The sequence below is a fragment of the Amycolatopsis sp. NPDC114505 genome (assembly GCF_055633615.1).
In genome coordinates this window covers 951208-1007670 of the sequence record NZ_JBVKDV010000002.1, presented here as the reverse complement: position 1 = coordinate 1007670, position 56463 = coordinate 951208, and the positions used below count along the sequence as shown (strand labels likewise).

49 protein-coding genes and 3 pseudogenes (2 of these 52 cut by a window edge) are annotated in these 56463 nt (G+C 72.7%); 26 read left to right on the top strand and 26 right to left on the bottom strand.

Annotation, left to right across the window (positions count from 1 at the left end; translation table 11 throughout):
• A protein-coding gene (locus ACZ7OU_RS22785) for a hypothetical protein (protein ID WP_470256574.1) crosses the window boundary here: on the bottom strand, window positions 1–203 show its start. The gene continues 244 nt to the left of window position 1, outside the view; the window shows 203 of its 447 coding nt (coding positions 1–203); its start codon is at window positions 201–203; its stop codon lies beyond the left edge, outside the window.
• A gap of 85 nt (window positions 204–288) precedes the next feature.
• Window positions 289–960: a TetR/AcrR family transcriptional regulator gene (locus tag ACZ7OU_RS22780; protein WP_470256573.1), complete on the bottom strand. Its 672-nt coding sequence runs from the start codon at window positions 958–960 to the stop codon at window positions 289–291.
• Window positions 961–1051: 91 nt separating this feature from the next.
• On the opposite strand from ACZ7OU_RS22780, the pseudogene ACZ7OU_RS22775 reads away from it, so the two are divergent.
• From ACZ7OU_RS22775 to ACZ7OU_RS22765, 3 genes and pseudogenes are all read left to right on the top strand, one after another.
• Window positions 1052–2499 (top strand): annotated as a pseudogene (locus ACZ7OU_RS22775) (MFS transporter).
• Window positions 2500–2511: 12 nt separating this feature from the next.
• Window positions 2512–3426, top strand: coding sequence for an NADP-dependent oxidoreductase (locus ACZ7OU_RS22770; protein WP_470256572.1), 915 nt, complete (start codon window positions 2512–2514; stop codon window positions 3424–3426).
• Between the two features lie 70 nt (window positions 3427–3496).
• Entirely contained in the window at window positions 3497–4609 is a 1113-nt protein-coding gene (locus ACZ7OU_RS22765; protein WP_470256571.1) for an iron-containing redox enzyme family protein, read from the top strand.
• On the opposite strand, the pseudogene ACZ7OU_RS22760 reads toward ACZ7OU_RS22765, so the two are convergent.
• Window positions 4571–4690: pseudogene (locus tag ACZ7OU_RS22760) on the bottom strand (hypothetical protein); the annotation flags it as partial. The gene ACZ7OU_RS22765 and the pseudogene ACZ7OU_RS22760 overlap by 39 nt on opposite strands.
• 48 nt (window positions 4691–4738) lie before the next feature.
• Between ACZ7OU_RS22760 and ACZ7OU_RS22755 the strand changes: the two are divergent.
• From ACZ7OU_RS22755 to ACZ7OU_RS22730, 6 genes are all read left to right on the top strand, one after another.
• Window positions 4739–5857: a carboxylate-amine ligase gene (locus ACZ7OU_RS22755; protein WP_470256570.1), complete on the top strand. Its 1119-nt coding sequence runs from the start codon at window positions 4739–4741 to the stop codon at window positions 5855–5857.
• 7 nt (window positions 5858–5864) lie between these two features.
• Window positions 5865–6338: an SRPBCC family protein gene (locus tag ACZ7OU_RS22750; RefSeq protein ID WP_470256569.1), complete on the top strand. Its 474-nt coding sequence runs from the start codon at window positions 5865–5867 to the stop codon at window positions 6336–6338.
• Between the two features lie 35 nt (window positions 6339–6373).
• The gene (locus ACZ7OU_RS22745) at window positions 6374–6811 is read left to right on the top strand and encodes an SRPBCC family protein (RefSeq protein WP_470256568.1); all 438 of its coding nucleotides are present in this window, start codon (window positions 6374–6376) and stop codon (window positions 6809–6811) included.
• A 475-nt stretch (window positions 6812–7286) separates the two neighbouring features.
• On the top strand, window positions 7287–7745 hold the full coding sequence (locus ACZ7OU_RS22740) for a MarR family winged helix-turn-helix transcriptional regulator (protein ID WP_470256567.1): 459 nt from the start codon (window positions 7287–7289) through the stop codon (window positions 7743–7745).
• Window positions 7742–9130, top strand: a complete 1389-nt coding sequence (locus ACZ7OU_RS22735) for an MFS transporter (RefSeq protein WP_470256566.1) — start codon at window positions 7742–7744, stop codon at window positions 9128–9130. Before ACZ7OU_RS22740 ends, ACZ7OU_RS22735 begins: the two co-directional genes overlap by 4 nt.
• Before the next feature lie 24 nt (window positions 9131–9154).
• Window positions 9155–9448 carry a DUF1330 domain-containing protein gene (locus ACZ7OU_RS22730; RefSeq protein WP_470256565.1) on the top strand — a complete coding sequence of 98 codons (294 nt, stop codon included), beginning with the start codon at window positions 9155–9157 and terminating at the stop codon, window positions 9446–9448.
• A gap of 112 nt (window positions 9449–9560) precedes the next feature.
• Here the strand turns inward: ACZ7OU_RS22730 and ACZ7OU_RS22725 are convergent, their stop codons facing one another.
• The 9 genes from ACZ7OU_RS22725 to ACZ7OU_RS22685 all read right to left on the bottom strand — a co-directional run bounded on the left by ACZ7OU_RS22725 (window position 9561) and on the right by ACZ7OU_RS22685 (window position 19587).
• Window positions 9561–10832, bottom strand: a complete 1272-nt coding sequence (locus ACZ7OU_RS22725) for an FAD-dependent oxidoreductase (protein WP_470256564.1) — start codon at window positions 10830–10832, stop codon at window positions 9561–9563.
• 186 nt (window positions 10833–11018) lie between these two features.
• Window positions 11019–12383 carry a DUF6351 family protein gene (locus tag ACZ7OU_RS22720; RefSeq protein WP_470256563.1) on the bottom strand — a complete coding sequence of 455 codons (1365 nt, stop codon included), beginning with the start codon at window positions 12381–12383 and terminating at the stop codon, window positions 11019–11021.
• Between the two features lie 28 nt (window positions 12384–12411).
• Window positions 12412–13635: a 2-hydroxyacyl-CoA dehydratase gene (locus ACZ7OU_RS22715; RefSeq protein ID WP_470256562.1), complete on the bottom strand. Its 1224-nt coding sequence runs from the start codon at window positions 13633–13635 to the stop codon at window positions 12412–12414.
• Window positions 13632–14648 carry a 2-hydroxyacyl-CoA dehydratase gene (locus ACZ7OU_RS22710; RefSeq protein ID WP_470256561.1) on the bottom strand — a complete coding sequence of 339 codons (1017 nt, stop codon included), beginning with the start codon at window positions 14646–14648 and terminating at the stop codon, window positions 13632–13634. The genes ACZ7OU_RS22715 and ACZ7OU_RS22710 overlap by 4 nt, the downstream gene beginning before the upstream one ends.
• On the bottom strand, window positions 14645–15883 hold the full coding sequence (locus tag ACZ7OU_RS22705; protein WP_470256560.1) for a CaiB/BaiF CoA transferase family protein: 1239 nt from the start codon (window positions 15881–15883) through the stop codon (window positions 14645–14647). The genes ACZ7OU_RS22710 and ACZ7OU_RS22705 overlap by 4 nt, the downstream gene beginning before the upstream one ends.
• Window positions 15880–17019, bottom strand: coding sequence for a CapA family protein (locus tag ACZ7OU_RS22700; RefSeq protein ID WP_470256559.1), 1140 nt, complete (start codon window positions 17017–17019; stop codon window positions 15880–15882). The genes ACZ7OU_RS22705 and ACZ7OU_RS22700 overlap by 4 nt, the downstream gene beginning before the upstream one ends.
• A complete protein-coding gene (locus ACZ7OU_RS22695) occupies window positions 17016–17801 on the bottom strand; it encodes an amino acid ABC transporter ATP-binding protein (RefSeq protein ID WP_470256558.1) in 786 nt (261 codons plus the stop codon). Before ACZ7OU_RS22695 ends, ACZ7OU_RS22700 begins: the two co-directional genes overlap by 4 nt.
• Window positions 17798–18673 carry an amino acid ABC transporter permease gene (locus ACZ7OU_RS22690; RefSeq protein WP_470256557.1) on the bottom strand — a complete coding sequence of 292 codons (876 nt, stop codon included), beginning with the start codon at window positions 18671–18673 and terminating at the stop codon, window positions 17798–17800. Before ACZ7OU_RS22690 ends, ACZ7OU_RS22695 begins: the two co-directional genes overlap by 4 nt.
• On the bottom strand, window positions 18670–19587 hold the full coding sequence (locus ACZ7OU_RS22685) for a transporter substrate-binding domain-containing protein (RefSeq protein WP_470256556.1): 918 nt from the start codon (window positions 19585–19587) through the stop codon (window positions 18670–18672). The genes ACZ7OU_RS22690 and ACZ7OU_RS22685 overlap by 4 nt, the downstream gene beginning before the upstream one ends.
• Before the next feature lie 119 nt (window positions 19588–19706).
• Between ACZ7OU_RS22685 and ACZ7OU_RS22680 the strand changes: the two genes are divergently transcribed.
• Together ACZ7OU_RS22680 and ACZ7OU_RS22675 are read left to right on the top strand one after the other, a co-directional pair.
• Window positions 19707–20723, top strand: coding sequence for a PaaX family transcriptional regulator (locus ACZ7OU_RS22680; protein WP_470256555.1), 1017 nt, complete (start codon window positions 19707–19709; stop codon window positions 20721–20723).
• 138 nt (window positions 20724–20861) lie between these two features.
• The gene (locus ACZ7OU_RS22675) at window positions 20862–22241 is read left to right on the top strand and encodes a glycoside hydrolase family 10 protein (RefSeq protein WP_470256554.1); all 1380 of its coding nucleotides are present in this window, start codon (window positions 20862–20864) and stop codon (window positions 22239–22241) included.
• A gap of 118 nt (window positions 22242–22359) precedes the next feature.
• On the opposite strand, the gene ACZ7OU_RS22670 is transcribed toward ACZ7OU_RS22675, so the two are convergent.
• Window positions 22360–23175 carry a MerR family transcriptional regulator gene (locus ACZ7OU_RS22670; RefSeq protein WP_470256553.1) on the bottom strand — a complete coding sequence of 272 codons (816 nt, stop codon included), beginning with the start codon at window positions 23173–23175 and terminating at the stop codon, window positions 22360–22362.
• Between the two features lie 62 nt (window positions 23176–23237).
• Between ACZ7OU_RS22670 and ACZ7OU_RS22665 the strand changes: the two genes are divergently transcribed.
• Window positions 23238–23579 (top strand): nuclear transport factor 2 family protein, encoded by a 342-nt coding sequence (locus ACZ7OU_RS22665; protein WP_470238125.1) that lies wholly within the window; start codon window positions 23238–23240, stop codon window positions 23577–23579.
• 102 nt (window positions 23580–23681) lie between these two features.
• Complete coding sequence (locus ACZ7OU_RS22660; RefSeq protein WP_470256552.1) at window positions 23682–27143, top strand: ricin-type beta-trefoil lectin domain protein; 3462 nt, start codon at window positions 23682–23684, stop codon at window positions 27141–27143.
• Here ACZ7OU_RS22660 and ACZ7OU_RS22655 read toward each other — a convergent pair.
• Complete coding sequence (locus ACZ7OU_RS22655) at window positions 27127–28179, bottom strand: NAD(P)-dependent alcohol dehydrogenase (RefSeq protein ID WP_470256551.1); 1053 nt, start codon at window positions 28177–28179, stop codon at window positions 27127–27129. The two genes, ACZ7OU_RS22660 and ACZ7OU_RS22655, sit on opposite strands and share 17 nt — an antisense overlap.
• 96 nt (window positions 28180–28275) lie before the next feature.
• Between ACZ7OU_RS22655 and ACZ7OU_RS22650 the strand changes: the two genes are divergently transcribed.
• Both ACZ7OU_RS22650 and ACZ7OU_RS22645 read left to right on the top strand, forming a co-directional pair.
• Window positions 28276–28863, top strand: a complete 588-nt coding sequence (locus ACZ7OU_RS22650) for a TetR/AcrR family transcriptional regulator (RefSeq protein WP_470256550.1) — start codon at window positions 28276–28278, stop codon at window positions 28861–28863.
• The gene (locus tag ACZ7OU_RS22645) at window positions 28863–29183 is read left to right on the top strand and encodes an alpha/beta fold hydrolase (protein WP_470256549.1); all 321 of its coding nucleotides are present in this window, start codon (window positions 28863–28865) and stop codon (window positions 29181–29183) included. The genes ACZ7OU_RS22650 and ACZ7OU_RS22645 overlap by 1 nt, the downstream gene beginning before the upstream one ends.
• Before the next feature lie 245 nt (window positions 29184–29428).
• Here ACZ7OU_RS22645 and ACZ7OU_RS22640 read toward each other — a convergent pair whose 3' ends face one another.
• Together ACZ7OU_RS22640 and ACZ7OU_RS22635 are read right to left on the bottom strand one after the other, a co-directional pair.
• On the bottom strand, window positions 29429–30127 hold the full coding sequence (locus ACZ7OU_RS22640) for an alpha/beta fold hydrolase (RefSeq protein WP_470256548.1): 699 nt from the start codon (window positions 30125–30127) through the stop codon (window positions 29429–29431).
• A 74-nt stretch (window positions 30128–30201) separates the two neighbouring features.
• The gene (locus ACZ7OU_RS22635) at window positions 30202–31152 is read right to left on the bottom strand and encodes a GlxA family transcriptional regulator (protein ID WP_470256547.1); all 951 of its coding nucleotides are present in this window, start codon (window positions 31150–31152) and stop codon (window positions 30202–30204) included.
• A 148-nt stretch (window positions 31153–31300) separates the two neighbouring features.
• Between ACZ7OU_RS22635 and ACZ7OU_RS22630 the strand changes: the two genes are divergently transcribed.
• Entirely contained in the window at window positions 31301–32887 is a 1587-nt protein-coding gene (locus ACZ7OU_RS22630) for a beta-1,3-glucanase family protein (RefSeq protein WP_470256546.1), read from the top strand.
• Window positions 32888–32934: 47 nt separating this feature from the next.
• On the opposite strand, the gene ACZ7OU_RS22625 is transcribed toward ACZ7OU_RS22630, so the two are convergent.
• Window positions 32935–33372 carry a nitroreductase/quinone reductase family protein gene (locus tag ACZ7OU_RS22625; RefSeq protein ID WP_470256545.1) on the bottom strand — a complete coding sequence of 146 codons (438 nt, stop codon included), beginning with the start codon at window positions 33370–33372 and terminating at the stop codon, window positions 32935–32937.
• A complete protein-coding gene (locus ACZ7OU_RS22620; protein WP_470256544.1) occupies window positions 33372–34499 on the bottom strand; it encodes a glycosyltransferase in 1128 nt (375 codons plus the stop codon). Before ACZ7OU_RS22620 ends, ACZ7OU_RS22625 begins: the two co-directional genes overlap by 1 nt.
• A 50-nt stretch (window positions 34500–34549) precedes the next feature.
• On the opposite strand from ACZ7OU_RS22620, the gene ACZ7OU_RS22615 reads away from it, so the two are divergent.
• Window positions 34550–35194, top strand: coding sequence for a TetR/AcrR family transcriptional regulator (locus tag ACZ7OU_RS22615; RefSeq protein ID WP_470256543.1), 645 nt, complete (start codon window positions 34550–34552; stop codon window positions 35192–35194).
• A gap of 260 nt (window positions 35195–35454) precedes the next feature.
• Here the strand turns inward: ACZ7OU_RS22615 and ACZ7OU_RS22610 are convergent, their stop codons facing one another.
• Window positions 35455–35673 (bottom strand): hypothetical protein, encoded by a 219-nt coding sequence (locus ACZ7OU_RS22610; protein ID WP_470256542.1) that lies wholly within the window; start codon window positions 35671–35673, stop codon window positions 35455–35457.
• A 132-nt stretch (window positions 35674–35805) separates the two neighbouring features.
• Here ACZ7OU_RS22610 and ACZ7OU_RS22605 point away from each other — a divergent pair, with 132 nt between their 5' ends.
• Genes ACZ7OU_RS22605 through ACZ7OU_RS22585 form a run of 5 tightly spaced genes read left to right on the top strand, consistent with a single transcriptional unit; the run spans window position 35806 to window position 45431 of the window.
• On the top strand, window positions 35806–39129 hold the full coding sequence (locus tag ACZ7OU_RS22605) for a DUF4132 domain-containing protein (RefSeq protein ID WP_470256541.1): 3324 nt from the start codon (window positions 35806–35808) through the stop codon (window positions 39127–39129).
• Window positions 39126–40196, top strand: a complete 1071-nt coding sequence (locus tag ACZ7OU_RS22600) for an ATP-binding protein (RefSeq protein WP_470256540.1) — start codon at window positions 39126–39128, stop codon at window positions 40194–40196. The genes ACZ7OU_RS22605 and ACZ7OU_RS22600 overlap by 4 nt, the downstream gene beginning before the upstream one ends.
• Before the next feature lie 14 nt (window positions 40197–40210).
• The gene (locus tag ACZ7OU_RS22595) at window positions 40211–42460 is read left to right on the top strand and encodes a DUF5682 family protein (protein WP_470256539.1); all 2250 of its coding nucleotides are present in this window, start codon (window positions 40211–40213) and stop codon (window positions 42458–42460) included.
• A complete protein-coding gene (locus ACZ7OU_RS22590; protein WP_470256538.1) occupies window positions 42457–43557 on the top strand; it encodes a VWA domain-containing protein in 1101 nt (366 codons plus the stop codon). The genes ACZ7OU_RS22595 and ACZ7OU_RS22590 overlap by 4 nt, the downstream gene beginning before the upstream one ends.
• Window positions 43557–45431: an SWIM zinc finger family protein gene (locus ACZ7OU_RS22585; protein WP_470256537.1), complete on the top strand. Its 1875-nt coding sequence runs from the start codon at window positions 43557–43559 to the stop codon at window positions 45429–45431. The genes ACZ7OU_RS22590 and ACZ7OU_RS22585 overlap by 1 nt, the downstream gene beginning before the upstream one ends.
• A 177-nt stretch (window positions 45432–45608) precedes the next feature.
• On the opposite strand, the gene ACZ7OU_RS22580 is transcribed toward ACZ7OU_RS22585, so the two are convergent.
• The 6 genes from ACZ7OU_RS22580 to ACZ7OU_RS22555 form a co-directional block, all read right to left on the bottom strand.
• A complete protein-coding gene (locus ACZ7OU_RS22580) occupies window positions 45609–45839 on the bottom strand; it encodes an anti-sigma factor family protein (RefSeq protein ID WP_470238140.1) in 231 nt (76 codons plus the stop codon).
• On the bottom strand, window positions 45836–46471 hold the full coding sequence (locus ACZ7OU_RS22575; RefSeq protein WP_470256536.1) for an RNA polymerase sigma factor: 636 nt from the start codon (window positions 46469–46471) through the stop codon (window positions 45836–45838). The genes ACZ7OU_RS22580 and ACZ7OU_RS22575 overlap by 4 nt, the downstream gene beginning before the upstream one ends.
• Window positions 46472–46513: 42 nt before the next feature.
• Complete coding sequence (locus ACZ7OU_RS22570) at window positions 46514–47704, bottom strand: cation:proton antiporter (RefSeq protein WP_470256535.1); 1191 nt, start codon at window positions 47702–47704, stop codon at window positions 46514–46516.
• A gap of 7 nt (window positions 47705–47711) precedes the next feature.
• Window positions 47712–48416, bottom strand: coding sequence for a flavodoxin family protein (locus ACZ7OU_RS22565; RefSeq protein WP_470238143.1), 705 nt, complete (start codon window positions 48414–48416; stop codon window positions 47712–47714).
• Window positions 48417–48430: 14 nt separating this feature from the next.
• Window positions 48431–50362 (bottom strand): thiamine pyrophosphate-binding protein, encoded by a 1932-nt coding sequence (locus tag ACZ7OU_RS22560; RefSeq protein ID WP_470256534.1) that lies wholly within the window; start codon window positions 50360–50362, stop codon window positions 48431–48433.
• A 267-nt stretch (window positions 50363–50629) separates the two neighbouring features.
• Entirely contained in the window at window positions 50630–52186 is a 1557-nt protein-coding gene (locus ACZ7OU_RS22555) for a Na+/H+ antiporter (RefSeq protein ID WP_470256533.1), read from the bottom strand.
• Between the two features lie 218 nt (window positions 52187–52404).
• On the opposite strand from ACZ7OU_RS22555, the gene ACZ7OU_RS22550 reads away from it, so the two are divergent.
• Both ACZ7OU_RS22550 and ACZ7OU_RS22545 read left to right on the top strand, forming a co-directional pair.
• Window positions 52405–53310, top strand: coding sequence for an ABC transporter ATP-binding protein (locus ACZ7OU_RS22550; protein WP_470256532.1), 906 nt, complete (start codon window positions 52405–52407; stop codon window positions 53308–53310).
• On the top strand, window positions 53307–54077 hold the full coding sequence (locus tag ACZ7OU_RS22545) for an ABC transporter permease (protein ID WP_470256531.1): 771 nt from the start codon (window positions 53307–53309) through the stop codon (window positions 54075–54077). Before ACZ7OU_RS22550 ends, ACZ7OU_RS22545 begins: the two co-directional genes overlap by 4 nt.
• Before the next feature lie 45 nt (window positions 54078–54122).
• Here ACZ7OU_RS22545 and ACZ7OU_RS22540 read toward each other — a convergent pair whose 3' ends face one another.
• Window positions 54123–55031, bottom strand: a complete 909-nt coding sequence (locus ACZ7OU_RS22540; protein WP_470256530.1) for a LysR family transcriptional regulator — start codon at window positions 55029–55031, stop codon at window positions 54123–54125.
• A gap of 101 nt (window positions 55032–55132) precedes the next feature.
• Here ACZ7OU_RS22540 and ACZ7OU_RS22535 point away from each other — a divergent pair, with 101 nt between their 5' ends.
• Window positions 55133–56233 carry an FAD-dependent oxidoreductase gene (locus ACZ7OU_RS22535; protein WP_470256529.1) on the top strand — a complete coding sequence of 367 codons (1101 nt, stop codon included), beginning with the start codon at window positions 55133–55135 and terminating at the stop codon, window positions 56231–56233.
• Window positions 56230–56463: pseudogene (locus ACZ7OU_RS22530) on the top strand (CocE/NonD family hydrolase); it runs 1521 nt beyond the window's last position. Before ACZ7OU_RS22535 ends, ACZ7OU_RS22530 begins: the two are co-directional and overlap by 4 nt.

Sequence of the window (56463 nt, the reverse complement as noted above, 5' to 3'; positions counted from 1 at the left end):
ATGACCTGTCCGAGCAAGGTGAGCCGGTCGAGCTGGTCCGGCGCCAGCGCCGGGTTCGCGCGGCGCAGGGCCGCCTCGATTTCGTCGCGTGAGCTCAAGATGAGCAGGCCGCCGGCGATCGCGGAGACCGTGGACACCAGGAAGCCGAAGAAGGCGGCGATGATCGTGCTGGGCGGGTTCTCCCGCACCGTTTCGGTAGTCATACCGGGAAATTAGGACTCCGGACGCCCCGGCACCCGCTGAGTCGCGCCCGTCTCGTACTTTCGGCCGAGGCGCCCTTGGCTCCGGTCAGCTCCCGGCGAGAAGCTGATCGAGAACCCGGTCGAGGCCGAACCCGAACAGCTCGTCGTCCGACCACCCGGCATCGACGAACCCGGACGAGCTGAGTGTCGGGTAACGCTGCGCGGAGTCGAGGATGTGCGCGCGGACCTTGGCGATCGCGGCCGGGTCGTCCAGGCGCCGCCAGGTGGCGTCCGCCATCGACGCGCCGAGGACGAACCCGGCGAGCGTCCGCGTGGCGGCGGCGAGCTCCAGCCCCGTCAGCCCGGACCGCACGAGCGCGGCCTGGATGAACTCGGTGCGCGCCAGCACGTTGGGGCCCAGCAGCGGGCGGCCGAGCAGAGCGGGCGACCACGGGTGCGCGAGCATCGCGGCGCGCCAGCCGACGAGCAGCGTCCGCAGCCCCGCCCGGGGTTCCACGCCGGACGGGGGCACCGGCACCTCCCCGACGACGTGGTCGAGCGCGAGGTCGAGCAGGTCCTCCTTGGTCGCGACGTGCCAGTACAGCGCGGTCGAGGTCACCTCGAGCCGTTCGGCGAGCCGGCGCATCGTCAGCCGTTCCGCGCCCGCCGCGTCGAGCTCGGCGATCGCCGCCGCGATGATCCGCTCCAGGGTGAGCGGTGTGTTCCGCCTCGGCGGTCGCGGTGCCGCGTCGCGAAGCCACAGGACGTCGTCGGTCATGGTCAGTCACCTTACCCGTCGACACTTGACTTACCGGTGATAAGTTAATATAACGTCGGTAAGTCAAGCTTCCGAGCGAGCGAAGGTCCTCATGAAATCCGAAGCCGTCCCGAACCGGTGGCTCGCGCTGGTCGTCCTCAGCCTGGCCCAGCTGACGGTCATCCTGGATTCGACGATCGTCACCATCGCCCTGCCGACCGCCCAGCACGACCTGGCCTTTTCCGACGACAACCGCCAATGGGTGGTGACCGGCTACGCCCTCGCGTTCGGCAGTCTCCTGCTGCTCGGCGGCCGGCTCTGCGACCTCTACGGCCGGAAGCGGCTGTTCGTCATCGGCATGATCGGGTTCGCCGCCGCCTCGGCCCTCGGCGGCGCCGCGAGCGGGTTCGGTCTCCTGCTGGCCGCCCGGATCGCCCAGGGCGCGTTCGCCGCCGTCCTCGCCCCCGCGGCGCTGTCGATGGTGTCGGTGATCTTCGCCGACGACGCGGACGAGCGCGGCCGCGCGTTCGGCGTCTTCGGGGCGATCTCCGGCGCCGGCGGCGCGCTGGGACTGCTGCTGGGCGGCGTGCTCACCCAGAACTTCTCGTGGCGGTGGTGCCTGTACGTCAACGTCGTCATCGCGGTGGTCGCGATCGCGGGCGCGCTGGCGTTCCTCGTCGACCGCGCCCGGCCGCAGCGGACCCGGCTGGATCTCGCGGGCACCGTCCTCGCCCTGCTCGGCCTGTTCGGTGTCGTCTACGGCCTCGGCAACGCCGCTTCCCGCGGCTGGACCGACCGGTGGACGCTCGGCCCGGCCGCGCTCGGCGTGCTCCTCGTCGTCGCGTTCGTCCTGGTCGAACGGCGGGTCCGGGATCCGCTGCTGCCGCTGCGCGTGGTGCTGGACCGCGACCGGGGCGCGTCCTACCTGACGATCGGGATCTCCGGCACCGGCGGCTTCGCGGTGTTCCTCTTCGTCGCCTACTACCTCGCCGAAACCCTGAAGTTCACGCCGGTGCGGAGCGGACTGGCGTTCCTGCCCATGGTCGTCCTGGTCATGGTCGGCGCGGTGCTGCTCCCCCGCGTCGGACCCGCCCGATCGTCCCGCTCGGCAGCCTCCTCGCCGCGGTGGGCATGGTCCTGCTCACCGGTATCGACGCCGACTCGACCTACGCCGGCGGCGTGCTGCCTGCCCTGCTCGTCATCGGCCTGGGCCTCGGGATGGTCTTCGGACCGGGACAGAACGCGGCCACCAGCGGAGTCCGGCCCGGCGAAACCGGCGTCGCGTCCGCGATGGCGAACATCACCCAGCAGGTCGGCGGTTCGATCGGCCTCGCCGTGTTCAGCTCACTCGGCGCGACCGCGACGGCGAGCTACCTCACCGCCCACACCGCGACGGCGGCCGATCCCGCCACGATCGCGCAGGCGACCTTCGCCGGCTACCACTTCGTGTTCTGGATCGCCGCCGCGCTCTTCCTCACCGGCGCCGTGCTGTCCGCCGGGCTCTTCCGCCGCGGCCCCTTGGCCGTCGCCCCCGACACCGAACCCGCCATCACCCACTAGGAGACGATCACCGTGAAAGCAGTGCAGTTCAAGCAGTACGGCGGCCCCGAGGTCCTCGAGATCGTGGACCTGCCCGATCCGCACCCGGGTCCCGGCCAGGTCCGGATCAGGGTCCGGGCGGCCGGGATCAGCGCCAGCGACACGAAGATCCGCCGCGGCGAGCTCAGTTTCGGCGCCACCCTGCCGCAAACCACCGGCGCCGACGTCTCCGGCATCGTCGACGAGATCGGCGCCGACGTCTCCGACGTCTCGGTCGGCGACCGGGTCTTCGGCATCTCCGACGACCAGGCCGCGGCCGCCGAGTACGCGTTGCTCACCTTCCGGGCGCCCATCCCCCCGTCACTCGGGTTCGTCGACGCGGCCGGCCTCCCGGTCGCGCTCGAGACGGCCACCCGCGGCCTCGCCCAGCTCCACGTCACCGCCGGGACCACGCTGTTCGTCAACGGCGCTTCCGGCGGGATCGGCACCGCGGTCGTCCAGCTGGCCATCGCCCGCGGGGCACGAGTGATCGGCGCCGCCGGCGCCCGCAACAGTGGCTTCCTGACCCTGCTGGGCGCGGAACCGGTGACCTACGGGGACGGCATGGCCGACCGGGTCCGCGCCTTGGCCCCCGACGGTGTCGACGTCGCGCTCGACGTGGCCGGCAACGGCGTGCTCCCCGAGCTGATCGCCCTCGCCGGCGGCGATGCGAAGAAGGTGATCACCTTGGCCGACTTCGCGGGCGCCGAAGAGCACGGGGTGCACTTCAGCAACGGTTTCGCCGACGGCAACGCTTTCCACGCGCTGGCCGGGGTCGGCGAGCTGGTCGAAGCGGGGAAGTTCTGGCTGCCGGTCGAGCGAACCTTTCCCTGGGCCGACATCGCCGAAGCGCACCGCACCAGCGAAACCGGCCACGTGCGCGGGCGGCTGGTCCTGATTGTCCGGTGACCAGGTCGGGGTGGCACGAGTGAAGGGCGCTCGAGCGGGTATACGGAGCGTCCAGTTCCCAGGAGGTTCCATGCGCTTGCCCCACCCCCGCGGCCCGCTGAGCGCGGCGCTCGCCGACCGGCTTCTCGGCGGGACGCCGGACGACACCGCGGACGGCACCCTGCCGGACTTCGCCGAGCTGCCGGTGCTGCACGACGACGATCTGCAGCTCACCCTGTGGATCTGCTACGAACTCGGCTATCGCGGCTTCGACGACGTCGAGGCGGAGTGGGAGCACACCCCGTTCGTCGCCGGCGTGAGAAGACGAGCGGAACGGCGATGGCTGACGGGACTGCGCGACCTCGTCCCCGCGGTCGACGTGCGACCCGAGGACGTGCCGAAGGCGCTCGCCGAGCTGGTCCGGAACGACGACGGACCGTCGCTGGCGAAGTTCCTGCAGCGACGCGCGTCCGCCGCGCAGTTCCGCGAGTTCGTCGTGCACCGCTCGATCTACCACCTCAAGGAAGCGGATCCCCACAGCTGGGCCATTCCCCGCCTCACCGGTGCCGCCAAGGTGGCGCTCCTGGAGATCCAGGCCGACGAATACGGGGACGGCCGGCTGGACCGCATGCACTCCGAGCTGTTCCGCGCCACCATGCGCGGGCTCGCCCTCGACGACAGCTACGGGCACTACGTCGACGACGTCCCGGCCGTGACGCTCGCGGTGAGCAACCTGATGTCGTTCTTCGGCTTCCACCGGCGCTGGCTCGGCGCCACGCTCGGGCACCTGGCCGCGTTCGAGATGACCTCGTCGCTGCCGAACCGCCGCTACGGCAACGGATTGCGCCGGCTCGGCGGCGACGCCGACGCGACCCGGTTCTACGACGTCCACGTCGAAGCCGACGCCGTCCACGAACAGATCGCCGCCCACGACCTCTGCGGCACGTTCGCCCGGGAGAACCCCGCCGCCGCGGCCGACGTCCTCTTCGGCGCGGCGTGCGGGCTCGCCGTGGAAGCCGAGTTCGGCCGGACACTGCTGACGCACTGGGAAAGCGACCGGTCCGCGCTGCGCTCAGCGGCCACCGGCGGCGCGGAACCCGCGGACCTTGTGCGTGCCGTCACAGAACGGTTTGACGGCCGAGAGCCCGCACCGGCACAACGCGACGGTGCTCCGGCCGGGATCGATGACCTCGCCCTCCGGTGAGCGGATCTCGAAGTCGCCGCGCAGCAGCAACGGCCCGTCTTCGTACGGGGTGACGGTCGTGCGGTTCGTGTCGTCGTTCACCGGCCCCGGGTACCCCGCTCCGGGCCCGGCCAAGCCAGGAGGCCGAGGATGAAAGCCGGCACCACGATGGGCGTCGAAGAGGAGTTCCTCATCGTCGACGCCCGCACGCGAAGACCGGCGTCCCGGGCGACGGCGATCCTCGCCCGGCTCCCCGGCGACGGCACCTTCGTACCCGAGCTGTACCAATCGCAGGTCGAAGCGATCACCGGAGTGCACACCGAGCTGAGCGACGTCGGCCGCGCGCTGCACGACCAGCGTGCGGCGCTGGCCGGGGCCGCCCGCGAGGAAGGCGCGCTCGTCGTGGCGCTCGGCACGCCGCCGCTGGCCGGGGACCCACCCCGGCTGACCGACAGCCCGCGCCACCGCGCCATCGGTGACCTCTACCGAGGGGTCCTCGCCGGCTACGAGACCTGCGGCTGCCACGTCCACGTCGGCGTCCCCGACCGGGAGCACGCGGTCGCCGTGGTCGATCACCTGCGGCCCTGGCTGCCGACTTTGCTCGCGCTGTCCGGGAACTCCGCCGTCCACCACGGACGGCACACCGGCCACCAGAGCTGGCGCGTGATCCAGCAGGCCCCGCTTCCCGGTGGCGGCATCCCGCCGCGCTTCGGCGACCTCGCCACCTACGAACGCTGCCTCGGGCGCCTGGTGGACAGCGGCGTGCTCGTCGACGACCGGATGACGTTCTGGGCCGCCCGGCCGTCGGCGGTGCACCCGACCGTGGAGGTCCGGATCGCCGACGTCGCCCGGACCGTCGACGACGCAGTCCTGCAGGTCGCGCTCACCCGCGCCCTGGTCCGCACCGCGCTCGACGACCTCGGCCGCGGCGTCGAAGCGCCCGATGTGGACGGTCAGCTCGCCGCCGCGGCGCTGTGGACCGCCGCCCGCCACGGCATCCACGGACCGGGCGTCGATCCCCTGTCCGGGCGACGTGTCCCGGCCCGGGCGCTGCTCGACAAGCTGGTGGCCCACGTCCGGCCGGCGCTGGCCGGCGACGAAGCGATCACCACGGCGCTTCTCCGGCGAGCCCTCACCGGTGAAAGGGCCGAGTTCGCGCGCGACGGCCTCGACGCGATCGTCGACGCCGCCGCGCTCCCGTGTTTGTCGACTGCCACAAGGGGTAGCCGGGCAGCAGACACCCTTTCCCCCGCACCCTTGAGGAGCTGATCCCGGTATGAGCACGATCACCAAGTCCGTCGACGTCGAGGCCGACGTGACCACGGTCTACAACCAGTGGACCCAGTTCGCCGACTTCCCCCGCTTCATGGAAGGCGTCGACCACATCGAGCAGCGTGACGCCACGCACACCCACTGGACGGTCAGCGTCGCCGGCGTCACCCGCGAGTTCGACGCGACGGTCACCGAGCAGAACCCCGACGAGCGCGTCGCCTGGAAGTCCGACTCCGGCCCCGACCACGCCGGCGTCGTCACCGTGCACCGCCTCGACGACACCAGCACCCGGGTGACCGTCCAGATGGACGTCGACCCGGAGGGTTTCGTCGAGAACGTCGCCGACAAGCTCGGCATCCTCGACCGCCGCGTCCAGGGCGACCTCGACCGGTTCAAGAAGTTCATCGAAACCCGCGACGGTCACGAGACCGGCGCGTGGCGCGGCGACGTCGACCGCCCCGGTCAGCGCACCGACTGACCGAGCCGGAACCACCCACCACGCGAGGAGCCACCATGGTCGATGTGACCCGTACCTTCGACGTCGCCGCACCGCCGGAGCGAGTGCTGGACTACCTGAAGAACTTCGCCAACGCCGAAGAATGGGACCCCGGAACGGTTTCCTGCGAACCCCTCACCGCGGGCCCGGCCGACGTCGGCTCCCGATGGCGCAACGTCTCCAAGATCGCCGGCATCGAGACGGAGCTGACCTACGAGCTGACCCGGCTCGAGCCGGGCCGCGTGGTTTTCGTGGGCCACAACGACACCGCGACCTCCACCGACGACATCGGCCTCACCGCGGCCGACGGATCGGCGACGACGATCACCTACCACGCGACGATCGAGTTCCAGGGAGCGGCGAAGCTGGCGGCGCCGCTCACGAAGCTCGTGTTCGAGAAAGTCGGTGCCGACACGGAGAAGAGCCTCGTCCGGGTGTTCGGCGCCGCCGCCTGATCCCGTCGCCCCTCAGCTGAGCACGAACGAGCTGGCCCGGTCCGACCAGTTCGTCGCGAGGCAGCTGGTCAGATCGGTGCACCGGTCGATGAACGCCGACGAGGCACCGCTGATGTCGTCCACCTCGTAGTCCCGGTCGTTGTAGGACGCGGTGCACGCGTGCTCGCCGGACCAGATGTCGTACCCGCCGCTCTGGTTGCCTGGTGTGCTTGCTCAGGCTGGTGTTGCAGAAGTTCCCGGTGGCCGTGGCGGCGTTCGCCGAGACCGGTGCGGCAACGATCGTCAGGGCCATCATCACCGTGGCAGCGAAAACAAGCGTTTCATGATCGCTTCCTCCCTCAGGGCGCGGCATCGGAGCGACACCGGGAACACCAGCGGTCCACGCGCAGCTCCTCGACGCGGTTTAGCCGTCGGGCGCGACCGGTCGAACCGTCATTTACATAAACAATGAATGTAAACCTGCTATGCTTCGGGCATGAGCCGTCGAGACACCGCCCCGGGCGCGTCCGCCGCCATCGGGGCGGCCCTCTACGGCCTGGCCACCAGGGCCGCGCGACGTCTGCCCCGGGACATGAGCCTGACCTCCGCCGCCACCCTGGCCACCCTCGACCGGACCGGACCGCGGCGGATCACCGATCTGGCCGCCGTCGAGGGTGTCACCCAGCCCGCGATGACCACCCTCGTCCGGGTGATGGAGGAGGCCGGCCTGGTCGAGCGGCGGGGTGACACGTCCGACAAGCGGGTCACGCTCGTGTGCCTGACCGAGGCCGGCGCCTCCTATGTCCGGACGCGGCGCCAGGCGGGCGTCGGCGCGTTCGAGCAGTTGATCGGCGAGCTCACCGGCGACGAGGTCGAGGCGCTGGTGGCGGCCCTTCCGGCGCTGAAGCACCTGGCCGAGCTCGAAAGCCAGGACCGCGAAGGGCCGAAGCAGTGACCAGGGGCGCGGTGAAGACGCGGCTGCTGGTCCCCGCCCTGATCTTCATCGCCCTGGTCGTGGCGGCGGTCGCCAGCCTCGGGACGCCGCTCATCACCAGCGTGGCGACCACCTTCCACGTCTCGCTCGGCAGCGCGCAGTGGACGCTGACCATCGCGCTGCTCAGCGGCGCCGTCGCCACCCCCGTCCTCGGCCGGCTCGGCGCCGGTCCGCACCGGCGGGCCACGATCCTCGCCACGCTGGCGATCGTGGTCGCCGGCAGCGCGCTCACCGTGCTGCCGCTACCGTTCGCTTGGCTGCTGGCCGGCCGGGCGGCACAGGGCATCGGACTCGGTCTCACGGCGCTGATGATGGGCGTGGCCCGCGACCACCTCCCCGAGGAGCGCGGCGCGGCCACGATCGCCCTGATCTCGGTGGTTTCCATCATCGGAGCCGGCGTCGGCTACCCACTGGCCGCGCTGCTCGCCGAGTTCGGCGGACTGCGGGCCGCCTACGGCCTCGGCCTGCTCGTCACCGCCGCCGCCCTCCTGACCGCGTGGCGCTCCATGCCCGAAGCCCCCGAAGGCCGCTCCGCCCGCGTGGACGTTCCCGGCGCGGTCGTCCTGGCCGCCGCGCTGCTGCTGGTGCTGTTCCTCGCCGGCGAGCGGGATCTGTGGAGCCGGCACCTCGCCGCGGCGGCGGGCCTCGCCGTCGTCGCGGTGGTGCTGCTCGGCGTCTGGGCCGTCATCGAGCTGCGCAGCACGACACCCCTGGTCGACCTGCGGGCGGTGCGGCACCCGGCGGTCGCCGGGGCGAACCTCGCCATGTTCGTCGGCGGGATCGGCATGTACCTCCTGCTCACGCTCATCACCCGCTACGCGCAGACGCCGCACAGCGCCGGCTACGGCTTCGGGCTGACGACCTTCGTCGCCGGGCTGGTCCTCATCCCGTTCTCGGTGCTGGGGTTCGTCGCCGGCAAGCTCACGCCGCGGGTCCGGACGCGGGTCGCCGACCCCTTGCTCCTGGCCGGCAGCGCCGTCGTGGTCGGCGGCGGGTTCGCGCTGTTCGCGGTGGCCCGGTCGGACCTGGCCGAACTGTTCGTCGCGATGGGCGTGCTCGGCCTCGGCGTCGGCGGCTTCTCGGCCGCGATGCCCGGCGTCATCCTGGCCGTCACCCCCAAAAGCGAGACGTCGAGCGCCATGAGCTTCAACTACGTCGTCCGCAGCGTCGGCTACTCCCTGGGCAGCGCCATCGGCGGCCTCATCCTCGCCGGCGGCCCCGGCCACCTCTTCCCCGACGACAGCGCCTACACCACCGCGGCGCTGGTCGGCATCGCCGCGATGACGATCACGACGCTGACGAGCCTCGCGCTCGCCCGCCGGCGCCCGTCCGAGACCCACCGTTAAGGTCATCCCGACACTGGAGGTTCCATGCCCAAGGGCTACTGGGTCAGCGCTTACCGCTCCATTTCGGACCCGGAGAAGCTGGCTGCCTACAACAAACTGGCCGCTCTGGCCGTCAAGGCCGGGGGCGGCCGGGTCCTCGCCCGCGACGGCCGGGTCGTCGCGTACGAAGCCGGCATCGCCGGGCGCACCATCCTGATCGAGTTCGACAGCTTCGAGCAGGCCGTCGCGGCGCGCGAGAGCGCGGCCTACCAGGAGGCGCTGGCCGCACTCGGCGACGGCGCCGAGCGCGACTTCCGCATCATCGAAGGCCTCGACTGACCGAGTTCCCGAGGGCCGGATCCCGCGGCACGTCATTCCGGTGACGGCGACGGGCGTGCCGCGGCCACCTCGCGCGAGGGTCTCGGTCGCCTTCGCGCCCCGTCGTCCGAACCTACGTCGTCGGAGCGGCGAACCGATCTCCCTCGGTTTCCGCGCGGCGGGCGAACACCGGTGCTCGCTCGGGGCGCACTCCCACCCCGACGAGGTACACCGCCAGCGTGCCTAGAACCGGCCACCGCTGGGCCGCGGTCAAGATCCGGCCCGGCGGACCGGCCGCCCCGCCGGACTTGATCGGTCCGGCGAGGTCGGCGTGCATGATGCGCTGCAGCGTCTGGATCACCAGCAACGACGGCAAGCGGCGGCGCCGTACGCGAGCGAGGTCGGCGCCGCCGACCGCGCCCCGGCGCAAGGGCCCGGCCAGCACCCTCGCGCTAGCGACGGCGTCCTGGACCGCGAGGTTGATGCCCATACCTCCCACCGGAGACATGGCATGGGCGGCGTCCCCGATGCAAAGCAGGCCCTCGACGTGCCACCGGCGCACCCGGTCGAGCCGGACGTCGAGGTGTTTGACGTCGTCCATCGAGGCCAGCTCGCCGACGCGGTCGGCGTACTCCGGGAGGAGTTCCGCCACGTCACGGCGGAACGCGGCTATTCCGCGGGCGCGCAACCGGCTGTCGGTGCCCTTCCGCGCGACATAACCGATCTGGAAGTAATCCTCGCGAGGGATGACGAACGCGAACCGTCCCCGGCCCGGCCGCCGGGTCAGCCGGCCGACCTGCTCGCCGTCGCGGCGCGAGAGCTGGAACCACCAGGTGTCGAACGGAACTTCGAACTCGGTGACGCCCAGCCCGGCCGCCGCGCGCAGCACCGAGTTCCGGCCGTCGCAGGCCACCGTGAGATCGGCCCGGATCTCCCGGTCGACCTGTTCACCCTTCGTGCGGTACCGGACCCCGGCGACCCGGCCGCGCTCGCGGATGAGCGAGGTCGCCGTGGCGCTCATCTCGAGCCGGAACCCGGGCTCCGCCTTCGCTGCGTCGGCGAGCAGGTCCAGCAGGTTCCACTGCGGAACGATCGCCACGTACGGATGCGGGACTCCCCACTTGCGCAACGCGGCGAAGTCACCGATCGTCCGCACGCCCCCGTGCCCGTCGGGCAGGACGACCTCGGTGATCCTGGTCTGCGGCAACCGCGCGAACCGCTGCCCCAGCCCCAGCTCGTCGAGCAGCCGCAGGGTCGCCGGGTGCACGGTGTCACCGCGGAAGTCGTGCAGGAAGTCCTCGTGCTTCTCGAGCACCGTGACCTCGACCCCGGCTCTCGCAAGCAGCAGTCCGAGCACCAGTCCCGCCGGACCGCCTCCCACAACACAGCACGTCGTCCGCCCCACGGCGCCCCCGCCCCCTCGTCGATCATCCGGCGATCGCGCGAGCGGCAACCGGATGGTGTCGTCCCCGGCATACACCCGACCGCGGCGGGCTTGGGACGGCGAAGCGGCCGAGGGGTCTTCGGGGCAGGTTTGTCGCCCGAACGTCCGCACTATCGAGCACTGGAACGTGGTCACAGCGGCGACGAATCAAGACGGGTACATCCGGTTGAACCGCGGCGGCGCGTAGGGCAGGTAGCGTCCTGGCCCGCCGTCCGCCTCGGCTGCCAGGCGGTTCAGCTCCCGGGGTGTGGTTTCGGGCCAGTGCCCGGTGCGCAGCCGGGTCAGGGTCCGGTCGATCGCCGCCTGTTGTTCGCCCGTCGTGTACGTGCAGTGCCCGGCCGTCCGGACGTACGTCTGCCGGAGCAGGGACGCGTTGCCCGCGCGGTCGACCAGAGCGCCGTAGGACTGCTGCTGGGCGACGGTCGAGATCTGGTCGCCCGTGCCGTTGACCGTGAGCACCGGAATCCGCAGTTCGCCTGTGAACACGATGCCCCGCTCGAGGTAGCGGACCGCCGCGGGATCCGCGGACACGCGGGGTTCGGCGGCGAGCCGGGCGAGGTCGGCACGGAGGTCGAGCCCCGCGCGCTCGTACAGCCGCCGCACGGTGTTCTGCCGGCTCGGTTCGGCCTTCGTGAGCTGGCGCGCGTAGTCGACTCCCGTGTTCCACGACGGGTTCCCGCCCGCCAGCTGCTCGATCGCCCGGCGGCTGCTGACCGCCTGCCCGAGGTACGGCAGCGGACCACCCGCGAGCGCCAGGAACATCCCCTGCTCGACGCCGTCGGCGTCGTGCTCGGCCGGGACCGGGGTCGGCGTGCCGTCGGCGGCCAGGCCCCAGCCCGGCAGCTGGCCGATCGCCGCCGCGAGGGCGATCCGCGCCTTGCCCGCCGCCGTCGCCTGGGCCGACGTCACCGCCGAGATCCACCGCTGCTGGTTCCCTGGGACATCGGCCGGGATGCCGGTCACGGGGAGCGCCGTGTCGCGGAACAGCAGGGTCTTGAGCGTGAAGACGGTGTCGAGCTTCTGGTTCCACTGCCCCACCGCGCCGCCGAGGCCGCCGCACATCGGGACGGCGGCGTCGAACCGCCCGGGGTGCACCTGCGCGACCCCGGCGGCGACCATCCCGCCCATCGAGCGGCCTTCGGCGATCGCGTACCGGGCCGGGCCGAACGCGGTCTCGAAGCGCCCGAGCGCCGCGGCCTGGTTGTCGATGGCTTGCGCGATGTTCCAGCCGGTCACCGTGCGCGTGGTGCCGCCCACCGCGTACCCGCGCCCGAGGAGGCTCGCGGTGAGCGCGCTCGACAGGCCGCCCGCGGCGAAGTCGAGGTCCACCAGCACCGCGCCGTTCCACCGGGCGGGTTTGGCGAAGGCGTAGGGCGTGCCGTCGGTCAGCTGCCCGTCGACGCACCTCGCCGAGCCCGGGCAGGGTGGTCCGGCGTCGGCCGCGTGGGCGGTGGCGGGGAGACCGGCGGCGAGGACCACAGCCGCGGCCAGCACGGTGATTCGGGTACCCATGAGGTCCTTTCCGGACAGTCAGGTCAGATCAGATCAGGTTGTCGAGCCACGCGGTCATCCGCGCGGTCAGGCTGTCGCCCGTGCGGGCGTCGACGTTGTCGGCGTGCAGCTCCAGCACCGGGATGCCCGCGGCGCGCAGGGCCCGGGTGGTGAAGTAGCTGCCGCGCGCGTCGTCGGAGACGAGGTGCACGACGCCGTCGACGCCGTGGTGCCGCGCCTCCTTGACGTACCACTCGGCCGACCACGGCGGGGTGTACAGCTGGTCGCCGAAGGCGGCGAAACGGGCGGCGAGGGCCCGAAGCGGGTCGTCGCCGTAGCGCAGGTAGCCGTCCGCGGCGATGGCCAGGTACATCGACCACACGAAGACCGCGCCGTGCGACCGCTGGAACCGCTGGTAGAACTCGAGGTCGAACCACAGCCCGCGACCGACCCACATCAGCCGCAGCCGCTCGTCCGGGCACGCCGCGACGCCGGCGTCGATCCGGTCGCGCACCTCGTCGTGGAACGCGCGCGCCGCGTCCCGCGCCCATGCGGTGCCGCGGTGCCACTGGGGCACCATGACGCTCGGGATGCCGTCGGTGACCGCGATCGGGCACGGCCGGGCGGCCGCGATCAGGTCGCGGGTGCGGCGGTTCCACTCCTGCTGCTCGTTGACCAGGTCCAGGACCTCGCGGAACCGGGTCTCGGAGAACGCCAGGCCGGTGGTCTGCTCGAGGAACCGGATCAGCCCGGTCAGCTCGCCGGTCAGCAGGTCGAGCCGGTCACTCCCGATGGCCTCCTCCCAGCGGTGGGGCATGAGCTCCCACCACCGCTCGGGGACCGTGTCCTCCGCCGCGCTTTCCAAGGCGTAGTAGGTGACATCGGGTTGCGCGTCCCAGACGTCGAAGATCTTGCGGGACGCGTCGCCGGTCGTCTCGCCGAGCACGATCGACGGCTTCGGCAGGCCACCCCACGGCGCCTGATCGGGATCGTCCTCGAACGCCGACGCCAGCGAAGTGGCGCTGTACTGCTCGATGTAGTCGGGGTAGCCGCGGTCGCGCAGCAGGCCGAGGTAGCGCTGGGTCTGCCGTTTCGCCGCGACGATCGAGGCCCACCACTGGTTGACGACGTACGGGATCCCCATCGTGCGGAAGATCTCCTGCGGCGCGTCCGCGTTGACCAGCGCCAGCGGACCACCCTCGTCGCGCACCCGGGCGAACCACTCGCGCTGGTAGGCGGTCGCCGTGGTCGCCGACGCCAGCCGGGCGGTCATGCCGCCGCTCCGGCCGGGACCAGCGCGGCCAGCGCCTCGGGAGTCAGTTCGCCGTACGGCTGACGCTCCGCCAGGACCGCGCGCAGACCCGTCGCGGCGCGCTGCTCCGGGAAGTCCCACGGCGGCGCGTCGTCGTTCACGCGCGCGTACGAGAAGAGCACCTCCGCTCCACAAGCGCGAGCGGCCGCGGCGGTGTGCGCCGCGCGCTGCCGGATCGACGCGCGCGGCGCGGCCGGGCCGTTGTGCTGGTACCGCTCGGCCAGCGCGAGTTCCGTCGGCGCCGCGCACGTGCGCGCGAACAGCAGCTCGCCCCAGTCGTGGTCCTCCCCCACGACCAGGAAACCGTGGCGCTCCAGCGTTTCGTACACGCCCGGGCAGTCGTGGGAACTCCCGGTGAGGAACAGCCGCACCCCCGCGGTCTCGCGCGGATCGGCCGGCACGCCGTCGACGAGCGCGAGGGCGTCGGCGACCGGCAGCGCAGTGGTCTTGGCGACGACCTCGAGGAACCGGGTGCCGCTCAGCCGGTTCGCCCGGCGCAGGCCGGCGAGCCGGGTGAGCGACCGCCGGAGGGTGTCGTGCGCGGTGATGGCGGCGGCGAGGTCGTCGTCGCCGATGGGGTGCCAGCGGCCCAGCCACTCGCGCAGCCGCGCGATCTTCGCGTGGACGTACCGCGTGGTCGTGTGGTGCGGCAGGTGCAGGACGTCCACCAGCCGCACCGGCGGCAACCCCAGCGCCGGCTCGACCCGGTGCAGCTCCCGCAAGGCGTAGAACAGCCGCAAGGACGCTTCGCAGTCGCGGGAGACGACGATGGCTTCGAGCGGCCCGTAGTCGCCGGTGAGGATCCGCGTCAGGATCGACCGGGCTACCGGGTCCACCCCGCGACCGAGGTAGCGGTCGCCGGGCGCGTGGTTCCCGCCCGGCTGCCCGGTCAGCCGCAGCGGCAGCATGCCCGCCGCGGTGATCAGCTCGACCGGCACGTCCGCGCCGACGTACCCGATGACCGGGGCGCTCAAATCACGGCCTCCGACACCAGCTCCGCCAGCTGCTCTTCGGTGTAGCCGAGCAGTTCGCGGTAGACGTGCTCGTTGTGCTCCCCCAGCCCCGGCGCGGGCCGGTCGAGGGAGGCGCGGGCGGCGGAGAACCGGATCGGCACCCCGGTGCCGGCCAGGTCGGCGACGTCCCCGTGGCGCGGGTGCCGCAGCGGCACGACCTCCTCACGCGCCAGGACCAGCGGATCCCGCACCGCGTCACGCGGTTCCCGGACTTCCGCGGCCGGGACGCCTTCGGCGGTGAACGCGGCGAGGATCTCGGCCAGCGGCCGCACCCGGCACCACTCGCGGATGAGGTCGTGCAGCTCGTCGGCGGCGCCGACCCGCTGGTCGCGCGTGCGGTAGCGGTCGTCCCCGGCCAGCTCCGGACGGCCGATCGCCCGGAGGACCCCGTGCGCGAACGCGTCGGTCGGCGCGCAGAGCGCGAGGTAGCCGTCGAGAGCGGGCAGGATCCCGAACGGCGCCAGCCGCGGCACCATCGACCCCGTCCGCTGGGGCAGGCCGACCGCGTCGAAGGCGTCGAACGGCTCGCACGCGACCAGCGAGGTCAGCGCGCCGAGCATCGACACGTCGACACGCTGACCCTCGCCGGTGTGCTCGGCCTGCAGCAGCGCCGACACCGTGCCGACCACGGCGAACAGCGGCGCCAGCAGGTCGCCGATCGGCAGGCCGAAGCGGACCGGGCCTTCGTCCGGCTCTCCGGCGGTCATCATGACCCCGCTCAGCGCCTGGATGATCGAGTCCATCGCCTTGCCCGAGCCCGGGCCACCCTGGGCGCCGAACCCGCTGATCGAGGTGTAGACGAGACGCGGGTTGATCTCCCGGACGTCCTCGTAGGAGATGCCGAGCCGGTCGGTGACCCCCGGGCTGTAGTTCTCGACCAGCACGTCGGCGTCGCGGACGAGGTCGGTGAACACGGCGTGCGAGCGCGGGTTCTTCAGGTCGAGGGTGACGCTGAGCTTGTTGCGGCCGCGTAGCAGCATCGACACCGACAGGTCGTCCTCGTGCCGCCGGGCGAGGTTCAGCCCGTCGCGGCCGACGTAGGGCGCGTTGTTGCGGGACGAATCCCCGCCCGTGGCCGGGTTCTCGACCTTGATCACGGTCGCGCCGAGCCCGGCGAGCAGCAGGGTCGCGTACGGCCCGGCGAGCGCGGTCGTCAGGTCGATGACGGTGCGGCCGGCCAGTGGCTGGTCGGTCATGGGGAAACTCCCTCGGAAAGATCGATGAGCACTTCCGTGCCGCGGACGGTGAACCGGGTGTTGAGGCGGGCACCGCGGGTGATGTCCTCGACGTACTTCGCCACGGCGTCACCTTGCGGCGTACCGCCGACCGGCACCGGACGGCCGTGGACGTCGATCCAGCACGGGACGAAACCCGCCTCGCGCAGGCCGGTCTCGTCGAAGCGGCAGAAGGCGATGGCGGTGTTGCGGCTTTCGGGGTGGAACGGGAAGAACGGCATGTCCGGATCGGGCGCGAAGCCGTACAGCTTCGTCCGCCGCTCGGCCCAGGCGCGCAGCTCGTCCGCGCCGACACCCGCTCCCGGCGTCAGCGCGTGGGTGACGGTGACGAAGTTGCCGAGCCCGTGGTAGATCGGCCGTCCTTTGTAGACCTCGACGCCGCGCATGATGTGCGGGTGGTGGGAGAACACCGCGTCGGCACCGGCGTCGACCGCCGCGCGCGCGACCGGGCCTTCGTACATCGCGACGACCACCGGGGTGTGCCCGACGCCCTTGTGCAGCGACACGAGCACGACGTCGACCTCGGTGCGCAGACCGCGGATGTCCTCGGCCATCGCCTCCAGGCTGTCGGGATCGGCGAAGGTGTAGATCTTCGGCGGGCCGCCCGGGCTCGCGTGGTCCAGCTCGTAGTGGGTGAGGACGTGGACGTACGCGCAGCCGGGCTTGCGGGAGGTCGCCCACGAGTCGCGCGGTCCGACGCAGTTGTAGGACAGCACGCCGATGCGCAGGCCGCCGCGGTCGACGATCGCCGGGCGCCGGGCCTGGGCGAGGTCCGGTCCGGCCCCGGCCGTCACCATCCCCGCCGCGCGGGAGTAGGCGATGGTGTCGGCCAGCCCGCCGTCACCGGCGTCGTAGACGTGGTTGCCCGCCAGCGTGACCACCGCGAAACCCGCGTCGGCCACCGCTTTCAGCGCCTCCGGGTCCGCCGGGGGCGCGGGGACGTCGGTGCTGCGCTGGACCGCGGTGGTCGAATGCGGCACCTCGACGTGCCCGATCGCCAGGTCCATCCCGCGCAGCACCCGCGCGGCCGGGGCGAGGAAGGACTCGGGGTCCGGCTCGTCCAGGATGAGGTCGCCGACGGCGCCGACAGTGATCACGAAGCACCCTCCTTTTCGGACAGATGACGGGACAGGAAGGCCCGCAGCCGGTCGGTCCGGGGCCGGGCGAACAGCTCGTCCGGCGGCCCCTCCTCGACGATCCGGCCCGCTTCCATGAACACGCACCGGTCGGCGACCTCGCGCGCGAAGGCCATCTCGTGGGTGACGACGACCATCGTCGTCCCGGCCGCCGCGAGGTTCCGCAGCACGGCCAGGACCTCGTCGACCAGCTCGGGGTCGAGCGCGCTGGTCGGCTCGTCGAACAGCATGACGCGCGGCCGGACCAGGACGGCCCGGGCGATGGCGACCCGCTGCTGCTGCCCGCCGGAGAGCTGCCGCGGGTAGTGGTCTTCGCGCCCGGCCAGGCCGATGCGCTCCAGCAGCTCACGCGCCTCCCGCTCCACAGTGGACCGGCTGCGCCCGTGGACGCGGATCGCCGCGTCGGTCACGTTGCGCAGCACGGTGAACTGCGGGAACAGGTTGAACTGCTGGAAGACCATGCTCATCCGGCGGCGCTGGGCGGCGACCCGCCGCTCGGTCAGGGCGCGCAGGCCGCCCGGCGAGCGCCGGTGGCCCAGCAGCTCGCCGTCGAGGTACATCGCCCCGCCGTCGATGGGCTCCAGCTGGTGGGCGCAGCGGACGAGCGTCGACTTGCCCGAGCCCGACGGCCCGATCACCACGACCGCTTCCCCTTCGTGCACGTCGAGGCTGACGCCCGCGAGCGCGGTCACCGGCCCGAACTCCTTGCGGACGTCGCTGATCCGCAGCACCGGCGCGGTCATCGGACCTCCCGGTGGCCGCGGGAGAACCGGCGCTCCAGCCGGCGCTGCCCCGCCGTCAGGACGGTGACCACGACCAGGTACCAGAAACAGGCGACCAGCAGCATCGGCACGATCTCGTAGGTGCGGTTGTAGATGACCTGCACCGCGTGCAGCAGGTCCGACATCGCGATGACCGACACCAGCGCGGTGCCCTTGAGCACGTTGATGAACTGGCTGCCCGCCGGCGGGATGATCACGCGCATCGCCTGCGGGAGCACGATCCGCAGCAGTGTCTGCCCCGGGGTGTAGCCCATCGCCCGGGCCGCGTCGCGCTGGCCGGGGTCGACCGACGAGACACCGGCGCGGAAGATCTCGGCCAGGTAGGCCGACTCGACCAGCGACAGGCCGATCACCGCGGCGGTCAGCGGGGTGATGACGGTGTTGGCGTCCCAGGTCCCGAACACCGGGCCGAAGGGGACACCGATCGACAGCTCGGGGAGCAGGTAGGCGAGGTTGAACCAGAAGATCAGCTGCACCAGCGGCGGGATGCCGCGGAACAGCCCCACCCACAGCGTCGCGACCCAGCGAGCGGGCCCGAACCCGCTCAGCTGCATCGCCGCGACCACCCCGCCGGCCAGCGAACCGAGGACCATCGCCGCGACCGCGAGCAGCACCGTCGTGCCCAGGCCCGCCATGACGCTCTTCTCGAAGAGGTACTTCGCCACGACGTCCCACTGGAACCGGGGGTTGCCGGCCAGGAAGACGACCAGCTGCGCGACGAGCACGACCAATACGAGCACGAACAGCCAGCGCAGCGGGCGGAACCGCCCGCGTGCCGAGGCGACGTCGTCACCGGCCGTCGTCGTCTCCTCCACAGTGGACATCGCGGTCATTTCGCGGAGGCCGCGTCGAACAGGGGTTTCGGGACCGTGACGTCGTCCAGGCCCCACTGGTGCATGATCCGCGTGTAGGTGCCGTTGCGGAACAGCTCCTCGAAGGCCTTCTGCAGCACCGGGCCGAGCTTGCCGGCCTTCGGGGTGTACAGCGCGAGGTTGTCCTTCGTGGCGCCCTGCTCCTCGGTCTGCGTCACGTACTCGTACTGCCCCTTCTGCTGGGTGGTCACGTCGATCGCCGCGGCCTGGGTCATCCCGGCGGCGTCGGCCCGGCCGGACTTGGCGGCGAGCAGGGTGGCGTTCGTGTCGTCGAGCCCGACCACCTGCACGGCCGCACGCTGTTCGCGTTCGCAGAAGGTGGACAGCTTGGCGAGCTGGTCCTCCACGACGCTCGCGGTGACCACCGCGACGCGCTTGCCGCACAGGTCGGCGGCCAGCTTGATGCCGGCGGCGGAGCCCGCGGGGATCACGTACGAGGTCCGGGTGGTCATCCACGTGACGGTGTCGAACTGCTTCTCGCGTTCGGCGGTGGCCTTGACGGGCCCGTTGAAGGCCTCGTAGCGACCGCTGAGCATGCCCTGCAGCGCGGCCGGGAGACCGCTGACGACGGCGGTTTCCGTGCGCACGCCCAGGAGCTGGCCGAGCGCCTGCTGGAAGTCGTGGTCGATGCCGGTGACCGTCTTGCCGTCCGGGCCGACGGTGCGGTACGGCGGGTGGGAGTCGCCGGCGAACCGGAGGACACCCGAATCCTTGACCGCCTGCGGCAGCTGGTCGTGCAACGTCGCGTCGGCGGTCAGGGCCGCGGCCGTGGGCGCCGAGGCCGCGCCGTCGTCGACCGTGCAGCCGGCCAGTGCGAGTCCGGCGGCGACCGCGGCGAGTGTGCTTCGACGCCATTGGCGAAGTGAGAAACCCATGTCGGTTACTTCCTGCGGAAGGCAATAGGTTGCTAATCGGGTGCCGATCGTCGCATGATGTGTCGCGTGATTCAACCCCTCGATGCGACCGGCCGGACCGCACTGACACCATGGAGGCCATGGACACCGGCGGTGGGCACGCGATGACAGCGACACCCTCGGGCCCGCTCCCTCGCTCCCAGCAGGGAGCCGAACCCCAGCTGCTGCTGACGTCGCTGCTCGGCGACTTCTGGTACTGGCGCGACGAGCACATCCCGTCGGCCGCACTGGTGGAGCTGCTCGGCGAGTTCGACATCAGCCCGGCGAGCGCGCGGGCGGCGATCCGCCGCCTCGCCGCCCGCGGGCTGCTCACCGTGTCGCGCAGCGGGCGGACGACGGCGTACGGCATCCCCGCGCGCACGTCCGAGGTGATCATCGAGCGCACCCAGCGGATGCTGACCTTCGGCACGACCGCACCCGAGTGGGACGGGCAGTGGACCGTGGTCGCGTTCTCCGTGCCGGAACAGGACCGCGGGCTGCGCACGACGCTGCGTTCACGGCTGCGGGTCCTGCGCTTCGCCGCCCTCTACGACGGGGTGTGGGTCAGCCCGCACGACCTGACCGGCCCCGCGCTCACCGCGCTGCGGGAGCTCGATCTCCGCAGCGCGACGGTCTTCCGCGCCACCGAGGTCCCCGGCGACGCCGCCGGCCCGGTCGCGGCGTTCGACCTCGAGCCCCTCGCCCGGGAGTACGACCGGTTCGTCGAACGCTACGAAGAGGTGCTCACCGGCCTGGACGCCGGCCTGATCAGCCCGGCGCAGGCGCTGCGCACCCGTACCGAGCTGCGGGTGGACTGGCGCCGGTTCCCCGAGACCGACCCCGATCTGCCCGCCGAACTGCTGCCGGCCGACTGGGCCCGCGACCGCGCGCAGAAGGTCTTCCTCCAGATCTACGACCGCCTCGGCCCGCTCGCCGAGCTCCGGTTCCGGCAGGTGCTGGCCGCCACCGACCCCGCGCTGGCCGAGTTCGCCACCCACCACGACTCGGTCAAGGTGGCCGCGTTGTTCGCCGCCATGGGCGATCGCCACCCGGTGGGCGACACCCCGTTCGAGCAGGCCGCCGAAGCCCGCCGCCTGGACGACGCGCGTCGCGGATAAGGGCGGCAGTTCCCCCTTCGTTCGCGCGGGCACATGGGCTCGAAAGTCGATCGAAACTCTTTGCGGCCCGGCGATGCACCGTGTTCTTCTGCTGACGGTAAGCAACTTTGTCGACGCGTGCTGTTAAGGAGACCACCGATGGCAGGAAGTTCGCCGGGCCCGCGCAGGTGGTGGCGGTCGCCCGCCACCCGGGCACTGGCCGGAGTGGCCACCGTGGCCGCGACAGCCGCTGTTCTGATCACCGCACCGGGCGCCGATGCCGCGGCCAGCACGCTCGGAGCCGCGGCCGCGCAGTCCGGCCGGTACTTCGGCACCGCGATCGCCGCGAGCAAGCTCGGCAACTCGGCCTACACCACGATCGCGGCCCGTGAGTTCAACATGGTGACGCCCGAGAACGAGATGAAGCCCGACGCGACCGAGCCGAACCAGAACCAGTTCAACTTCTCGTCCGGCGACCAGATCTACAACTGGGCCGTCAGCCACGGCGCCAAGGTCCGCGGCCACACCCTCGCCTGGCACGCCCAGCAGCCGGGCTGGATGCAGAACATGGGCGGCAGCAACCTCCGCAACGCCATGATCAACCACATCCAGAAGGTGATGGCCCACTACCAGGGCAAACTCGCCTATTGGGACGTCGTCAACGAAGCCTTCAACGAGGACGGCAGCCGCCGCTCGTCCAACCTGCAGAGCACCGGCAACGACTGGATCGAGGTCGCGTTCAAGACCGCCCGCGCGGCCGACCCGTCGACCAAGCTCTGCTACAACGACTACAACATCGACAACTGGAACTACGGCAAGACCCAGGGCGTGTACAACATGGTGCGGGACTTCAAGTCCCGCGGCGTCCCGATCGACTGCGTCGGCCTGCAGGCCCACTTCACCGGCGGCAGCTCGGTCCCGAGCAGCCTGCAGACGACGATCTCCAGCTTCGCGGCGCTCGGCGTCGACGTGGCACTGACCGAGGTCGACGTCACGAACGCGTCCACGTCGCAGTACGCGGCGCTGACCCAGGCGTGCATGAACGTCGCGCGCTGCGTCGGCATCACGGTGTGGGGCGTGCGGGACAGCGACTCCTGGCGGTCCGGCGAGAGCCCGCTTCTGTTCGACGGCAACGGGAACAAGAAGTCCGCCTACAACTCGGTGCTGAACGTCCTCAACTCCGGTGGTGGCACCACCACGACACCGACGACGACACCGACGGGCACCACCACGCCGACCACGCCGACCACCCCGACCACGACACCGGGTGGCGGGAGCTGCACGGCCTCGCTGTCGGCGGGACAGTCGTGGAGTGACCGGTACAACCTCAACGTCTCGGTGAGCGGCGCCAGTGCGTGGACGGTCACCATGACCGTGCCGAGCCCGGCGCGGATCAGCGCGACCTGGAACATCAACGCGACGTGGCCCAGCAGTCAGGTCCTCGTCGCGACGCCCAACGGGAGCGGCAACAACTGGGGCGTCACCATTCAGCACAACGGGAACTGGAACTGGCCCAGCGTCAGCTGCAGCACCTCCTGAGGCACGGCAACACAAGTCGTCGCCGTCCCGTTCGCGAACCGGGAGCTTCGCGAACGGGACGGCGATGTCGACGGCCGGAATCCGTCGAACCCCTTCAATTCCGCTGGGCTCGCCGCGGTCAGGGCGAAGACGCGAGCCGGAACACCGGCCAGCCGATCTCGGTCCGCCAGCTCGCCGGATCGGGGTCGTCGCGCGGGCCGACGAGATACGTCTCGTGGACGGGGCCGGCCACGGTGAGGGCGTGGTCGATCACCCAGGCGCCGAGCCGGCCGTAGGTGACGTCGATGTCGTCGTGGGGTCCGGAATGGACGACGACGGCGAGTTCGGCGCCCGGGAGGTGCACGGGCCGCACCCGGCCGCGGGCCGGCGGCTCGGCGACCGGCCGGTGGACCAGGACCGCGCCCCGCCCGCCGGTGAACAGCTCGTTGGCGTAGCGGCCACCCGGCGGCCCGAGCGGGGGCAGGCCGGCGACCGCGGCGTCGAGCTCGGCCATCGCCTCGCCGAACCAGGACAGCACGTCGGCGTGGTCGACGACGCCCTCGACCGCGGCGACCGTCCTCGCCGCCACCGAGTGCAGCTCGACGTCCAGGCCGCCGTCGTCGGGACGCAGCAGCCGCCGCAACGACACCACCGCCGTCCGGGTCCGCTCCAGCTCCTCCTCCAGCCGCCGCAGGTGCCCGCCGACCAGGCCCGCTCGTTCCGCCGCGTCTTCGGTGGCGAGGATCTTGGCCACGTCGGCCAGGGGCACGTCCAGCTCCCGCAGCCGGTGGATGACCTGCGCGGCGGGGATCTGGTCCGCGGTGTAGTACCGGTAGCCGCTGGCGGGGTCGACCGACGCGGGCTCCAGCAGCCCGGACTCGTGGTACCGGCGCAGGGTCCGCACACTCAGGTGCGTCAGCTGCGCGAACTCGCCGATCGTCACTCCACGGGACACCCCACCACTGTGCACCCGCCTCGCTTGACCCTCTCCCCGGGGGAGGCCCCACCGTGGTCGGCATGACTGAAACGACAGAAACCCTGCCCGCGCTGATCACCGGCTACCTGACCGCCCACCAGGCTCGCGACCTCGACCCGGCGCTGGCCAGCTACACCGAGGACGCCGTCGTCACCGACGAAGGCAAGACCTACCGCGGCAAACCCGAGATCCGCGCCTGGCTTTCCCGCGCCGCGAGCGAGTACACGTACACCGCGACGCTCACCGCGGCCCACCGCGTCGACGACGAGCACTACGTCGCGGTCCACCACCTCGAGGGCAACTTCCCCGGCGGAGTCGCCGACCTGCAGTTCCGGTTCACGCTGGACGGGGACCGCATCGCCGAGCTGGTGATCGAACCGTGAGTGACCGGACGGTGCCTGCATTCGGCGGCTGACTTGTCCGGTGGACAACGTTGACAGTGGGTGCGGACGATCACCGGTCCGGAGCGTGGACGAGGAGTGCGCGTGATCCGATCACAGTCGACGAAGACGGTCCTCACGGTGGTGGCGATCCTGACCATGGCCGCGGCGCCCGCGGCCGCGCAGACCACCCCAGCCGTACAGGCGGACCAGGCCGTCGTCCAAGATGGCCACGCGCGGTTCCAGGTGCTGACCCCGACGCTGATCCGGCTCGAGTACGCCGGCGACGACCGGTTCCAGGACCAGGCCACCTTCACCGCCGTGAACCGGTCCTTCCCCGCGCCGGGCTACACGACCACGGTCAGCGGTGGCTACCGCGAGATCCGGACCGCGAGCCTGACGCTGCGGTACCGGCAGGGCAGTGGCCCGTTCACCCGGGACAACACCTCCGTCCAGCTCACGACGACGAACGTCACCGCCGCGCCGCTGTTCCCGTCCTACTGCGCCTTCGCGACGGCGTGCGAAGCCGAGAACAGCGTCCCAGGCGGCTCGGCGGCGACCGCCTACGACCACGCCGGGCGCACCGGATCCGGATTCCTGGCCGGATTCACCTCGGTCGGAGCGTCGCTCGCGCAAGACGTCTCGGCCGTGCCGTCGGCCGGGCAGTACAAGCTGACGGTCCGCTACGCGAACGCCCAGGGCGGCGACGGCCAGAACACCACCCGCACCCTGTCCACCACGGTCAACGGCGCTCCCGGCCCGCAGTTCACGCTGCCGGCCACGTCGTCGTGGGACACCTGGGCGACCGCGTCGGTGACCGTGCCCCTGAACGCCGGGACGAACTCCCTGCGCGTGGAACGGAAGTCCGGCGACTCCGGCAACGTCAACCTCGACAGCCTCGCCGTCACCACGGCCGCGGCCGGCTACCCCGCCGCCGACACGTCGCTGCTCACCACCGCCTACGGTGCGGGGCCGAAGTCGGTGCTGGGCGGCTGGGACCGCTCGCTGGACAACCCGGAAGCCGTCCCGACGCCGGAACACCCCGGCCTGCTCGACCGCGACGGCTGGTACCTGCTCGACGACACCCGCTCGGCCGTCCTCAACGCCGACCGCACGATCACGGACCGGGCGTCGCACGGCACGCAGCCCTACCAGGACGGGTACTTCTTCGGCTACGGCAAGAACTTCAAGCAGGGGCTCGCCGACCTCAACGCGCTCACCGGGGGCACCGCGCTGCTGCCGCGCTCGGCCTACGGCGTCTGGTTCTCCCGCTACTTCGCCTACTCGGACAACGACTACCGCACGAGCCTGCTGCCGAAGTTCCGCTCGACCTTCACCCCGATCGACTGGCTGGTCGTCGACACGGACTGGAAGTCGCCCTCGCAGTGGAACGGCTGGAACTGGAACTCCGCGCTCTTCCCCGACCCGCAAGGCTTCCTGAACTGGACCAAGCAGCAAGGTCTGGCCGTCTCGTTGAACGTCCACACGTCCATCGCGGGCAACGATCCGCGGTTCGCGGCCACGAACGCGACCGCGGGCGGTCTGATCCCCGACGGCGGGAACTACGTCTGGGACTGGTCGAAGCCGGCGCACCTGCGTTCCTACTTCGACCTGCACCAGCCGTTCGACGCCCAGGGCGTCCGGACGTGGTGGCTGGACTACTGCACGAGTTGCGGCCGTTCGACGGCGTCGGACCCGGGCGTCGCGCCGGACAACTTCATCAACCAGGCCTACGCCGACCACGCGGCCGCCCAGGGCCTGCGCGGCTTCTCCTTCGGGCGCATCGGCGGCGCCGAGCAGGGCGGCATCCACAGCAGCTACCCGCTCGGCCCGTGGTCGGAGCGCCGGAACACGCTGCAGTTCACCGGCGACACGCCGCTGAGCTGGGACATGCTCGCCTACGAAGCCCACTTCACGCCGGACGAGGCGGCCGCGGGGCTCAGCAACGTCAGCCACGACATCGGCAGCTTCCACGGCGGTCACCTGCCCGACGAGCTCTACGCGCGGTGGCTGCAGCTGGGGACGTTCCAGCCGGTCGACCGGCTGCACTCCGACCACGGCGACCGGCTGCCGTGGGACTACCCCGGCGCGGCGGGCGACAGCGCGGAGAAGTTCCTGCGCCTGCGGGAATCCCTCGTCCCGTACACCTACACCCTGGCGAAGCAGGCGAACCAGACCGGCGTGCCGATCACGCAGCCGCTCTACCTGAACTACCCGGACCAGGACGCGGCCTACACCCACCCGCAGGAATACCTCTACGGCGACAACGTCCTCGTCGCCCCGATCACCGCCGCGGGCGGGTCGGTGTCGGCGTGGATCCCGCCGGGCACCTGGACCGACTACTTCACCGGCACCGTCTACACCGGACCGTCGACGGCCACGATCACCAAGCCGCTGTCGGAGATGCCGGTCCTGGTCAAGGCCGGCGGCATCGTGCCGATGCGCACCAACTACGTCGACAACGCGGCCGCGCCGCTCGACCAGCTCACGCTGAACGTGACCGCGGGCGCCGACGGGACCTTCTCCCTCGACGAGGACTCGGGCGAGGGCGCCGGGGCGTCGTCGACCACCCGGTTCGGCTGGCAGGACTCGGCGAAGACCCTGACCGTCGACCCGGCGTCGGGGACCGCCCCGGCCCGGGCCTACACCCTCCGGCTGGCCAACTCCGCCGCGCCGACCGCCGTCTCCGTCGACGGCCAGCGGCTGCCGGAGACGGCGTGGGCGTACAACGCCCACTCCCGCACGGTCACGGTGACGACGGCGAGCCTTTCGTCGACCGCACGGCACACGGTGACGCTGACCGGCAGCGCCGCCGACAACCCCGCCGCGGGCCAGGTGTCCGGCCGCGGCGGGCTCTGCCTGGCCGTCCACAACGGACAGACGACCGACGGCACGGCGCTGGAGCTGGCCGCGTGCGACCACTCGGCGGGCCAGCAGCTCACCCCGCCCGCCGGCGGCGGCACGGTGCGCGTCCTCGGCAAGTGCCTCGACGTGGCCGGCGGCTCGACGGCCGCGGGGACGCCGATCCAGCTCTACACCTGCAACGGCACCGCCGCCCAGACGTGGCGCCTGACCGCGGCGGGCCAGCTGGTGAACTCCGGCCGCTGCCTCGCCGCGACGGCGGCCGGCGACGGCATGCGCCTCGCCGACTGCGCCACCACCAGCGACCAGACGTGGCAGTTCCCACCGGCGCCGCTGACCGGTCCGGCCGGGCTCTGCACCGACGTCGCCGACGCCTATCCCGCGTCGGGCTCGGCGGTGCAGCTGTACGGCTGCAACGGCACCGACGCGCAGCGGTGGAGCGCACCGGGCAACGGTTCCCTGCGGACGCTCGGGAAGTGCCTCGACGTCGTCAACGGCGCGACGGCAAACGCCACGCCCGTGCAGCTGTGGGACTGCAACGGTTCCGCCGCGCAGCAATGGACGTCGGCCTCGGACGGGACGCTGCGCAACGTCGGCTCGGGACGTTGCCTCGACGACCCGGACAACGCCGGCAAGCCGGGTGACCGGCTCCGGATCTTCGACTGCAACACGACGACCGCACAACGGTTCACGCTGGGGTCGTGACCCGGTCCAGGTCCGCCAGGTCCAGGACGAACCGGTAGCGGACGTCGTTGCGCCGCAACCGGTCCAGGGCCTCGTTGACCCGCGCCGACGGGAGGACCTCGACGTCCGCGGTGACGCCGTGTTCGGCGCAGAAGGCCAGCATGGCGGCGGTGGCGGGCAGGCCGCCGCTGCCGCCCGAGGTGAGCTTCTTGCGCCCCACCAGCAAGTCCATCGTCCGCACGGTCACCGGCCCGAGGTACCCGACCTGGCTGAGCGTTCCGTCCATGGCGACGAGGCCCAGGTACGGACCGAGGTCGTGCGGCACGGCGATGGTGTCGATGACGACGTCGAACCGATCCCGGGCGGCGGCCACCTGGTCCGCGTCGGTGGAGACGACGACACCGCCGGCACCCAGCCGGCGAGCGTCGGCGGCCTTGTCCGCCGTCCGGCTGACGACGGTCGTCTCCGCGCCCAGCGCCACGGCGAACTTGACCGCCAGGTGCCCGAGGCCCCCGAGCCCGGCGACGGCGACCCGCGTGCCCGGCCCCACGCCGAGGCTGTGCAGCGGCTCCCAGACGGTGATCCCGGCGCAGAGCAGCGGTGCCGCGGCGGCCGGGTCGAGCCCGGCGGGCAGGAGGTGGGTGAAGCGGTCGCGGACGACGTAGTCCCGCGTGTACCCACCCGACGTCGTCGAGCCGTCGCGGCGATCGGTGCCGCCGTAGGTGAGGGTCGGGAACTCGCGGCAGAAGTTCTCCTGCCCGGCTTCGCACATCACGCAGACCCCGCACGAGTCGACGATGTTGCCGACGGCGACCGCGTCACCGACGGCGAACCGCGTCACCTCGGTCCCGATCCCGGTCACCACGCCGGTGAACTCGTGGCCCGGCACGAGCAGGCCGCCGGAGTGGGCGTCGAGGGAGTGGAGGTCGGTGTGGCAGACCCCGCAGTACCCGACCCGGACCGCGACGTCGTCCGGCCGCAGGTCCCGTCGTTCGACCGGTACCTGCCGCAGCACCGGGTCTCCGCCGTCCGCTCCCCATCCCGTGGTCGTCCGCATCCCGGCTCCTCTTCAAACAGACTGTTCGGTCTATTTCACCGTAGGCACGGTCTCGCGAAAAAGCAAACCAACTGTTCTGTTTGGTAGGCTCGCCCGATGGCCGACCACCCCACGACCGCCCGCGGCACCGCGACCCGCGACCGCATCCTCGAGGCCGCGACCAGTGAGTTCGCGGAGCACGGGATCGCGGGCGCCCGCATCGAGCGGATCGTGGGCGCGGCCCGCACCAACAAGGCCCAGCTCTACGCGTACTTCGGCAACAAGGACGCGCTGTTCGACGCGATCTTCTTCGCGTCGCTGGAGCGGATCGTCAACGTCGTCCCGATCGACGCCACCGACCTCGCGGACTGGGCCGTGCGCCTCTACGACGAGTACCTGCGCCGCCCCGACCTGATCCGCCTGGCCACGTGGGCCCGCCTGGAGCGCCGCCCGGCCGGCCACCTCGTCGCCGACGCAGACCGCCTCGACGACCGCAAGCTGCGGGCGATCGCCGAGGCGCAGGCCGCCGGCCTGGTGCTCCCGGGCGACCCGTTCGACGTGATGGCGGTCGTCATCGCGATGTCGATGGCCTGGTCCCCGGTCAGCAACGTGTACGCGGCCACCGCGGAGGAGGCGTCCGAGGACCACGACAGACGCCGCACGCTGCTGCGCGACACCGTCCGGCGCGCGGTGATGGCGAAGTGATGGGCTTCGTCTCGACCTCCGAGCTGGACGTCGCGTACGAGCGGACGGGCCCGGCGGACGGCGAGCCGGTCATCCTGCTCCACGGCTTTCCTTACGACGTGCGGTCGTTCGACGAGGTCGCCCCGCGGCTGGCCGCCCGGGGCGCCCGCGTGCTCGCTCCCTACCTCCGGGGGTTCGGCGCCACGTCGTTCCGCGACGGATCGACCATGCGGTCGGGTCAGCAAGCCGCGCTGGGCCACGACCTCGTCGAGTTCATGGACGCGCTCGGCATCGGCTCGGCGGTCCTCGCCGGCTACGCGCCGACGCCGCTTTCCCGGTGAGCTTGCACAACCCCGACTTCGTCGACATGGTCGTCCACTCCTACCGCCACCGCTTCGGCCTCGTCTAGGGCGATCCCCGCTACCAGCGCACCGAAGACCTCCTCGCGGAAGAGCCGCCGATCACCGTTCCGACCGTCATGCTGGAGACGGGCTGCTCAGCCCGAGCCCGTCCGGTGACCGCGCGCACTTCACCGGACCGTAAGTCACCAGCTCCTCCGGGATCTCGGCCACAACGACGCTCCTCGTCAGCAGTCCGCCGCCGTGAGGATCGTCCGGGCCACCACCTCCGGGTGCACCAGCGGAACGGCGTGGGAGGAGTCGACCTCCACGACCGTGGAGCACGCCCGCTCGGCCATCCACCGCTGAGCCTCCGTCGGGATCGAGTTGTCCCGAGTGGACACCACCGCCCACGACGGCAGAGCGTGCCAGCTGGCTGCCTCCGCGAAGCTGCCCTCCAAGGTCACCGGGTCGAACGGCTTCTGGGCGGCGGCCAGGATCTTCTGGTCGCGCGCACTGGCGTCACCGGCGTAGACCTCGCCGAACCGGTCCGGCCGGAGGTAGACCTCCGCGCCGCCCGGGTACTCGCGCACGACCAGGTTCTCCGGGACGAGCAGGCTGCCCGGGAACTTCCCGTTGAGCGCGCCCGCCGTCTCCCCCGCGTCCTGCTGGAACGCCGTGACGAACACCAGCGACCGGACGTCGTCGGTCAAAGCGCCAGGAGCCGAGATGACGGATCCGGCGTAGGAGTGCGCGGCGACCACGAGCGGGCCGGTGAGCGTGCTCAGGAACTGCCTGAGGTAGGCGATGTCGCCGTCGAAGTCGCGCATGGGCAGGGACGGCGCGATGACGGAGTGGCCCGCGTCTTGCAGGCGCGCGGAAACCCGGCGCCACACCGAGGCATCGGTGAGTGCGCCGTGGACGAGAACGAATGTCGGCTGGTTCATGTCCTCAGTCTCGGCGCCGCGGGAGTCCGCGGACAGTGGCAGCACTGCCACCTACCGAAAGATGACTGCCACGGTCAGGCGTCGCCGAAGGTGAAGGACTTCCGGTGCTCGCGGGGCGAAACCCCGGTCACCCCGCGGAACTGCACCCGTAAGGTGGTCGCCGTGCCGAAGCCGACGCGGCGGGCGATGTCCTCGATGGACAGTTCCGTGCTCTCCAGGAGCTCCTTGGCCCGGGCGACGCGCTGGTCGCGCAGCCAGGTCAACGGCGGCAGGCCGGTCTTCTCGCGGAAGCGCCGGTGGAAGGTGCGCTCCGACATGGCGAAGCGGGCCGCCACGTCCTTCACCGTGAGAGGCTGCTCCAGCGACACGAGCATCCACTGCCGGGCGCGCGCGATGACGTCGTCGCCGGGCGGGACGACCGCTTTCTCCACGAACTGCCGCTGACCGTCGGCCGGGCGCGGCGCCATGACGATGCGCCGCGCGACGTGCCGCGCCGCCGCCGGTCCCAGGTCGGCGTTCAGCAGGTGCAGGCACAGGTCCACCCCCGCCGTGACCCCGCCCGACGTCAGCACCGCATCCGTTCCGGCCACCAGCACCGACTGGTCGACCGTGACCGCGGGGAAGCGCTCGGCGAGGTCCGCGCACAACGACCAGTGGGTGGTCACGGTCAGCCCGTCGAGGACCCCGGCCCGCGCCAGGGCGAACGCCCCGGAACAGATCGACACCATCCGCACGCCCCGGCGGTGCGCGCTCGTCAGCGCCCGCAGCAGCGAACCGGGCAGCTCCCGCTCCACGGCGTCGGCGTAGCCCGGCACGACGATCGTGTGTGCCCGGCGCAGCAGCTCCAGCCCGCCGTCCGGCACCACCGTGGTGCCCCCGGCCACCGGCACCGGACCGCCCCCGACGGACACCGTCACCAGGTCGTACGCCTCCGGCGCCTCGCGGCCGAACACGTGGACCGGGATCGCGTAGTCGAGGGGCAGCACGTCCTCGATGAGGACGACCACCATCCGGTGCCGGGCCACGGCGGAATCCTAGCGGCTACTGACCGTCATTCCGTCCATACAGCTGTCCGGGCAGCCGCGCTGCACCTACGAACCCTGCCTGCGCCCGGACCATGGACGCGCGCGCGGCGCCTGCATACGGTCCCACCCACCGGAAAAGGAGCCCCTTTTGCACATTCGAAGAAAGCTGTCCGCGCTCGTCGTCACGCTGGTGGCGTTCGCGTCGACGACCGTGTGGGGCGGTACCGCCGCGGCCTCCGGCCCCGCGCTCCTCCCCCTGTCCATCACCAACGACACCGGTCGCGCGGACGCGGTCCACCTCTACGTCCTCGGTGTCGACCTGAGCACCGGCAAGCTGGGGTACGTCACCGCGGGAGGCGGCTTCACCGCCTGGGGCGCCGGCGGCACTCCCCCGGTGCCGGCACCCGACGTCTCCATCCCCGGCCCGGGCAACGGCGGCACCACGACCATCCAGGTCCCCCGCGGTGTCTCCGGTCGCGTCTACTTCTCCCTCGGCGAGCGCCTGAAGTTCTTCCTCGCCCCGGGTGGTCTGGTCCAGCCCGCGCCCTGGGCGGGCGGCGACGCCAACCGCGACATCCTGTTCGACTGGAGCGAGTTCACCTACAACGACGCCGGTCTCTGGCTGAACAGCTCCCAAGTGGACATGTTCGCCGTGCCGCACACGGTGAGCGTGACGACGGGTTCGGGCGCCGTGAAGTCGACCGGCTCCCTGGTTCCGGGCGGCCGCGACAGCGTCATCAACGGCATCAAGGCCCAGCCCGGCTGGGCCGGGTCGGTCCAGACCCGCGCGGACGGCACGGTGCTGCGCGTCCTGGCCCCGGGCAAGGCGGCGGACGCCGGACAGCTCGGCGGCGGCTACCTCGACCCCTACATCTCGTCGGCGTGGAACGCCTACACCGGCAAGGTGCTGACCGTCGTCCCCTTCGGCGACCAGCCGAACACCAAGTACTTCGGCCGCACGTCCGGCACCACGATGACCTTCACCGACGGCAGCGGCCGGCAGGTGGCGTCGTTCGCCAAGCCGTCCTCGGCGAACGTCTGGGGCTGCGACGGCGCTCTCGGCGCGCCCAACGACCAGGTCGTCGGCCCGATCGCGCGCACGCTGTGCGCCGCGCTCAACCGCGGCACCCTCGGCACGATCGACACCCAGCCGGGCGGGAACGGCGGCGACTTCTACCGGAGCAACCCCACCAACCAGTACGCGAAGCTGGTGCACGCGAGCATGGCCGACGGCAAGGCCTACGCGTTCGCCTTCGACGACGTCGGCAACTTCGAGTCCTTGGTGAACGACGGCAGCCCCCGGGCCGCCGGCATCACCCTGAACAGCTTCACCGGCGGCGGGTCGCACCCGGCCGGCACGAGGCTGATCAGCGACTGGAACGGCAAGTGCATCGACGTGCCGAAGCGGAACTTCGCCGACGGCGTCCAGCTGCAGACGTTCACCTGCAACAACACCATCGCCCAGGACTGGACGTTCACCGGCGACACGCTGCGGGTGCCGAACAACATGTGCATGGACGTCGCCTGGGGCTCGCGTGAGAACGGCGCGGCCATCCAGGTCGCCACCTGCAGCGGCAACCCCGCGCAGCAGTTCGTCCTGAACCCGGCCGGCGATCTCGTCAACCCGCAGTCCGGCAAGTGCGTCGACATCAAGGCGTGGAACGGCGACGACCGGGCACCCCTCATCCTGTGGGACTGCCACGGTGGCGCGAACCAGAAGTGGCACCGGGGCTGACCCGCTCGGCGTCCTCGAGGACTCGCCTCGAGGACGCCGTCCCGGCGCTACACCAAGGCGATGACCGGGATCAGCCGATCCGTTTTGCTTTGGTACTCGGCGAAAACCGGCGCGCGGGACTCCTGTTCGTCCCACAGCGCGTCACGTTCGGCGCCAGTCAGCACCGTCGCGGTGCAGACGTACTCCTCGATTCGGGTTCCGGTGCCGACCTCGATGCGCACCCGCGGCTGCGCCAGCAGGTTGTGGTACCACGCCGGGTTTCGGGCCTGACCGCCGTTGGTGGCGAAGACGATCCGGCGGTCGCCGTCGGGCAGGTAGCCCAGCGGCGTGGTGGACTCGCGGCCGCTGTGCGCGCCGACGGTGGTCAGCAGCAACAGCGGGACGTCGGCGAACACGCCGCCGACCTTGCCGTGGCCGGCGCGGAACTCGGCGATGATCTTCGCGTTCCACGACCCCATGTCCGGGTCGCTGTACCGATCGGCCATCAGCGCGCCTCCACGATTTCGGCGAACGACTCGGCCAGCGCCGCCGCGTCGGGCAGCGCGGCGATTTCGGCGGCCACCGCCCCCGCCCGCTCGCGCACCGCCGGGCTAGCGGCCCGATCGAGCGCGTGCGCGAGATCGTCGCCGGGCCGGACGGCGACCCCCGCGCCGGCGGCCGCGACGAGCTCGGCCTGGATGAACTGGTCGGCGGCCTGGGGCACCACGACCAGCGGCAACCCGCGCGAGAGACCGGACAGCACACTGCCGGCGCCGCCATGCGTGACCAGGACGTCCACCTGGGACAGCAGCCGGGCCATCGGGGTGAACGGGACCAGTCGCACGTCGTCCGCGAGACCGTAGTCGGCGGCGGACCGGCCGAGGCCGACGGTGACGGCGACCTCGAAGCCCTGCCCCGTCAGCCCCCGCACGACCGGGGAAACGATTTCGGGCGCGGTGAAGTGCGTGCCGAAGGTGACCAGCACCCGGCCGCGTCCCGGAGCGGGAGCGTCGAACACCGGCAGCGCCGACGGGAGGACCGTGTGCGGTTCGGGGCGCAGCGGCACCCGGTCGGCGGGCGGTTGCCAGCCCGGGAACTGCAGCGCGGGCGGGCAGATGTCCAGGTACTTCCCGCCGACCGCCTCGACGGGGATGTCGACGCCGAGCTCGGCGTAGCGCGGCGCGGCCGCCTCGGCGAAGGCCTTCAGCAGCTCGGGTGGGTGGCCGGGGCCGAGCGCGTGGGTCAGCAGCGGGACGTCGAGCGCGGCCGCGACCAGCGGGCCGACCAGGTCGGTGGCTTCGTGCACGACCACGTCCGGGCGCCATTCCCTTGCGGCGCGCAGGGATTCGGCTCCGGCCAGCCCGACCCGGACGTCGGCGAACAGGGTCGCGACCATCGCGAAGGTGGGCACCGTCGTGCCGTCGTCACCGCTGCGGCGCGCGGATTCGGCGAACACTCCGTCCATCGCCGGACCGGCGGCGACCAGCTCGAGGGGCTCGTTCTCCAATGCGGGCGCGAGCGCGCCGGCGGTGAGGACGCCGACCTGGTGACCGCGCGACGCCAAGGCCCGCCCCAGCGGCAGCAGCGGGAACAGGTGACCGTGCGCGGGCACAGTCGACAAGAGGATGCGCATATTCATCAGAGTAGCGTTCTTGTCAACGTGCTTGGCTTATAGTCATTGCCGTGCCCGCCACCTCGTACAACTCGCCCCGCCGCCGGGAGGCCGCCGCACAGACGCGTCAGGCCATCCTCGACGCGGCGCGCCGGCTGTTCGCCGAGCGCGGTTACGCCGCGACGACCATCCAGGAGATCGCGGCGGCCGCGCGGGTGGCGGCGGCGACGGTCTACGCGAGCGTGGGCGGAAAGCCGCGGTTGCTGGACGAGCTGGTCTCCAGCGCGGCGGGAGACACCCGCCTGCAGGAGGCGGCCGACCGCGTCACCACGGCCGAAGACCCGGCCGAAGTCCTCCGCGGCTGCGTGGCGGCCGCCCGGTTCGGCGCCCAGGAGTACGCGGACGTCTTCGAGCTGATGCTCACGACGGCCCGCACCGACGAAGGAGCGGCGGCCGCGGCGGCCGCGGCCGAGCAGGGCTTCCGCGGCGGTCTCGGCGCGGTCGCCGAACGCCTGCGACACCTGGGCGCCCTGCCGGGCTCGACCGGCGAGGCGGTCGAAGTGCTGGCGTACTTCCTGGGCTACCCCTCCTGGCGCCGCCTGGTCGACGACTTCGGCTGGACCTACCCGGCGGCGGAGACCTGGCTGACGGACCGGATCGCGGAGACGTTGCGGATCGACCACGTCGACCTCGCGCGCCGCGGACCCGCGCGGTAGGCGCCGAGCAAGGGGTCGGATCCGGGTCACGGCGGTCGACGAGCCGCCACCGTCAGCAAGCGGGGACAACCGTCACCGACGTCGCGGCGAAGTCGGCCTGGCTGATCGATCGCGCATCCCGCCCGGGTCAGCCATCTTGCGCCGGGTGGAGGATCGGATCGATCCCGGCAAGCGCGGCGCTCAGTTGGTCCGCGCCACGGCGCACCTGCTCGTCAGCGCCCTGGGCCAGCACCTCGCACACTCGCGCGGCCGCGTCCCGGTCACGGGAGAACTCGACGCCGAAGCAGGGCTTCCGCCGTCACCCGGGTGACGAACGTATCGTCGCCATCGAGCACGAGCGACAGCAATGGCCCCCGGGCCTCGGGCATCTCGGCGAAGCCGGCCAGACTCCGGCCCGCGTCCGCCCTGTCCCGATGGTCAGGGCTTCGCGCAAGCTCGACCAGTGCCTCCACCACAGCGCGTCTCGCCTCGTCGCTCATGGAGTCAGTCTTCCGCAACCAACCAAAGACGTACCGCACGTGCCGCCTGCCTTCGCCGAGCCGAAGGTCGCGAAACTGTCGGACCCTCCCCGTAATCTGCGATCGATCACTCGGACGACTGGGGGAACACAGGTGAGCGACAGCAGGCAGCCGGATCTCGACGAGACGACCTTCCGGCCGGACCCGGCCTGGGAGCAGCACGTGCACGTGCGGCGGGGCGGCTGGTTCGTGCGGCAGCCCGTGCTCGATCCGGCCGCGGACGGCTACTGGCAGTCCGTGCTCGACGAGCCCGACATCCGGACCGCAGACGCGCTCGGCAACCCGCTCAGCGACGCCGCGATCCTGGCCGCGCTCCACCGGGCCCGGGCCGGGGAAGCCGACGAGGTGGGCGTCGGCGCGCTGGCCGCGCTGCGCCTGTCCGGCGCGCACTGGGGCCGGAGCGAGGCGAAGGGGTCCGACCGGCTGACGGACGCCTGGATACTGCGCCACGGTCTCGCGTTCGCCGTCCGGGCGGCCGTCGAGACCACCCGCGTGGAGACCCACGAACACGGCGGGCCGGCGTCCGTCCGGGTGCGCATCGGCGATCGCACCGCCGTGCACCTGACGAGCCACGCGCTGTTCCGGCGGCTGCGGGCGATCCTCGCCGCGGCTCCGGAAGCCGACTACGAGGCCGCGACCGGCATCCTCGCGGCGAACCGTGTGGCGCTGTCCGACCGGATCCTGGCGTCCTACCTGGTTCCCACCCGCACCGACTGGAGCGACGAACTGGTCGCCGAGGTCGCGGCGGTCGACTCGTACAACTTCGACTGGGGCGGGGTCCTGATGGGACTGAGCACCCCGGAGCAGCTCGCCGCGCTGCACGGTGAGCGGCTGAACTGGCAGTTCGGCCACGACGCCGTCCGCTGCACGGTCACCGACGCCCTCGGGCCGGCCATCGCGCCGACGCTGGCCCGGGTGCTCGACGCCGACCCGAACGGCGGCGACTCGCGCAAGGCGCTGCTGCGCTCCCTCGCCGGCCTGCCCACGGACACCGCCTTCGGGCTGCTCGTGGCGCGGTTGGGCCAGAAGCACGTGTCCCCGGCCGTCGCGGAGGCGATGGGCCGGTTCCCGGCCCGCGCGGTGCGGCTGCTGACCGAAGCTGCCACCGGGCGGTCCAAGACCGCCGACGCCGCCGGTTTCCTGTTGCGCAGCCACGTCCGCGCGCACCCCGAGGTCGCCGCCGAGGTCGCCGGGCAGCTGCCGGAAGAGCAGCGAAGCGTCGTCGAAAAGGCGATCGCCGGCGAGGACCGGCTGCCCGAGGCGCCGCTTTCGGTGCTGCCGCGCGTCCTGGCGGACCCGCCCTGGACGAAGAAGCGCACGGCCGCGAAACCGACCGTCCTCACCGGACTCGAGGTCCACGCCGAGCCGGTGCTCCGGTGGGCGCCGGGCGAAGAAGCCGCGTGGTCCGAACACATCCCGTCGTACATGCGGCAGCCCGGCAACCCGGACTGGACCGGCGAGATCGCCGCGTACGAGTCCGGGCGGCTCTCGCGGTGGAGCCAGCCGCGGCTGTTCCTCAACGGGCCGCGCGAGTGGGTGCTCGAGCACCTCGCCCGCTGGCAGGTCAAGGACACCTGGGGGGTCGAGAGCTGGAGCCGCGCTCTGCTGGGCCGCTACGGTCTGGCCGCCTACCGGCCGCTGGTGGCGGCGGTGACCGCGCACCCGGCCGAAGGTGAGCTGCTGCTGCCGCTGGTGGGCCCGGAGATCGCCGAGCTGGTGGCGGACTGGTTCGTCCGGCTGAAGTCGGCCCGCTCGGCCGCGTCGGCCTGGCTGGACCGGCACCCGGCCGAGGCCGCGAAGTTCCTGGTCCCGCCCGCGCTCGGGCCGGCCGGGGCGCGGCGGCGCGCGGCCGAGGCGGCGCTGCGCCACCTGGCCGCCCGCGGCCACCGCGAGGTCGTCGCGCGGGCCGCGGCGGACTGCGGCCCGGAAGCGGATGAGGCGATCGGCCGGCTGCTCGACACCGACCCGCTGGACGTGCTGCCCGCCCGGATCCCGGTGCCCGGGGTGTGGGCCGATCCGGCCCTGCTGCCGCAGATCCGCCTGCGCGAGGGCGGCCTCGCCCTGCCGGCCGCCGCGGCCGGGCACGTCGTCACGATGTTCGCGCTGTGCCGGCCCGACGAGATCTACGCCGGGGTGCCGCACGTGCGGGAGATCTGCGACCCGGCGTCGCTGGCGGAGTTCGCCTGGGCGCTGTTCCGCGGCTGGGAAGGCGCCGGGTACCCGGCGAAGGACGGCTGGGTGCTGACCGCGCTGGGCCTGCTGGGCGACGACGCCGTGGTGCGGGAGCTGAGCCCGCTGATCCGCGCGTGGCCGGGCGAAGGCGGGCACGCGCGGGCGACCGCGGCGCTCGACGTCCTCGCCGGCATCGGCACCGATCTGGCGCTGCTGCACCTCAACTCGATCGCCCAGAAGGTGAAGTTCAAGGCGCTCAAGCTGAAGGCGCGCGAAAAGATCGCCGCCGTCGCCGACGGGCTCGGCTTGTCGGCCGAGCAGCTGGCCGACCGCCTGGTCCCGACGCTGGGGCTCGACGAAGCGGCCACCGCGGTGGTCGACTACGGCCCGCGCAAGTTCGTCGTCGGGTTCGACGAGCAGCTCAAGCCCTACGTCACGGACGAGGACGGCAAGCCCCGCAAGGCGCTGCCCAAGCCGGGCGCGAAGGACGACGCCGAACTGGCCGCGGCCGAGTACAAGCGCTTTTCGGCGTTGAAGAAGGACGTGCGCACGGTCGCGGCCGACCAGATCGGCCGGCTGGAGGCGGCGATGGTGCACGGGCGCCGCTGGCCCGCGGCCGAGTTCGAGCAGCTGCTGGCCGGCCACCCGCTGCTCTGGCACATCGTGCGGCGGCTGGTCTGGCGCACGACGGCGGGCGAGACGTTCCGCTGCGCGGAAGACCGCACGTACGCGACGGTCGAAGACGACGCCTGGGCGCTGCCGTCCGACGCCGAAGTGGGCGTCGCGCACCCGCTCGAGCTGGGCGCGGAGCTGGCCGGGTGGGCCGAGGTGTTCGCCGACTACGAGATCCTGCAGCCGTTCCCGCAGCTGGGCCGGCCGGTGGCGGAGCTCGACGAAGCCGAGAAGTCCGCGCTCACCCTCAAGCGGTTCAAGGGCCTGAAGGTGCCGGTCGGCAAGGTGCTGGGCCTGACCAAGCGCGGCTGGGTGCGCGGCGAGCCGCAGGACGCCGGGGTCGAGTGCTGGATCACGCGCCCGACCTCCGCGGGGGTCACGGTCGTGGTCGACCTCGACCCGGGGATCGCCGCCGGGGACGTGAACTGGGAGCCCGAGCAGGAGCTCGGCGAGATCTGGCTGGACGAGTCCGGCGGCAACCACTGGCGGTCCGGGGCCGGCCGGCCCTTCGGCGTGCTCGACCCGATCACGGCCTCCGAACTGCTCGCCGAACTGGACGGGCTGACCCGGTGACCGCGAACCCGCAGCGCCCGCCGGCCGAAGTCCGCTACGCCGACGAGCTCGCCCGGCTGCGCGAGCAGGACACCGCACCGCGCCCACCGGGCTGGGCGCTCAGCCTCACGGCCGCGCGCCGGTTCATCGTCGGCGACGAAGCCCACGGCATCCGGCGCAAGTTCGTCGGCGACCCGTCGCTGATCGACCGGTCGCTGGTCACCCTGGCCACCAGCCGCGGGCTCATGCTCGTCGGCGAGCCCGGCACGGCGAAATCGCTGCTGTCGGAGCTGATCGCCGCGGCTGTGAGCGGCGGCTCGACGCTGACCATCCAGGGCGGCGCGGCCACCACCGAGGACCAGATCAAGTACTCGTGGAACTACGCGCTCCTGGTCGCCGAAGGGCCGTCGGCGCGGTCGCTGGTGCCCGCGCCGATGCTGCGCGGCATGCGCGAAGGCGCGATCGTGCGGTTCGAGGAGATCACGCGCTGTCCCCTCGAGGTGCAGGACTGCCTGCTGTCGCTGCTGTCCGAGCGGGTGCTGGCGATCCCCGAGCTGCCGGGTGAGGCGGGCATGGTGTTCGCCGACGAGGGGTTCAACGTCATCGCCACGGCCAACACCCGCGACCGCGGGGTCAACGAGATGAGCGCGGCCCTCAAACGGCGGTTCACCTTCGAGACGGTGTTCCCGATCGCCGACTTCGACACCGAGCTGGCCCTGGTCGAGCAGGAGGCGACGGCGCTGCTGGCGCGGTCCGGGGTCGAGGCCCCGCCGCGCCGGGACGTGCTCGAGGTGCTCGTCACCACCTTCCGCGAGCTGCGCGGCGGCCCGGCCGGCGACCGGGTCTCGGCGGTGATGAGCACGGCCGAGGCCGTGTCGGTCGCGCACGCGGTCGGCGTGCGGGGGTGGTACCTGCGCGGTGAGCCCGGCACCCCCGCCGACGTCGTGGCGTGCCTGGCCGGCACGGCGGCCAAGGACAACGCCGACGACCTCGCGCGGCTGCGCCGCTACCTCGAACAGCACGCCGCCCGCCGCGGCGCCGGCACCTGGCAGGAGCTGCACCACGCGCGGCACCTGCTGCCGGGCTGAGGGAGCGCGGGGACATGGGAGCGGTCTTCCTGGGCGTGCGGCACCACAGCCCGGCGTGCAGCCGGGCCGTGGCGTCGGCGATCGCCGGGCTGCGTCCGGCGTACGTGCTCGTCGAAGGGCCGGCGGACGTCAACGACCGGATCGGCGAACTGCTGCTCGGCCACGAACTGCCGATCGCGATCCACACGAGCTACCGCGACGAGCGGCGCACGCACTCGTCGTGGTCGCCGTTCTGCGACCACTCCCCCGAGTGGGTCGCGCTCACCGCCGGCCGGGCCGCCGGCGCCGAGCTGCGGTTCATCGACCTGCCCGCCTGGCACCCGGCCTTCGACGGCTGGGACAACCGCTACGCCGACGCGGAACTGCGCTACGCCGAGGTGATCCGCCGGCTGTGCGCGGAATTCGCCGTCGACAACCCCGACGCGCTCTGGGACCACCTCTTCGAAGCCGCGCCGGACGACGACCTCGCCGAGCGGCTCACGGCGTACTTCGACCTCCTGCGAGGCGAGGCCGAAGCGAGCGAAAGCGACCGGGAACGCGAGGAGCACATGGCCGCGTGGGTCCGGGCGGCGGTCGCCGACGCCGGGCCGCGGCCGGTGCTGGTCGTCACCGGCGGGTTCCACACCGCGGCCGTGCGGCGGCTCGCCGGCCGCGGCGGCACCGCCTGGCCCGAAGTGCCGCGGCCGGACGGCGCGGCGAGCTACCTCGTGCCCTACTTGCACAAGCGGCTCGACGCGTTCACCGGCTACCAGTCCGGGATGCCCTCGCCCGGCTACTACCAGCTGCTGTGGGAACGCGGGCTCGCCGGCGCCGGCCAGGGGCTCCTCGAAGCGGTGGCCGGACGGCTGCGCGCGCGGCGCCACCCGGTGTCCACCGCGGACCTCATCGCGGCCCGGGCCCTGGCCGACGGCCTGGCGAGGCTGCGCGGGCACGACCACCCGGCCCGCGTCGACGTCCTGGACGGGCTGCTCGGCGCTCTGGTCGCCGACGACCTCACCCAGCCGCCGCCATGGACCGTCCGCGGGCCGCTGCAGCCCGGCGCGCACCCGGTGGTGGTCGAGATGGTCGCCGCGCTCAGCGGCGAGCGCACCGGCCGGCTGCACCCGGACACCCCGGCGCCGCCGCTGCCCGGCCGGGTCGCGATGGACCTGGCCGAGCTCGGCCTGGACGGGTCCGGCCCGGTCCGGCTCGACCTGACCGACCGGGCGGACCGGCGCCGCAGCCGGGTCCTGCACTGCCTGCGGCTGCTGGGGATCCCGGGGTTCGACCGGCGGTCCGGTCCGGCCGGCGGCGCGGACCCGGTGGTCGTCGAGACCTGGCGGCTGACTCCCGGCGACACCCGCCTGCCCGCGCTGATCGAGGCGGGCGCGTACGGCGCGACCCTGCCCGAGGCGGCGCTGGCGGCCTTGCGCGAACGGCTGCCCGGCGCGGATCTGGCCACCTTGGCCGGGGCGTTGTTCGACGCGGCATTGTGCGGGGTTCCGGCCCTGCCCGAGTCCCTGGTGGACACGCTGGTCGCGGAAGTGGGCCGGGCGGCCGATCTCGCGCCGCTCGGGGTCGTCGTGGGCACGGTGCTCGCGCTGTGGCGCCACGACGAGCTGTTCGGCCTGGCGGGCACCCCGACGGCGGCCGCCGTGCTGCGCGCCGGCGTCGCGCGGGCCCTGTGGCTGGCCGAAGCCGTCCGCGGCGGCCCGGCGCCCGCCGACCCGCGCCGGATCGCCGCGCTGGTCGCGGTGCGCGACACGATCCGGCACGCCGGACCGGTCCTGACGGTGGACCGCGCGACGGCCACGGCGGTCGCCGCGCGCATCGCCGCCGACCCCGGCGTGCCCCCGGATCTGCGCGGCGCCGCGGCCGGGCTCGCCTGGGCGCTCGGCGGCGCGCCGGCCCCGGAGCGCACCGGCGAGGCGGTGCGCGAGGTGGCCACGCCCGGCACGCTCGGCGACTGGCTGGCCGGGTTGTTCGCCTTGGCGCGCGAGGAAGTGCTCGACTCCGGCGGGGTGCTGGACGCCCTCGACGAGCTCGTCGGAGCGCTGACCGAGGCCGAGTTCCTGGTCGCGCTGCCCGCGCTGCGCCTGGCGTTCGGCTACTTCCCGCCCGCCGAACGCGAGAAGATCGCCGGGCGGCTGCTGGCCCGCCGCGGTCTCCGCGGGTCGGGGCGCACCCTGCTGCGCCCCGCGCGGATCGACCCCTTGGCCGTCGCCGAAGCGATGGCCCTGGAGGCCCGGGTCGACGCCCGCCTCGCGCGGGAGGGGCTCGCATGACCGATCTCGAGCGCTGGCGGCTGATCCTCGGGCCGCCCGCGGACTCGGTGGCAGGCTGCTGCGATCAGGTCGCCGCCGCGCGGGACGCGGCCTTGGCGTGGCTCTACGACCGTGACGACGAGCTGGCCGAACGGGGCGTGCGGGGCGGCTCCGGAGCGTCGGTTCTGTCCACAGTGGACTGGCTGGACGACGTGCACCGGCTGTTCCCGCGCGAAACCGTCGAACGCCTGGAGCGCGACGCGGTCGAGCGCTACGACATCACCGAGATCGTCACCGATCCCGCGGTGCTGGCCCGGATCGAACCGAGCCCGGCGCTGCTGCGCGCGGTGCTGCGCACGAAGCACCTGATGAACCCGGACCTGCTCGCGATGGCGCGGAAGCTGGTCGAGGCCGTCGTCCGGGACCTGCTGCGGAAGCTGACCCCGGAGCTCCGCCGGTCGTTCACCGGCACCCGGTCCCGGCGGCCGAGCACCTTCAAGCAGGCCCGCGACTTCGACTTCCACCGCACGATCCGGGCGAACCTCGGGCGCTACCAGCCCGGCGAGCGGCGGATCCTCATCGACAGCCCGAAGTTCGCCTCCCGCACGCGCAAGCACCTCGAGCGGTGGCAGCTGATCATGCTCGTCGACCAGTCCGGCTCGATGGCCGGTTCGGTGATCCACTCGGCGGTGACGGCGGCGTGCCTGTGGGGCCTGCCGGGGCTCAAGACGCACCTGATCACGTTCGACACCGCGGTCGTCGACCTCACCGAGGACGTCACCGACCCGGTCGAGCTGCTGATGAAGGTCCAGCTCGGCGGCGGCACCGACATCGCGAAGGCGGTCGCCTACGGCGCCGGGCTGGTCGAGAACCCGCGGCGGGCGATCGTCGTGGTGGTCAGCGACTTCTTCGAAGGCGGTGACGACCACCGGCTGGTGCACGACGTCCGGAAACTGGCCGAGGCGGGCACGCACGTGTTGGCACTGGCCGCGCTCGACGAGGAGGCGAACCCGGTGTACGACCGCGCGCTGGCGCAGCGGCTGGCCGACGCCGGCGCGCACGTCGGGGCGATGACCCCCGGCATGCTGGCGGAGTTCGTCGCGGAACGGCTGGGCTGATGCGCGCCGACCTCCTCGCCCTCACCCCGGACGCGCTGGCCGCGCTGGCCAACCGCGGCCTCGTCAAGCGCGCGCAGAAGGACCTCGACGCCGGTCACGGCCCCGTCGTCGAAGCCGGTGACGGCGGTGAGGTGCGCGGCCGGTTCGCCGACGGCGTCGAGGTCGTGTTCCCGCCCGGCGGCGCGCTCGACACCGCCGCCTGCACCTGCGGCGCCCCGGGCGTGTGCCGGCACCGGGTCGCCGTCGTGCTCGGCTACCAGCGCCGGCCGGACGCGGCGCCGGAGTTCACGGCCTGGTCGCCGGGCGACATCGGCGACGACGCCCTGGCGGCCGAGTTCGGGGCGCGGGCGTTGACGGCGGCCCGCCGCGGGTGGCGGGCCGGGCTCGCCGTGCGGCTGCGGCGGCCCACCGCGGCGGACCCGGTGGCGGTGGCCGAGCTGCCGACGGCGACCGTCCGGTTCCTGGTGCCCGGCGAGCTGGGCTACGCGCACACCGACGCGACGGACCGGGCGCACCAGGTGGTGCTCGCGGTCTGGGCGTTCCGCGAGGCCGACACCCGGGGCTCGGCGGAGACCGAAGTCCGGCTCGCCTTCGGCGGCCCGGCTCCGGCCCGAGCGGCGGCCGGGCCGGCGCTGGAGGTCGTCACGCGGGTGCTGCGCGACGGCGTCGCGAACGCGAGCCCGGTGCTGCGCGCGTCGCTCGGCCGGATCGCCGGCGAGCTGGTGGAGTCCGGGCTGCGCTGGCCCGCGGCGGCGCTGGCCGAGCTCGGTGACCAGCTCGACGCGTATGCCGCCCGTGCCGCCCGGCACCGGCTGGAGCGGTGCGCGGAGCTGCTGGCCGAAGTGCCCGCGCGGTTCCGCGCGAGCGGGGCGCCGGCGCTGGTCCTGGGCACCGACGAGCAGGCGGAGACGAGGCTGCGCCGCGTCCGGCTGACCGCGCTGGGCGCGCGGGTGCGCGGCCTGCCGGGTGAGCGGCGGGCGGAGGTCTACTTCGCGGGGGACGGCTCGGTGCTGGTGCTGACCGCGCGCTGGGACACCGGCGAGGACCCGGTGACCGGGCACGACCTGGCCGGCCGCCGCGTGGCGGGCACGACGCTGGCGGTGCTGGCCGCGTCGAACGTCGTGTCGGAGACGGCGGTCCGCAGCGCGAGCCGCGCGCTGCGGCTGGGCACGTCCCGCGTCGGCGCGATGTCGGTGACCCCGGTCGGCGCGGCCTGGGACGACCTGCCGTCGGTGGTCCACGACTACGCCGCGGCCGCCGACCGGCTGGCGGACCTGCCGCCGAAGCTGATCCGGCCGCGCGTCGAAGCCGAGGACGTCGCCGTGGTGGCGGTCGCCGAGGTGTGCGAGCTGGGCTACCACCCGGGCGCCCAGCGCCTGGACGCGGTGATCGCGGACGTCACCGGCACCCGGGCCCGGATCACGGCCACGCACAGCGGGCTCTGCCCGGGCCGGCTCGACGCACTGCACCGCGCACTGACGGCGAACCCGACCCGGCTGAGCGGCGCGCTGCGCCGGGAGGGCGGCGAGCTGGTGATCGACCCCTTGGCCGTGCGCACGGAAACGGGCGTGCTGGTCCCGGACCTGGCCGCCGACGACCGCACCGGCCCGCTGGGGCCCCCACCCCCGGCGGCGGAGGACCCGGTGCGCCGGGCGCTGGCCACGGCGGAGTCACTGCTGGCGGAGGCGGCCCACCGAGGTCTGTCCCACGCACCACCGACATTGCGAGCCCGAGCCGAGCACACAGCGCACGAGCTGGCCGAAGCAGGCTTGCGCACGACGGCGGCCACGGTGCGAACCTTCGGCGAGGAGTGGACCCCGGAAACCTGGACGGCGGCCCAGATCCGGATCCTGACCACGGCCGAACTCCGGTGAGCGTCGCCCTGACGCTTGCCGCTGACCTGCGACGGCAATCGAAGCCGCGTACCTGCTCAGCAGCTACTGACGTACGTGCCGGTGATGGACATCCGGCTCCGGCCGGCGACAGGAGTCCCGACCGCTGGCGATGCCCGGCCCCCGCGAGCACGGGCCGGGCATCATCAGTCCGGTCACCTAGTCGCGGTGCCAGTCGCGGAAGGCGGCCAGCAGGTCGGTGCGCACCTCCGGCGACAAAGAGTCCGGTGGCAGCTGCCCCAGCTCGGCGATCGTGGTCCGGAACTGTTCCAGGTAGCGTTCGCAGCCTTCGCACAGGGCCAGGTGCTCGACGAACCGCTCCTCCGTCGCCGGGTCGAGTGCGCTGTCCAGGAACGCCGTGACCAGCTCGACGAACTCGTCGCAGTTCATCCCGCCGCCCCCAGGTACCCCGCCAGCCGTTCACGCACGACCGCGCGGGCGCGGTGCAGCAGGACCCGCTGGTTGGCCGACGAGATCTGCAGGATCTCGCACACCTCCTCGGCCGTGTGGTCGGCGACGTCGCGCAGGCTGATCACCGCCCGCTGGCGCGCGGGCAGCTCGTCGAGGACTCCGGTGAGCACTTCACGGATCTCCAGCGCCAGTGCGGTTTTCTCCGGTGACGGCCAGGACTCGGGAGTCTCCCGCCAATGTCCAGGATAAGCGCGGCCGCGGCCCTGGAACCGGCTGGGGTCGACCGTCGGGCCGTGGTCCTCGTCGCCGGGCAGCAGGCTGGTCCACGGCACGCTGCGCTTCTCGTGCGCGCCACGTTTCTTGGCCGTGTTGACCAGGATCCGGTACACCCAGGTCTTGAACGACGACCGCCCCTCGAAGGTGGCGACGCCCTTCACGACCGCGAGCCAGGTGTCCTGCACGACCTCCTCGGCGGTGGCGTGCGTCGAGACGAAGGACCGGGCCAGCCACAGCATCGAGGACGACCAGGCGTCGAGCACCTCCGCGAAAGTCGCGCCGTCGCCGGCGCGCAGGGCCGCGACCAGCTCGTCGTCCGGCGGCAGCTTCGTCACCGCCCGAGCGTAGCCGCAGCGGTGGCGGAAAAGAGATGACGTTCACCTTACGAGCGCCTGGTCCCGCGACCGCAGCAACGACAGTGCCCCGGCCGGGAACAGCAGCACCGACAGCAGACCGGCACACACGAGCGCGGCCGCGGTCACCGGCGTCATCAGCCCGGTGAGGACGCCGATCTGGGTGGCGGTGACCAGGAACGGCAACGACGTCGCCTGCAGCAAGCCGGCCGCGATCGCCCGCCGCGTCCCGAACTCACGCGCGAACAGCAGCGCGGGAAGGCCGCGCGCGAGCAGCAGCGCCGCCAGGAACAGCGGGACGCGGGCGAGCGCTCCCGCGTCGGCCAGCAGGCCGGTGAGGTCGAGGCGCAGGCCGCTGGTGACGAAGAAGACCGGGACCAGGAACCCGTACCCGATCGCGTCGAGCTTGACGCGGAACCGCGGGTGGGACGCCGAGTCACGGTCGAGGATGCCGACGACCGCGCCCGCGAGGAAAGCGCCGAGGATGCTTTCCAGCCCGAACGCCTCGGCCAGCGCGGCGAACGCGACGAGCAGCACCACCGCCGCGCGGACCCGGATCTCGGCCGTGGTGTCCTGCAGCCGGACCAGCGTCGCACCGAGCCGTCGTGACCGGCCGGCGAGCGCGACCGCGACGGCGGTCACCACGACCAGCCCGGCGAACGCCCCGAGCAGCACCAGCCGCGCGCCGGTGCTGCCGCCGGAAGCGGAGAACAGCAGCGACACCAGCAGCACGGCGGCGAAGTCGGCCACCGAGCAGGCGGCGATGACCGCCTGTCCGAGCCCGCCCCCGGCCTGTCCGGCGTCCTTGAGCACCGGTACGACCAGGCCGAGCGAGGTCGCCGACAACGCCACCGCCACCAGCAGCGGGCTGTGCACCCACCCGGCGGCGGCGAACCCGGCCCCCGCGGCGAGCCCGAGCGCCAGGGTCAGAACGTAACCCAGCAGCGCCACCCGCAGAGCCCGGCCGCGCAGCCGGTGGACGTCGACCTCCAGTCCGGCCAGGAAGAGCAGGAACGCCAGCCCGAGCAGGGCCACGATCTGCACCGGCAGGTCGGCGTGGATCCAGCCGAGCCCGGACGGCCCGAGCGCGATCCCCGCCACGATCTCCAGCACCACGGCCGGCACGCGCAGCCGGGGCGCGAACCCGAGCAACAGCGGTGCGGTGAGGGCGATCGCCGCCACCGCGAACAGGTTGACGAAGCCGACGTCGGGCATGACGGGCTCAGCGGTATTCGGGGTTGGTGAAGTCGAACCGGCAGCCGGCGTCCCACTCGCTGCGCTGGTTGCCGTGCGCCGGGATGCCGCCCGCGTCCTTCAGCATCCGGGCCAGGTGCAGCAGGTTCCACGTCATGAACGTGGTGTTGCGGTTGGTGAAGTCGTTCTCCGGCCCGCCGGATCCCGGGTCCAGATAGGACGGTCCGGGGCCGGCCTCGCCGATCCAGCCCGAGTCCGCTTGGGGCGGGATGGTGTAACCGAGGTGCTGGAGGCTGTAGAGGACGTTCATCGCGCAGTGCTTGACGCCGTCTTCGTTGCCGGTGATCAGGCAGCCGCCGACCCGGCCGTAGTAGGCGTACTGCCCGGCTTCGTTGAGCAGGTGCGAGCAGGCGTAGAGGCGCTCGATGACCAGCTTGGTGACGGAACTGTTGTCCCCCAGCCAGATCGGCCCGGCGACCACGAGAATGTCCGCGGCCAGCACCTTCTCGTAGATCGACGGCCACTCGTCGCTCGCCCAGCCGTGCTCGGTCATGTCCGGCCAGACGCCGGTGGCGAGGTCGTGGTCGATCGCCCGCAGCACCTCGACCTCGACGCCGTTCTTCTCCATGATCCGGCGGCTGACGTCGATCAGGCCTTCGGTGTTGCTGCGCTCGGGCGAGCGCTTCAGCGTGCAGTTCACGAACAGGGCACGCAGGTCGTCGTAGCTCGGCATGGTCTTCGTTCCTTTCAGAGGAGTTCGGCGTCCTGTTCGACGCAGAGCAGGGTGGGACCTTCGGCGGCGAAGAGCGCGGTCATGGCCTCGTCGAGCTGCTCGCGCGCGGTGACCTGGATACCCGTCGCGCCGCAGAGTCGGGCGTAGGCGGCCCAGTCCGGGTTGACCAGGGACGTCTGCCACACCGGGTAGTCCCCGGCGAGCTGTTCCTTGCTGATCTTGCCGAGCGCGTTGTTGTTGAGCAGCACGTGCTTCACCGGGATGCCGTACTTGACCGCGGTGGTCAGCTCGGTGGCGTACTGCCCGAACCCGCCGTCGCCGGTGACGGCCACGATCGGCCGGCCGGGTGCCGCGGCCCAGGCGCCGAGGGCCGCCGGGTAGCCGAAGCCGATCGATCCGAGGTAGCCCGACATCAGCACCGGCTGCCCCTTCGACTCCAGGTACCGGCCCAGCGAGTACGCGTGGTTGCCGACGTCGACCGTCACCACGGCGTCCGCCGGCAGGTGCCGCGACAACGCGTCGAACACCGCCGCGGCCGACACGCCGCGGCCGCGGTCGTCGGCGACCCGGCGGGCCTTCTCGGCGCGCCAGATCGCCCAGCGGGCGGCGACGTCGGGACGCTGGTCCTCGGCCTTCGGCTCCCCCAGCTCCGCGGCGACCGCGGCGAGGGCGAGCCGGGCGTCGCCGAGCAGCGAGGTGGTGACCGCGTCGAACCGGCCGATCGCGCCCGGGTCGTCGTCGATCTGCAGGATCGACTTGTAGGCCGCGATCCCGGTGTGATCGCTGAACGACGCGCCGACGGCGACCAGCAGGTCGGCCTCGTTCATCAGCCAGCTGGCCACCGGCGTCCCGCTGCGGCCGAGCACCCCCGCGCCGAGCGGGTGGGTGTCGGGCACCAGGCCCTTGGCCTTGAACGTGGTGAGCACCGGCGCGCCGAGCCGTTCGGCCAGCGCGACGACCTCGGCGGCGGCATCCCGGGCGCCGTGGCCCACCACGAGCACCGGGCGCCGCGAGTCGCGCACGAGCGCGGCCGCCGCGGTGACGGCGGTGGCGTCCGGCCGCCCGGCCCGTCCCGCGCGCCGGCCGTCCGGAAGGGACGGTTCGGCGTCGCTCGGCTGCACCTGGACCTCGTCGGGCAGCACCAGGTGCGCGACGCCCCGCCGGTCGAGGGCGTGCTTGACCGCCAGCGCGGCCAGCTCGCCGTGGTCGCTTCCGCTGTGGACGGTCGTGGTCGACACGGCGACGTCACGGAAGACCGCCGAGAGGTCGACGTCCTGGAAGGCTCCCCGGCCCAGCACCTTCGACGGCACCTGACCGGAGATCGCGAGCACCGGCGCGCCGTCGAGCTTGGCGTCGTAGAGGCCGGTGAGCAGGTTCGTCGAGCCCGGCCCGGCGATCGCGAAGCACGCCGCGGGCCGTCCGGTGAGCTTGCCGTACGCGCTCGCCGCGAACGCCGCCGCGCCCTCGTGGCGGATGCCGAAGTAGGTCAGCTCACCACGGGTCTCGGCGCGTCGCAGCGCCTCGGCGAACCCGAGGTTCGAATGCCCCACCATCCCGAACACGTGCCGCACACCCCAGGCCACGAGCGTCTCGACCAGGACGTCGGCGACCGTGCGCACCGCGGGCGCCGGCTCGGGCAGGCGGACGAACACGCCGTCCGCGCGCTCCTCGACCGGATAGGTGGTGACGGCGTCCCCGAACCCCTCCGGCGGGCGCCCGGTGACCGGGTCGTAGTCGTAGCCGTGCCAAGGGCAGCGCAGCCAGCCCTTCTCGATCGAGCCCTCGCCGAGCGGCCCGCCCTGGTGCGGGCAGTGGTTCTCCAGCGCGCCCAGCCGGGCGCCGCACCGCGACAGCGCCACGCTGCGCCCGTCGACGGTGACACTGCGGACCCGCCCATCCGCGGGCACGTCGGCCGGATCGACCCGGTGCCAGCCGTTTTCCGCCATGTAACGCCTCCAGGGTTCGGGAACACTGCGGTGACGGCAGACTCAGTGCCCGGAACCCTCCCGGGCGTTACACGGGGAGTCCGGGATGACCGAAGTGGACCTGACGGCGACCAGGCATCGGCGGTCCTCGGCGTGGCGGCGGACGAGCTGCGCGACCGCCGGCTGTCGGCGGGTTCGCGGCGGTGGCGCTGCTGCGGCCGGCCGGCTCCTGGCCCGCCGCCCAAGACGATCTGGCGAACCGGGTCCGGCCACCGCGCTGACCCCGGCTCAGTCCTCCAGCCCGGCGTGTTCCAGGTCGAGCAGCCGCTGGATGCGCCGCCGGGTGCCGTCGGTGATCTCGCCCGCCTCGAACAGCCGCGTCAGCTCCGCCGCCTCCACGTCGATCAACTCCCGCCGCAGGGCCCGGTAGTCGATCCCGCGGACCGGGTCGGTGCCGCTCTCCTCGATGTCGGCGCGGACGCGGTCGAGCCGGGCCTGCCAGCCCGCGCGCAGCTGGTCGACCACGAACGCCGGCGCCGACTCCGTCTCGGCCAGGTGGTCCAGGTGGTCCAGCCCGGCTTCGGCGAGCCGCCGGCGCGCGGTGGCGTACTCCGTGCGCAGGTCGGCCGGGTCGAGCGCGATCCCCGCCCGCCGCACCAACGGCGCCAGCGTGAACCCCTGGACCACCAGCGTCAGCACGATCACCGCCGTCGTCAGCACCAGCACCAAGTCCCGCGCCGGCAGCGCCGAACCGTCCAAAGCAGACACCGGTAGCGACAGCGCCGCCGCCAGCGGCACCACCCCGCGCGCACCGGCCCACGACACCACCGCGGGCACCTGCCAGGAGATCCGGCCGTCCGCGCGCCGCTGGCGCAGCGCGGACAGGACGAACACCAGCAGCACCCGGGCCAGCACCAGCGTCGCCGCGATCGCCAGGGCCTGCAGCAGCCACCACGCGCCGCCACCCGCCACCCGCCGGACCAGCGTGGGCAGCTGCAGCCCGATCAGGCCGAACACGACGCTCTCCAGCAGGAACACCACGGTCTGGTACACCGCGCCGACCTGCAGCCGGATCCGCGCCGTCGTCAGCCGTTCGGCCTGGGTCCCGAGGATCACGCTCGCCACCACGACCGCGGTCACGCCCGACCCGCCGACCGACTCCGCCGCGACGTACGCCGCATACGGCGTCACCAGCGAGATCACCGTCTCCAGAACCGGGTCTTCGGTGCGCCGGCGGATGAGGAACGCCCCGAGCGCCGCCAGCACCCCGACCGCCACGCCGCCGCCGGCGAGCAGCCCGAACTCCCCCAGCGTCCGGCCCCAGGACGCGGCTCCGCCGGCGACCGCGAGGAACAACGCCACCCGGAACAGCAGCAGGCTGGTCGCGTCGTTGAACAGGCTTTCCGCCTGGATCAGCGCCTGCACCCGCGGCGGCAGCGCCAGCCGCCGCGCCAGCGCCGTCACCGCGACCGGGTCGGTGCTCGCCAGCACCGCGCCGAGCACGAACGCCATCCCGACCGGCAACGGCGTCACGGCCACCGCGATCCCGATCACCGCGGCCGCCGACAGCAGCACCAGCCCGACCGAAAGCACCGCCACCGGGCGGCCGACCGCGCGCAGGTCCCGCCACGGCAGCTCCTCCCCCGCGGCGAACAGCAACGGCGGAAGCACGACCAGGCTGATCACGTCCGGGGTCACCTGCACCGCCGGCACGCCGGGCAGCAACCCGACGACCACGCCGGCGACCACCAGCAGCGACGGCGCCGGAATGCGCAGCCGCCGCGCGAAGGTGGCCACGACGGTCGCCACGACCACCAGGAACAGTACGGTTTCGACTCCGCGCACAGCTGGTCCTCTCGATCCGGATCCCGGATGCCGACCAGACTTCCCGGCGCGCCGGGGTCAGCCTACGCGACGCGCCCACCCGTGCGGGTCGTTCCGTCGGCGCCGGCGTCCGTGACCAGGTAACGCGGGTGCGGTGCGTCGGAAGGGCGTACGCTGACCGCAGGAGTGCCGGGAAGCCTGGTCGGCGTCACGACAGTGCGCGCGAAACGAGGCTTCCCATGGTGATCGAGGCCGTCGGCCTGACCAAGACCTACCGCGACGTCCAAGCGGTGGACGAACTCGGCCTGCACGTCGAACCCGGCGAGATCTACGCCTTGCTCGGCCTCAACGGCGCCGGCAAGACGACCACCATCCGGATGCTGCTCGGCATGGTCCGGCCCACCCGCGGCCGGGTTTCCCTGCTGGGCCACCGGATCCACCCCGGCGAACACGCCGTCTGGTCCCGCGTCGGGTACCTCGTCGAGACCCCCGCCGCCTACCCTGATCTCACCGTCGCCGAGAACCTCGAGGTGATCGCCCGGCTCCGAGGGCTGCGCGACGCGAAAGCCGTTCCCGGCGTGATCGCCCGGCTCGGCCTGGAGCGCCACACCGGGCACCGCGCCCGCACGTTGTCGCTCGGCAACAAGCAGCGGCTCGGCCTGGCCAAAGCCCTCCTCCACCGGCCCGCCCTGCTGATCCTCGACGAACCCGCCAACGGCCTCGACCCCGCCGGCGTCGCCGAGATCCGGCAGCTGCTCCACGACCTCGCCCACGCCGACGGGGTGACCGTGCTGCTGTCCAGCCACCTGCTCACCGAGGTCGCCCGCCTGGCCACCCGCATCGGAGTCCTCCACCACGGACGGCTCGTCCGGGAGGGTTCCGCCGCCGACCTCGCCGGCGAGGTCCGCCCCCGCCTGGCCGTCACCGTTCACGACCCGGCCGCGGCCATCACCGCGCTGCGCGCCGCCGGCCACCCCGCCGACCCCGGAGAGGGGAGGGAACTCCTGCTCACGAGCGACCGCGCGGTGCGGAGTCCCGACGAGATCGCCACGCTTCTCGTCGCCGCCGGGTGTCCGCCCACCCGGCTCGTCGTCGAGCAGGACGACCTCGAAACCCGCTTCCTGCGCCTGGTGAGTGCGCGGTGAGGGCCGCCGCCTGGGCCGAACTGCTGAAGCTCCGCCGCTCCCGACTGCCGTGGATGACCGTGCCGGCCTTCACCGTGGCCGCCGCGTTCGGCGGGCTGGTCATGTTCATCCTGCAGGACCTGCGCCGGGCGCGCGCCCTCGGTCTGCTCGGCACCAAGGCCGCACTCACCGGCGGCACCGCCGACTGGCCCGCCTACTTCGCGCTGCTCGCCCAGATCATCGCCGTCGGCGGCGCGATGCTCTTCGGCCTGACCGTGGTGTGGGTGTTCGGCCGCGAGTTCGCCCAGGACACCGCGAAAGACCTGCTGGCCCTTCCGATCGCGCGGACCACGGTCGTCGGCGCCAAGTTCGCCGTCACCGCGATCTGGTGCCTGCTGATGACGCTGTACACCGCCGGGCTCGGCCTGGTGATCGGAACGGCGCTCGGCCTGCCCGGCTGGTCGGTCCCCGCCGTCCGCACCGGCCTGGTGACCCTGGTGCTCACCGCGGTCATGACGATCGCGCTCGTCACGCCGTTCGCGTGGGCGGCCAGCGCGGGACGGGGCTACCTGGCCGGGATCGCCGCCCTGTTCACCGCCACGTTCCTCGCCCAGGTCGTCGCCTTGCTCGGCTACGGCCCGGAATTCCCCTGGTCGGTCCCGGCTCTCTTCGCCGGCACCGCCGGCGACCCGCCCGGCCCGCTCGGCTACGCCCTCGTCGTCCTCGCCGGCGTCATCGGCATGGCCGGAACGGCCTCGTGGTGGAAGCGCGCCGACCAGGATCGCTGACGGCGATGGTGCCGAGGCCCGGGAGCGGCGCTTTCCCGGACGTGATCACGGCAGGCCCGCGGCCAGCGCCATGATCCGGCGGACGCGCTCGCGCAGCAGCGCGTGCGTGCGGTCGTGGTGGTTGCGGGGGTGCCAGGCCATGCCGAGCACCACTTCCGGGACCGGCACCGGAATCGGGATCGTGCGCAGTCCCAGCGTTTCCAGCATCGGCCGGCCCAGTCCGGCCGGGGTCACGCAGACGACGTCGGTTCCGCGGGCCACGTGCAGCGCGCCCGCGAAGCTCGGCAGTACGGCGACCACCCGGCGGCTCAGTCCCAGCTCGGCCAGCCGCTCGTCGATCGGGCCGTGCGCGCGGCCCCGGCGTGAGACGACGATGTGGTCGGCCGCGGCGAACCGCTTCGGGGTGACCGTCTTGACCTTCGCCAGCGGGTGTTCCGGGCGGATCGCGCCGACGAGTGTTTCGGTCACGAGTGTCTCCGAGTGGATTTCGGGATCGCCCGGGCGCGGTGTCCCGATTTCGAGGTCCACGAGCCCTTCGCGCAGCGCCGGGGTGTCCTGGAGGCTTTCCGGCCGCAACCGCAAGGAGATCCCCGGTGCCTGGCTCCGCAGGTCGTCGATGAGGGCCGGGATGAACGTCGTGGACAGCATGTCGGTCACCTGCAGGTCGAACACCCGCACCGCGGTACGCGGGTCGGTGGCGGCCGACGGGCCGAACAGCGCGCGGGCCCGGGCGGCGACCGCGTGCACCTCCCCGCGCAGTTCCAGCGCTCGCGGGGTCGGCACGAGATCGCGGCCGGCCCGGACGAGCAGCGGATCGTCGAACGCGCGCCGCAGCCGGGCGAGCGTGCGGCTCATCGCCGGTGCCGACGTGTGCAGGCGCGCCGCTGCCTTCGTCACGCTGCTTTCGGTGAGCAGGGCGTCCAGCGCCTCGATGAGGTTCAGGTCGTGGTCCACCGGCCGATTATCACAGGTGGAATGAGTCCGTACCAACGTTGCACTGGAGTTAACCGGCGGCCGTCCTTAACGTCGAGTTCAGACGACGAAGGAGGACGGCGATGCGAGCAGTGGTGATCGGCGGCGGGATCGTGGGCCTGGCGAGCGGTCTCGCCTTGCGCCGCAAGGGAATCGACGTGGTGGTCTACGAGCGGGCGCCGGAAATCCGCGCGGCCGGGGCCGGACTGGGGCTGTGGGCCAACGCGCTGGCCGTGTTCGACGACCTCGGCATCGGCGATCAGGTACGCGCCATCGGCCGACCCGGGGAGATGTACTTCCACGACACGGCCGGGCGGCTGCTCGAGACGCCGGAGTTCGGGATCGAGGACCACCGGTTCCTGCTGGTGCACCGGGCGAAGCTCACCGACCTGCTCGCCGACGCCGTCGGCCGCGACGACATCCACCTCGCCACCGGGTTCGCCGCGTACGACGAGCACGCGGACCGCGTCATCGTCCGGTTGACCGATGGCAGCGAGGAAACCGCCGACGTGCTCGTCGGGGCGGATGGCGCGTACTCCGCGGTGCGCGCGCAGCTGGTGCCGGGGACGCCGGCGCGGGAGCACCCCGGGCACCACGCGTGGCGCGCGGTGCTCCCGGATCCGGGGCTCGCCGTGACCGGGAACCGGCTGGTCCTGGGCCGCGAACGCTGCCGCGGCGGGTACGTCCGCACCTACGACGGCGGCGTCTACTGGCTGGTGAACCAGTTCGACACGCCGGAGCTGACCGGCACCCTCAAGGAGCAGGCCCTGGCCCGGGCCGCGCACCTGGACGACGGCGACGTGCTCACCGAGCTCATCCGCGCCACGCCCGAGGACCTGATCCTGCACAACCGGATCATGCTCGTGCCACCGTTGCCGCACTGGGCTTCCGGGCGCGTCGTGCTCGCCGGGGACGCGGCCCACGCGATGTCACCGCACATCACGGCCGGCGCGACGCTGGGCATCGAGGACGCCGCACTGCTCGGCCACCTCCTTTCCCCCACCGGCGACGTGCCCGCGGCGCTGGCCGCCTACGAAGCGGACCGCATCCCGCGGTACGCCCGTGCCGCGGAACTCTCGGCGGCCGTCGAGCATTCCCCCACGCCGCAGGAGTTCGCGCGGCACTACGCCGCGTTCAGCCACTGGATGCTCACCTCGTCCGCCGGGAACCCGGTGACGGCATGACGTTCACGGTGGAGGTGGACGTGCCGGTGCCGATGCGCGACGGCGTCGTGCTCGCCACCAACGTGTGGCTCCCGGACGGGCCCGGACCGTTCCCGGCGTTGCTGGTCCGCACTCCCTACGGCAAGGATGACGCCGGGCTGTACGGCAACCCGAAGCTCCCCGACGTGTTCGCCCTCGTCGGCGCCGGGTACGCCGTGGTGGCGCAGGACGTCCGGGGCACGTCCCGGTCC

What these genes read in the sequence shown, in the direction of transcription:
- ACZ7OU_RS22535 (WP_470256529.1), top strand. Translation starts at nt 55,133, where the DNA reads ATGCGAGCAGTGGTGATCGGCGGCGGGATCGTGGGCCTGGCGAGCGGT.
- ACZ7OU_RS22655 (WP_470256551.1), bottom strand. Translation starts at nt 28,179, where the DNA reads ATGCGGACGACCACGGGATGGGGAGCGGACGGCGGAGACCCGGTGCTG.
- ACZ7OU_RS22685 (WP_470256556.1), bottom strand. Translation starts at nt 19,587, where the DNA reads ATGGGTTTCTCACTTCGCCAATGGCGTCGAAGCACACTCGCCGCGGTC.
- ACZ7OU_RS22645 (WP_470256549.1), top strand. Translation starts at nt 28,863, where the DNA reads ATGGGCTTCGTCTCGACCTCCGAGCTGGACGTCGCGTACGAGCGGACG.
- ACZ7OU_RS22595 (WP_470256539.1), top strand. Translation starts at nt 40,211, where the DNA reads ATGGGAGCGGTCTTCCTGGGCGTGCGGCACCACAGCCCGGCGTGCAGC.
- ACZ7OU_RS22740 (WP_470256567.1), top strand. Translation starts at nt 7,287, where the DNA reads ATGAGCCGTCGAGACACCGCCCCGGGCGCGTCCGCCGCCATCGGGGCG.
- ACZ7OU_RS22780 (WP_470256573.1), bottom strand. Translation starts at nt 960, where the DNA reads ATGACCGACGACGTCCTGTGGCTTCGCGACGCGGCACCGCGACCGCCG.
- ACZ7OU_RS22750 (WP_470256569.1), top strand. Translation starts at nt 5,865, where the DNA reads ATGAGCACGATCACCAAGTCCGTCGACGTCGAGGCCGACGTGACCACG.
- ACZ7OU_RS22715 (WP_470256562.1), bottom strand. Translation starts at nt 13,635, where the DNA reads ATGACCGCCCGGCTGGCGTCGGCGACCACGGCGACCGCCTACCAGCGC.
- ACZ7OU_RS22585 (WP_470256537.1), top strand. Translation starts at nt 43,557, where the DNA reads ATGCGCGCCGACCTCCTCGCCCTCACCCCGGACGCGCTGGCCGCGCTG.
- ACZ7OU_RS22565 (WP_470238143.1), bottom strand. Translation starts at nt 48,416, where the DNA reads ATGCCGAGCTACGACGACCTGCGTGCCCTGTTCGTGAACTGCACGCTG.
- ACZ7OU_RS22675 (WP_470256554.1), top strand. Translation starts at nt 20,862, where the DNA reads ATGGCAGGAAGTTCGCCGGGCCCGCGCAGGTGGTGGCGGTCGCCCGCC.
- ACZ7OU_RS22550 (WP_470256532.1), top strand. Translation starts at nt 52,405, where the DNA reads ATGGTGATCGAGGCCGTCGGCCTGACCAAGACCTACCGCGACGTCCAA.
- ACZ7OU_RS22570 (WP_470256535.1), bottom strand. Translation starts at nt 47,704, where the DNA reads ATGCCCGACGTCGGCTTCGTCAACCTGTTCGCGGTGGCGGCGATCGCC.
- ACZ7OU_RS22665 (WP_470238125.1), top strand. Translation starts at nt 23,238, where the DNA reads ATGACTGAAACGACAGAAACCCTGCCCGCGCTGATCACCGGCTACCTG.
- ACZ7OU_RS22610 (WP_470256542.1), bottom strand. Translation starts at nt 35,673, where the DNA reads ATGAGCGACGAGGCGAGACGCGCTGTGGTGGAGGCACTGGTCGAGCTT.
- ACZ7OU_RS22620 (WP_470256544.1), bottom strand. Translation starts at nt 34,499, where the DNA reads ATGCGCATCCTCTTGTCGACTGTGCCCGCGCACGGTCACCTGTTCCCG.
- ACZ7OU_RS22690 (WP_470256557.1), bottom strand. Translation starts at nt 18,673, where the DNA reads ATGACCGCGATGTCCACTGTGGAGGAGACGACGACGGCCGGTGACGAC.
- ACZ7OU_RS22640 (WP_470256548.1), bottom strand. Translation starts at nt 30,127, where the DNA reads ATGAACCAGCCGACATTCGTTCTCGTCCACGGCGCACTCACCGATGCC.
- ACZ7OU_RS22560 (WP_470256534.1), bottom strand. Translation starts at nt 50,362, where the DNA reads ATGGCGGAAAACGGCTGGCACCGGGTCGATCCGGCCGACGTGCCCGCG.
- ACZ7OU_RS22695 (WP_470256558.1), bottom strand. Translation starts at nt 17,801, where the DNA reads ATGACCGCGCCGGTGCTGCGGATCAGCGACGTCCGCAAGGAGTTCGGG.
- ACZ7OU_RS22730 (WP_470256565.1), top strand. Translation starts at nt 9,155, where the DNA reads ATGCCCAAGGGCTACTGGGTCAGCGCTTACCGCTCCATTTCGGACCCG.
- ACZ7OU_RS22720 (WP_470256563.1), bottom strand. Translation starts at nt 12,383, where the DNA reads ATGGGTACCCGAATCACCGTGCTGGCCGCGGCTGTGGTCCTCGCCGCC.
- ACZ7OU_RS22765 (WP_470256571.1), top strand. Translation starts at nt 3,497, where the DNA reads ATGCGCTTGCCCCACCCCCGCGGCCCGCTGAGCGCGGCGCTCGCCGAC.
- ACZ7OU_RS22680 (WP_470256555.1), top strand. Translation starts at nt 19,707, where the DNA reads ATGGACACCGGCGGTGGGCACGCGATGACAGCGACACCCTCGGGCCCG.
- ACZ7OU_RS22590 (WP_470256538.1), top strand. Translation starts at nt 42,457, where the DNA reads ATGACCGATCTCGAGCGCTGGCGGCTGATCCTCGGGCCGCCCGCGGAC.
- ACZ7OU_RS22650 (WP_470256550.1), top strand. Translation starts at nt 28,276, where the DNA reads ATGGCCGACCACCCCACGACCGCCCGCGGCACCGCGACCCGCGACCGC.
- ACZ7OU_RS22625 (WP_470256545.1), bottom strand. Translation starts at nt 33,372, where the DNA reads ATGGCCGATCGGTACAGCGACCCGGACATGGGGTCGTGGAACGCGAAG.
- ACZ7OU_RS22580 (WP_470238140.1), bottom strand. Translation starts at nt 45,839, where the DNA reads ATGAACTGCGACGAGTTCGTCGAGCTGGTCACGGCGTTCCTGGACAGC.
- ACZ7OU_RS22755 (WP_470256570.1), top strand. Translation starts at nt 4,739, where the DNA reads ATGAAAGCCGGCACCACGATGGGCGTCGAAGAGGAGTTCCTCATCGTC.
- ACZ7OU_RS22745 (WP_470256568.1), top strand. Translation starts at nt 6,374, where the DNA reads ATGGTCGATGTGACCCGTACCTTCGACGTCGCCGCACCGCCGGAGCGA.
- ACZ7OU_RS22705 (WP_470256560.1), bottom strand. Translation starts at nt 15,883, where the DNA reads ATGACCGACCAGCCACTGGCCGGCCGCACCGTCATCGACCTGACGACC.